This window comes from Nocardia sp. NPDC057272, from assembly GCF_042668615.1.
Lineage (GTDB): Bacteria > Actinomycetota > Actinomycetes > Mycobacteriales > Mycobacteriaceae > Nocardia.
Genome location: NZ_JBHUYK010000040.1, coordinates 1 through 53169, shown reverse-complemented (window position 1 = coordinate 53169; position 53169 = coordinate 1). Strand labels below are relative to the sequence as shown.

The window sequence follows — 53169 nt, the reverse complement described above, 5'->3', positions numbered from 1 at the left end:
TGCGACTTACCCGACTCGGCTGTCCCCAGTGGCACACGGCCATATGTGCTGGTCAGAGGGGTAATGCGATGAAAAAAATTGTGTCCGGAGGGGGATACATTCGCTATCCACAGTGGTCGACCTGCGGAAGTGCTGAGTATCGAGCCCGTTGCGCCAACCGGGCCGACTTCGCCGGGGATGCCGGCTCGGTCGGTCGATCCGAGGTCATTACAGACCTAAGCCGGTGCGTAGGGTCGGCCAGGAACTGTGGAGTGCGTCTTGCCAGTACGGCCATGCGTGGGTGCCGAACAAGGTGTAGCGCACGGTCGGTGTCAGGCCGGCGGTGCGCATGATCTTTTCGACGGTGCGGGTGCAGCTGAGTGCGCCTTCTTCGAGGCTGATCGCGCCGAACAGGTCGATCGGGTAGGAGAAACTCGGGTCGAAGTCGACGTCGGCCGGGCCCGGGGTGCCGCTGCCGACCGACATGTAGACAGCGGTTCCGCGGAGTGCGTCGAGGTGTTTGGTCGGGTCGTGTGCGGCCCATCCTGGGTCCAGCGAACCACCCCACATGTTGTCGGGATTGCCGCCGCGGTTGTGGACGGCGGCGCGCACCATCGGCTGTCCGACATCGGAGGTGAGCAGGCAGCCGCTGTAGACGCCGACAGCTCGATAGAGTCCGGGGTTGCGGAAGGCCAGCGTGGCCGCCGCGTGGCCGCCCATCGACAGTCCCGCGACCGCGTTTCTGCCGTTGCCCATCAGTTCTCGGTTGATCAGCGGCGGTAGTTCACGGGTGAGGAAGTCTTCCCATCGGTTGTGTCCGAGGACGGTGTCGTTGTCGAGCCAATCGGTGTAGAAGGTGCCGCCTCCGCCGATCGGCATGACCACGTTGACATTCTTGTCGGCGAAGAACCGGGTGACGTCGGTGCGCAGGGTCCAGGTGCTCTGGGTTTGGTCGTCGCTGGCGGCGGTGCCGTCGAGGAGGTACAGGGTCGGGTGTGGGGTTGTGCCGGTGGGGTGCAGGATGTCGAGCCCGACTACGCGGCCCATTGCGGGGGAGAAGACGTAGAGCTGTTCCCAGCGGTCGCTGCGGGTGATGCGATGGTCCACCGTGGCAGGGGCGGCGGAGGCGACACCGGGTGCGGTGAGTGCGGCGACGATGCCGAGTGTGGTGGCCAAGCCGAGTAGTCGGCGGCGCAGGGTGCGGAGTCGAGCAGGTGACGCTGTCATCAGGTCCTCCCGGCCACGGTCGGTTGCCGGGCCACAAGGCTTACCGGTGAAATCTCGAATCCTGTTACGCTGGAACATGTTCAGCTGCTTCAGTGTGGTCTCGGCGACGTCGAATGCGCGTGCAACTGTCCATGCCTGATGGTGGCGGCGGGTACTGGTCCGGTGTGGTCTGTGGTCGGGAGTTGTTGGCTCTTCGTGTGGCGCTGGTTCAAGGGCGGATCAGCGGCCATACATTCGAAGCGGCAGAAGTGTACGAGTCGGTGGCGCCGTTGTTCGCCTCCAGCGCCGAGGCGGCTGACCATGGTCAGCGGGAAATCGGCAAGCCGGGTCCGGACGCACAGCACGCGATCCGGAAGGTCGCTCGAACCCGTTCAGATCTGGTCGCCCCTGAACTCCACTCGCGCGACTGAGTCGTCGTCCGGCCTGCTGCACCTGCTGGCGCTCGACGAGCATGACAATCGGCGCTCTTCCGAGGATGCCGCGGTCAACTTCGCGCACACAGTGTGTGGCGACCCGTGACGAGAGGCGAATTCATGATCCAGCGCGACGCGATTTGGGAAGGTCGAGGGCAAAAATATTGCGTTGCAACGGGATTGCTAGTCTGCCTGGCGGCAGGTGGGCGGTTCGGACCGCAGACTCGCGCCGCTCATCCTGACGCCCTGATGCGCCGATTCCGGCGAGTCGAGCGTCTATTCGCTCACACATTAGCGACTTCTCAGCGCTGTGAATCATGCGAGCGTCCTTCCAGATACGAGTCCAGCTCAGTCCGTCTTCAATCGCGAGATGAGTGGAGCGCCCGGCCGATCGCAGTGCTCCCGGCTTGGCCTCGCAGTAGTTAGACCAAGCTGTGGGCGTATCACCTGCCATCTGGATCGGCGGCAGCCAGGTCGGTGATGTGGATGGTCGGCGGGCGGAGCTACAGGCGCCGCTGGACTTTGGTGAGGCCACTCGGTTTCGGGGGCTCAGTAGCCGCGAAGGAAAACTACGAGCTGGCTCCGCCTCCCCGAACGGTTCATGATCCAACGTTCGTTCTGTACCCGTCGGTCACATTCGACCGAGGAGTTCCTGCTTCTTTGTCTCGAATTCGGACTCCGACAGAATCCCGGCGTCGCGAAGCTCCGCCAGTCGCTTGATCTGATCCACGGGATCAACCGGCGGTGGAACAGGAGAAAACGCCGGCGGCGCGGGCGAGGGCTGCCGGAACTCTGCGATCTTGCGGCGGACAGCGTCGGTGATGGCGGCAGCATCGGCCGCGAGCATTTCCCCGATCACCGCGCGGTTTCCTGACGCATGGATCGTCATCTCCGAGAACACGAACCCGCCCTTGCTTTGCACCGAGCTGATCACAGGGATCGGGAAGTCCTCGGTTCGGGATCTGATTACGCCGTGGTAGACGAACAGCAGCCGCTGGTTCGTCAGAGCGACGATGCCCAGTTCGCTTTCATATTTACCTTTGGCGAGGTGCTCGACGGTTTCGCCTGGCAGGAGATGCTCGTGGAGGTGGTTGATCTCGCGCTTGCCTCCGAACGTGGATCCCACACGCGCGGCGGCGGCGGCGATGTCGGGTCGAAGACCGGACTCCTCCAACTTGGCAGCCTTCGACTTCTCTGCCTCGACGCGCGCTTCACCCCGGTCGTCGAGCAGCTGTTGCCGCTCGAGCTCCAGCTCGTCTGCGCGTTGGCGAAGCGCCGCGGTTTTCGCCTCCAACCGCGCCACGGGTCCAGTTGGTGCTTGGGGGAAACCCTGCCCCAAGTTGTGATTGGTGGCCGCGACAGTAAGCAGCCAACGGTGCAGCTCCTCGAACGAGTGCCGCTGCTTATGGGTGAACACCACCACATCCGGGTGGCTGGCCTGCTTGGACGCCCCCGGCATCGGAAGGTCTCTCGCGCCGCCGAGCATCAACAGCACTGCGCCATTGGTCAATCGAGTTGCTGGCGACAACGCAGCACCGGAAACCGCACGCAGAGGTATTCGCCGGGGCTCGAGGTTCTTGCCGAACGTGATCCGACCTATCCGCGTGTCGCGGTCAACGACGAGTGTGTGGCCATCAACGGTGATGTTGCCAGTGAAGCCCTCACATCTCATCCGCCAGCCTCCCACGACCCTAAAGGTGCCAAGCCATCGCTGGTGATGATAGCGGGGTCGTGACTTCCGGCGTTCGCCTAACGGTCGCTATACGCCAACTCGGTCGTAGTGAGCGCAGTGCGGTCTGCATGGCGCGCGTTCCCGGGGGCAGCGAACGTCAATCCGAGCGCGCCCGCCACGAATCGGTGGACCGAGGCAAGACCGCGGCCCGTGCCTCGTCCTTGTCGGAACGTTGAGCACTGCTCGGTCGCGGACATGACGGTGCCCACCGGCACCGTCGAGGACGTGCAGACCGCAGTCGACAAGGCCCGGATCGCCCAGTGGGCGTGGGCCGTCCGTTAGCGTGCGGCGCCATCGAACGATTCCGCACGCTTGACCAGAGGTAGCGCTGGGTGCACTTTCGCGGACGCGAGCAGGCGGAGACCGAGCTTGGCGTCGTCTCGTATCAGGTCGATTCGGCGACGCTTCGAGCACGGATACTTCGCCGGAACGATGAGGTCGGGGCGAATGCCGCATTCGTCTCCGAGGAGCAGTTGCTGCGCTACCAACGTGGCTTTGAAGTGCCGATCGATGAGGGCCAAACCACGATCCGACACTGATCTTGCTGGATGCCTGACCACGGTTGGCCATGTTCTGGGTTGGGGTGCACACACCGGGGCCGGCTTACCTCCTGCCCGATACGGCCTGACGTTGCGGTCATTCTGTTTCCGTTGCTGGCGGAGGTGTCCCGGCCAGGGCCCGTGTCAGGGCGTGACGATCGGGAAGGTGGGGTGGGGGTTTTCGAGGAGCTGCTCGAGCAGCCGTGTGAGCACGCCGGGGTCGCCGGTGTAGTCGAGCCTTTCGACTCCGTCGCCCGCCAGTACGCCGAGCAGTTCGGGCTTGGTGAGGGTGACGGTGAGGTCGACCTTCGCCTCGGTGCGGGGGTGTGGGCTGGTGGGTCCTCGGCCGGGACGGCCCCGAGGTCGTCGGCCCGGCCGTGTCGTCCATCGCCGGGCTGCCGGAGCACGTTGCGTATCGGCGCCTGCTGACCTCTGGGACGATCGTCGGGATCACCGTGCTCTTCTTCGCGACCGCGGCGCGAACGGCAGTTGTGGAATCGGCGCGGTTGAGAAGTCAGCGCTGGGAGGCGCGGTCGGTGATCCGTGCCAGCTGCTCGGTGGTGATGCCCCACTCGGCCAACAGATCTCGGACCTGCTCGGCTGCGGCCATATTCGGTGCGGGATGCGCTGTGGGGGTGCGTCCGAAGCGGGGCGCGGGCGCGGGCTGACGCAGGCCGTCGACGTCGATGAACGCGTCTCGGGCCTGATTGTGGGGGTGGTTGTGTGCCTCCCACGGACTGAGCACCGGGGTGACGCAGGCGTCGGAGTCGGCGAACAGCCGCGCCCATTCGTCGCGGGTTCGCTCCTTGAAGCATCCGGCGATCCGTTGCCTCAGTTCGCTCCACCCGGTGCGGTCCAACTGGAACGGCAGGTCCGGGTCCTCGATCCCGAGCACCGCGAGCAGTTGCAGGAAGAAGGGATATTCCACGCAACCGACCGCGACGTGTTCGCCATCGGCGCATTCGTAGGTGTCGTAGAACGGAGCGGCGCCGTCGAGCACGTTCTCGCCGCGCGGTTCGTTCCACAGACCATGGGCGTGCAAACCGTGCATGAACGCGGTCAGCAGCGCGGAGCCGTCGACCATGGCGGCGTCGACGACCTGGCCGAGGCCGGAGCGCTCCCGCTCGTAGAGGGCGCCGAGCACACCGAGGGCGAGCAGCATGCCGCCGCCGGCGAAGTCGCCGAGGATGTTGGCGGGCGGCACCGGGCGTTCCCCCGGCCGGCCGACCAGCGACAGCGCGCCGGACAGGGCGATGTAGTTGATGTCGTGCCCGGCGCGCGCGGCGAGCGGACCGGATTGGCCCCAGCCGGTCATCCGGCCGTAGATCAGGCGTGGGTTGCGCGCCAGCAGATCGTCCGGGCCGATTCCGAGGCGTTCGGCCACGCCTGGGCGCATCCCTTCGACGAACACATCGGCGGCTTCGACGAGGGCGCAGAGGGCTTCGTGGTCGGCGGGGTCTTTGACGTTGAGCCGGATCGTGTGCTTCCCGCGGTCGAGGGGGCCGTCGGGCGGTGTCAGCCCGTCACCGTTGCCGCCCTCGCGCTCGACCCGCACGACCTCGGCGCCGAGATCGGCCAGCATCATGCAGCCGAACGGTGCCGGCGCGAGCCCGGCCAGTTCGACTACCTTCACACCGTGCAGCGGGCCCATCACAGGCTCCGTCCGATGATCATCTTCATGATCTCGTTGGTGCCGCCGTAGATCTTCTGGATCCGCGAATCGGTCCACAGCCGCGAGATCGGGTATTCGGCCATGTATCCGTAGCCACCGAACAGCTGCAGGCATTCGTCGGTGACTTTGCACTGCTGCTCGGTGAGCCACCACTTGGCCTTCGCGGCGGTGGGGATGTCGAGTTCACCGTTGGTGTGTTTGGTCACGCAGTCGTCGAGGAAGGTCCACGCGACGGACTTGATGGTGTCGGCCTCGGCGAGCGTGAACTGGGTGTTCTGGAACGCGAAGATCGGTTTACCGAAGGCTTCGCGTTCTCTGGCATAGGCCACGGTGAGCTCGACCGACTTCTCGATCGAGGCTGCCGCTGCCACCGCGAGGATCAGTCGTTCCTGGGGAAGCTGGCTCATGAGCTGGATGAAACCCAGCCCCTCGGCGACACCGAGCAGGTTCGACTGCGGTACCCGCACGTCGTCGAAGAACAGCTCGCAGGTGTCTTGACCGTGCTGGCCGACCTTTTCCAGGTTGCGTCCGCGTCGGAAACCCGCACGGTCGGTCTCGACCGCGATGATCGACACGGACTCGGCGCCCTTGCCTTCGGACGTCTTGGCCGCCACCAGGACCAGATCGGCGAGGAAGCCGTTGGAGATGAATGTTTTGGCTCCACTGATGACGTAGTCGTCGCCATCCTTGCTCGCCTTGGTCTTGATGCTCTGCAGATCCGAACCCGTGCCAGGCTCGGTCATCGCGATCGCGGCGACGATGTCGCCGCTACACATCCCAGGCAGCCACCGCTGCTTCTGCTCCTCGGTGCCGTAGGCGTTGATGTAGTGCGAGATGATCCCGCTGTGCAGCGGGATGCCCAGGCTCGGTGACAGTGTGCGAACCTGCTCGATAGCCACTACGGCTTCGTGGCGGAAGTCGCCGCCACCGCCGCCGTATTCCTCCGGCAGGCTCAGGCCGAGCAGGCCGAGCTCGCCCGCGGCCTGCCAGACCTCGCGGTCGACGTGGTGCTGTCTGCTCCAGCGATCTTCGTTGGGTGCGCATTCCTTCTCGAAGAATCGCCGCGCCAGCTCGGCGAGCGCGTCCAGATCCTCATCCATCCACGGTGATCGGTGGGCCACGGGAACTCCTTCGTTCATTTCCTGTCTGAACGAAGCTTGGTCGCGCCGGCCGCCGTGGGCGATGATCGTGGCGCGCGGATGCTTGACCGGAACGCTCGAGACGTACCAGGCGTCGGACTCAGCGTTGGTAGGCGCTGGGCGGGTCGCCGGTCCACCGGCTGAAGGCGCGGGAGAAGGCGCTCGGCTCGGAGAAGCCGAGGCGCCGCGACAGCGCCGCAATGGTCTCCTCGCCGCGGACGAGGCTGGTCACGGCCGCATCGCGCAGGATCCGCTCTTTGATCTCGCGCGAGGATGTGCCCTCCTCGCGGAGTTTTCGACGCAGGGTCTGCGGGCTCATCGCGAGTTCGGCGGCCAGGTCGTCGACGCTGGGCCACGCACCGGTGAGTCCACGTTCCAGCAGTCGACGTACTTGCCCGGTCACCGAGGTAGCCGTCCCGGTGCGGGTGAGCACAGCGGCAGGCATGTCACTGAGAAAGGCGAGCAGTTCCTCCTCGTCGCGGACCATGGGTGCGTCCAGCAGGCCCGCTTCGAAGACCAAGGCGGGCCGCGGAGCCGAGAACCGCACCGGCGCACCGAAAATCAGATCGTAATCGCCGGTATCGGGCACTGCCGGATACGGCACCTCGACGCGGCGCAGGGGCATCCGGTGACCGAGACTCCATGCGATGTAGCGGTGCATCGAGATTAGCAGGACATCGACGAGTACATCGACGGGTACGGCGATGGCACTGATATCGAATTCGAGCCGCGCCTCGTCACCGGTCTCGACGATCTCGATCGGCGGAAAACCGGGCAGGGACCGGTGGAAGGTCTTGGCGCGCTGGGTCGCCGCCCGCAGAGTAGGCGCGCTGATCAGCCCGAAACACAGCAACCTGAAGGTCCCCAGCGGCACCGGTCGCAGGCCGAAACCGAGCAGTTCGTCGTCGGTCGTACGCCACAACCGATGGAAGAGGCTGGTTATCTGCTCGAGGGTGACCCGGGCCCGTCCCTGGGCGAGCAGGTCAAGGGATATCCCGGCCTCGTCCATCATCGATGCCACGTCCCAGCCACGGCGTGCCGCGACCTCCACCAATGCCTGGACGCGGGTGATCGGCAGGGTGTAGCCGGGAGAGTCGGGGTGCACGGACCAGACCGTACACAGTCCGCCGCGCGCCCTCAGCGCGTCGATGAGCGTTTCGGTCAACGAACCGAGAGGAACGATCATCGCCTCGGTCACCTCTGGCTCCTACCGTCGAAACAGGCAATGCCCAACGATGCGCACAGGAGTTTCCACCGTGGCCGAAAACGAGGGTTTCAACCTCGACCGTCTTGATATCTGGGGCGAAGAGCAGAAGTTCCAGGTCGACCGTGACCGCACCATCGCCTACGCCGAGGCCACCAACGACCCGATCGCCCACCACCTCGACGGCACCTACGCGCCCCCTGTCTTCGCGGTCGTTCCCGCCATGGCGACGATGGCCGATGCCACCATGTCGGTGGTGCCCGACGAGCTCATGCTGCGAATCCTGCACGGCGAGCACGACTTCCGGCTGCACCGGCCGATCGTGCCCGGCGAGACGCTGACCGTGCGCGCCAAGCCGGTCGGCATCGAGGGCAAGTCCTCCGGTGTCGTGGTCACCACGCTGCTCGAAACCCGTGACGCGCAGGGAGAACTGGTCAACGAGCAGTACTTCATCGGCTTCTTCCGTGGCGGCCAGTTCGACGGCTCCGTCGGAATCACCAGTCCGGAACACGGCTTCGACGACGCCCTGCGCGACCGTGCCCCGGATCACGTGGTGGCCCAGACCTTCGACGCCGATCAGACCTTCCGCTACGCCGAACCGGCGGGCGATCCGATGCCCATCCACCTCGATGACGAATTCGCCCAGGCAATGGGATTGCCCGGCATCATCATCCACGGGCTGTGCACCATCGCCTTCACCTCGCACGCGCTGATCACCCGGGTCGCCGATGGCGATCCGACCAGGCTGAAGCGCCTGGCGGTGCGGCTGACCAAGCCCGCGCGGCCAGGCGAGACCATCACCACCTCCGTGTGGCGCACCGACGATGTCGATGGCCGCCAGGTGTTCGCCTATGAAACCGCCGGTGACGAGAGCCCCGGCAAGTGCGTGATCACCGACGGCCTGGCCGAGTTCGCCTGATCTCGATTCTCACCGATCCAAGGAGTCTTTGATGTCCAACCGTGTGTTCGTCGTCGGCGTCGGCATGACGAAATTCGAGAAGCCCGGCCGCCGGGAGGGCTGGGACTACCCGGCTATGGCGCTCGAGTCCGGCGCAGCCGCCTTCGCCGATGCCGGCATCGGCTACAGCAAGGTGCAGGAGGCCGCCGTGGGCTTCTGCTACGGCGATTCCACCAGCGGCCAGCGGGCCCTCTACGAACTCGGCATGACCGGTATTCCGGTCGTCAATGTCAACAACAACTGCTCCACCGGCACCACCGCCCTCTACCTGGCGGCGCGCGCCATTCGCGGCGGGATGGCCGACTGCGCGCTGGCGCTGGGCTTCGAGAAGATGCAGTCGGGTTCGCTGGAGGCCGGCTACACCGACCGCGAGCAGCCGCTGCTGCGTCACATCGACGCGCTGGCCGGTCTGCGTGACTTCGCGATGCCGGTGGCGCCGTGGATGTTCGCCACCGCCGGTGTCGAGCACATGGAGCGCTACGGGTCCACCCCCGAGCACCACGCCAAGATCGCCGAGAAGAACCACCGGCATTCGGTGAACAACCCGTACGCGCAGTTCCAAGATGCTTACACCCTCGAGGAGATCCAGAACGCGAAGATGGTGTACGAGCCGCTGGGCCTGACCCGGTTGATGTGTTCGCCCACCTCTGACGGCTCCGGTGCGGCTGTGCTGGCCAGCGAGCGATTCGTCGAGGAGCACGACCTCGGCGATCGGGCGATCGAAATCGTCGGCCAGTCGATGGTCACCGACTTCGAGACCACGTTCACCGCCAAGACCGCGCGGGCCATCGTCGGCTACGACATGAGCAGGGTCGCCGCGCAGAACGTCTACGAGCAGGCCGGAATCGGCCCCGACGACATCGACGTGATCGAACTCCACGACTGCTTCGCCCCCAACGAGCTGCTCACCTACGAGGCGCTGGGCCTGGCGGCCGAGGGGGAGGGCCACAAGCTGATCGACAACGGCGACACCACCTACGGCGGCCGCTGGGTGGTCAACCCCTCCGGCGGCCTCATCTCCAAGGGCCACCCGCTCGGTGCGACGGGTCTGGCGCAGTGCGCCGAGCTGACCTGGCAGCTGCGCGGCGAGGCCGAGGCCCGTCAGGTGCCCGAGGCGAAGGTCGCCCTGGCGCACAACATCGGACTTGGCGGCGCGGCCTTCGTCACCGCCTACCGTCCGGCCGCCCGCTGATCCACAGCATTCCGCAACAACCCTCACAACAGGAGAGATCCATGGCCAAGGTAGCCATCAGCAAGGACATCGCCGCACCGCAGGAGAAGGTGTGGGAGGTGCTCGCCAATCCCGCGCGCTTCGAGGAATGGCTGACCCTGCACACCAAGTGGAAGTCGGAGCCGCCGACCGAGCTCGCCGCCGGCTCGAAGATGTCGGAAGTGCTGACCATCATGGGGATGGCCAACACCATCGACTTCACCGTCGGCACCTACGACGCGCCGAACACCATGAGCATGTCGGGTGTCGGCATGGCGGGCGCCAAGATCACCTTCACCCTGTCGGTCGAGGCTGCGGGGGACGGGTCGACGGTCACCATCGCGTCCGAGTTCATCAGCCAGATGATGGTCGGCGCCGTCGGCGGTGCGATCGAGCGCGCCTCCGCCAAGGAGATCGAAGCGTCGCTCGAGAAGTTCCAGTCGCTCGTCGCCTGAGTCGACGACTTCACCTCGAACTAGGAGATAGCAATGGGTTCAATGGAGAACCGGGTCGCCGTCGTCACCGGGGCCGGTCGCGGCATCGGTCGTGAGCACGCGCTGCTGCTGGCGAAAGAAGGTGTCAAGGTCGTGGTCAACGACCTCGGCGGCGCCAACGACGGCAGCGGCAGCGATGCCGGGCCCGCCCGGCAGGTGGCCGACGAGATCGTCGCCGCCGGCGGGCAGGCAGTGGCCAACACCGACAACATCGCCACCTGGGCGGGCGGCAAAGCGCTTGTCGATCAGGCGATCTCGGAATTCGGTGGCCTCGACATCGTGGTGAACAACGCGGGCATTCTGCGAGACGCGTTCATCGCCGGTATGGACGAATCGCAGTGGGATTCGGTCATCGCGGTGCACCTGAAGGGCCACTTCTCGGTCCTGCACCACGCCGCCGTCTACTGGAAGGACCAGACCAAGGCCGGAAAGACGGTCAAGGCGTCGGTGATCAACACCGCCTCGGCGTCGGGCACCTTCATGCCCAACGCGGGCCAGGCCAACTACGGTGCGGCCAAGGCCGGTATCGCCGCGCTGACCGAGGTCGCGGCGCTGGAGCTGGAGCGTTACGGCGTGCGCGTCAATGCGATCGCGCCGGTGGCGCGGACCCGTCTCACGCTCGCGACGCCGGGGATGAGCGCGATATTCGCAGAAGAGGTCCCCGAGGGCGAGTTCGATGCCTTCAGTCCGGCCAACATCGCTCCGATCATGGCCTATCTGGCCAGTGACGAGTGCACGCTGACCGGCAAGGTGCTCGCGGTGCAGGGCGGCGCGGTGTCGCTGCTACGGGGCTGGTTGGCCGTGGAGACGGTGGAGACCGATGGTCCGTGGTCGCTGGAGAAACTGCCCGGTCAGCTGAACCCGTGGAGTGCCGCGGAATGATCGGCGAGCGTCGCGCCCGGTACGCGGGGTATGGCACGCGTGAGCTGTTCGTCGACGGGAGGGGGCCGAAGCTCGTGCTGGTGCACGGCTTCGGCCACCCGGCCGACTGCTGGCGTCCGGTGCTGCAACGGTGCGAACGCGCCGGTCAGTCCGCGGTCGCGCTGGATCTGCCGGGGTTCGGCGCGGCTGACGCGCTCGCGCCGGGTCTGCTGGTACCGCAGCTGGTCTGCTTTCTCGGTGCGGCAGTGCGCCACCATGCCGGGAGTGGGTCGGTGGTGCTGGCGGGCAATTCGCTCGGCGCCGTCACCGCGGTCCAGCTGCTCGACACGGTGCCGGGGGTGCCCGTCGGGGGGCTGGTCGCGCTGGACATGGCGGGCGCGCATTGGGCGCCGCTGGTCCGCGCCGTCGCGCGCGGAAATTGGCCGCTGCTGCGGATGCTGTCCGCCATTCCCGCGCCGAGTCGATGGCGGGTGCGCGTCGCCGACGTGTTCGCCGGGATGGTGCTGTACGGGGATCGGCGCGCACTGGATCGAGAACTGGTGCGGCACTTGAGTTCTCAGATCGGAAACGTGCGGTCTACGAACAGCCTGATCGAGGTGGGCATCCTGGTCAAGAAAGAGGTTGAATCGCTGCCGCTGCCGACCTGGATCGACTGCCCGACCGTGATCGTTCATGGCGACAAGGATCGGCTCGTAGCACCCGCTACCAGCTGGGAGCTACACGCGGCCATCCCGGACAGTCGGCTCCTGATCCTCGCCGGTGTCGGCCACTGCCCGCATCTGGACACCCCGGACACCGTGACCGCACTGGCACTCGACCTCGTGGCGGCCGCGGGCCGATCCGAAACAGCTTGAAGATCAGAGGAGTAGGGCAATGAAGCAGGACACCTCGTTGCGTGGCAAGGTCATCGCGATCACGGGAGGGGCGCGGGGTATCGGACTGGCCACCGCGACCGCGCTCCATCAGCAGGGGGCGCGGGTCGCCATCGGCGATATCGACGCGCAGGCCGCCGAGTCCTCGGCTGCCGCAGCAGGTTTGGCGATGTCCGCGAAGCTCGATGTCACCGACCCCGTCTCGTTCACCGCGTTTCTGGACGAGGTGGAGCGCACCCTCGGACCGGTCGACGTGCTGATCAACAACGCGGGCATCATGCCGGTGGGACGCCTGGCCGACGAGCCGGACGCCGTGACCCGCCGCATTCTCGACATCAACACCTACGGGGTGATCCTGGGCAGCAAACTCGCTGTGCAGCGGATGATTCCGCGCGGGCGCGGCCACGTCGTCAACGTCGCGTCTCTCGCGGCGGAAACCTACGCACCTGGTTTGGCCACCTACGGCGCGAGCAAGTGGGCCGTACTCGGCTTCACCGAGGCGGCCCGGGTGGAGTACCGCGGTAGCGGTATCGAGTTCTCCGCGGTCCTGCCCTCCTTCGTCAACACCGAATTGACCTCGGGCACCAAGGGCATCAAGGGCATCCGCAACGTCGAACCCGAGGACATCGCCGCGGGCATCGTCTCGGTGATCGAACACCCGCGCCCCATCGTCCGGGTGAGCCGGGTGGTGGGTGCGCTGATCGGCGCGCAGAAGTTTCTGCCGCGGACCGTCGGCGAAACCGTCGGTCGCTGGCTGGGCGGCCACGATGTGTTCACCGACGCTGTCGACACCGCTGCCCGCAAGGCCTACGAAGACCGCGCCCGCGGCCCGCTGAACTGATCGAAAAGAGGATCTCATGATCGAGCCGGCAGTGCTGACGCGCCGACTGATCGACGAAGGCGTCGCACTGCGTGCATGCGTGCGCGCCGGGTTGATAGGGCGAATGCCCCTCACCGCCGCCGCCGCGATGGTGGCGTCCATGGCGAAGTTCGGGACGATCGGCGGCGCGCTGAGCGCGTCGGCGGCGCGTTGTCCCGATCGGGTAGTGGTGATCGACGAGCTCGGCGCCCTCACCTACGCCGAACTCGACGGCGACACCAACGCCATCGCCCACCGCTGGCGTGCCGAAGGACTGCGAGCCGGTGCGTCCGTGGCGATCATGGCGCGCAACCACCGGGGATTCCTGATGGCGCTGTTCGCCGCGGGCAAATGCGGTGCCAGGATCGTGTTTCTGAACCACGACTTCGCGGGACCGCAATTGCGCGAGGTAACCGAGCGCGAAGGCGTTGACCTGCTCGTCTACGACGAGGAGTACGCCGCCGTTGTCACGGAAGTATCCGCGGTGCACGGCAAATGGCGTGCCTGGGCGGATACGCCCGGCGACGACACACTCGCCGCCGCAGCCGAGTACCCCATTCGAGCGACCCTGCCCCGGCCGGCTGCTCAGGCCAAACTGGTGGTGCTGACCAGCGGCACCACCGGCACTCCGAAGGGCGCGCCGCGCCCGGAGCCTCGCTCGTTCACGCCGATGGGCGGACTGTTCGGCAAGGTGCCCTATCGGGCCGGTGAGGTCATCGAGATCTGCCCGCCGTTGTTCCACGCCCTCGGCCTCAATCAGGCGGTGCTCGCCATCGCTATGGGCATGACCGTGGTGATCCGGCGTCGTTTCGACCCACTCGTCACCCTGGCCAGTCTCGCGCGACATCGGGTCACGACGCTGATCCTGGTGCCGGTGATGCTCCAGCGCATGCTCGATGCCGAACCCTATCCGCGTGAACACCAAGATCTTTCGGCGTTGCGGATCATCTTCCTCGCCGGTTCGCAACTGGGCGCACCGCTGTGTGCCCGGGGGCTCGACGCGTTCGGGCCGATCCTCTACAACCTCTACGGCTCCACCGAATGCTTCTACGCCACCCTGGCCACCCCGGACGAGCTGACGGCGGAACCGGGTTGTGTGGGAACCGTTGTGCGGGGTGTGCGACTGGAGATTCTCGGCCCCGACGACGAGCAGGTACCCACCGGCGTGACGGGACGAATCTTCATCGCCAACCAGCTGCAATTCGAGGGCTACACCGGCGGCGCTACCAAGCAGCGCGTCCGTGGGCTGATGTCCAGCGGTGATGTGGGTCATGTGGACGCGGCGGGCCGGCTGTTCATCGACGGCCGCGACGACGACATGATCGTCTCCGGCGGCGAGAACGTCTTTCCCGGCGAAGTCGAGGAGACGTTGGCGGCCCACCCCGGCATCGAAGAGGTCGCGGTTCTCGGTGTGGCCGATCCGAAATTCGGCCACCGGTTGAAGGCGTTCGTAGTCGCGCGGCCGGGGGCCGAACTCACTGAAGACGACGTGAAGTCCTATGTGCGAGCCATGCTCGCACGGTTCAAGGTCCCTCGCGAGGTCGTGTTCCTGGACGAATTGCCGCGCAACCCCACGGGCAAGGTCCTCAAGCGTCAGCTGTCCTGACGGCGCTGTCTCGCAACAGAAAGGTCGACGATGACCTCCACACCACTGGCCGGCGCAACGATCGTTGTCCGCAACCCCGCGAACGATCGAGTGGTGGGATCGGTCGCCGACTCCTCGTCGGAGACCGTAGCCGATGCGATCGTCGCCCTGCGTCAACATCAGCCGCACTGGGAATCGATCGGTCCTGCCGGGCGTTCGAAAGTGCTCCGCGCACTGCAGGATTGGATACTCGATAATGCGGCGCAGCTGGCCGATGTCGTGCAATCGGAGACAGGGAAGGTGCGCGCTGAAGCCGAGCTCGAGGTGACGGCGTGGGTGGATCTGATCAGCTACTGGGGCCGCCAGGCCGGCCGGTTCCTCGCCGACGAGCATCCGGCACCGCACAGCCCGCTCGGCCGGATCAAGAAGTTGACCACGCGGTACCGGCCCTACCAGGTGGTGGGTGTCATCACGCCGTGGAACTACCCGCTGGGCATGGGCGCGATGGACATCATCCCCGCGCTGATGGCCGGTGCGTCGGTGCTGCACAAACCCTCCGAGGTGACACCGCTGTCGGCGGTCGAGATCGCGCGGGGCTGGGCCGAAGTGGGCGGACCTCCGGTGTTCATGGTGATCACCGGAGGTGCGGGGGCGGGTGCGGCCCTGGTCGAGGGCGCCGATTTTCTGCAGTTCACCGGCTCCACCGCCACGGGCAGGATCGTCACCCGGCAACGCTCGGAAAGGTTCAAGCCCTACAGCCTGGAACTGGGTGGCAAGGATCCGGCGATCGTGGTCGCCGACGCCGACCTGGATCGCGCGGCGCACGGCATCGCGTGGGGCGCGCTGCTCAACGCGGGCCAGACCTGCGTGTCGATCGAGCGGGTCTACGTCGAAGCCCCGGTCTACGACGCGTTCGTCGCCAAACTCACCGAGCGGGTCGAGGCGCTGCGGGTGGGGCAAGACGATCGCGAATTCCGTTACGACGTAGGCGCATTGGCCAACCAGCAGCAGCTCGAGATCGTCAGCCGTCACGTCGACGAGGCCGTCGCCGCGGGGGCGCGCGTGCTCACCGGGGGAAAGCCGACCGGTGTGGGCACCTTCTTCGAACCGACCGTGCTGGTCGATGTCGACCACTCCATGTCCTGCATCCGTGAGGAAACCTTCGGTCCCACCATCCCCGTGATCAAGGTCGCCGACGAGGACGAGGCGGTCCGGCTCGCCAATGACTCGGAGTACGGTCTTTCAGCATCGATTTGGACCGGTGACCGGCAGCGCGGCCGCCGACTTGCAGGCCGGCTGGATGCCGGGGCAGTGAACATCAACGACTCCATCGCGAACGTATTCAGCTTCGTGCTCCCGATGGGTGGGTGGAAGCAGTCAGGCGTCGGCTCCCGATGGGGCGGTGCCGCGGGCATTCGAAAGTACTGTCGCCAGCAGGCCATGACAGAACCGGTCGTGATGGCGATTCCCCGCGAGGTCTACTGGTTCCCCTATTCCAAGGCGAAATTCGGGTTCGTGTTCACCCTGGTGCGCGCTCTCAGCGGGCGCGGCCGCCGTCGCCTGCGATGAGTGCTGCGTGGCGATTTCGGGCCGATCGAGTTGATCCCACCGACCAGGTGACTTCGGAGTCGGACGTGCCGGCATTCCGGAGCTCGGTTGGCCTGAGGGCATGAACAGGCGATTGACGGATCGGATCGCATGCCGCCAACAGCAAGCTCGCCCGCGTCGAGCAGATCAAGAAGTACGCGATCCTGCCTGACACGTGGGAGCCCGGCAGCGATGTCGTGACGCCAACCATGAGCTCAAACGGCGCCCGATCGCCAGCAAATACGCGAACGAGATCGAAGAGCTCTACCGCTACCAGCGGGGCGACTCCGTGCGTTGCTACGGAGAAGCTTACGAGATAACCGCAGAAGAAATGAGAGTGCCGGTGAGCGACCACGCAACGCTAGGCCAGGTGGAATACCCGGACAGCCCGGACTGGTTCCATCGGTCTCGTGTCCCCGCCACTCGCCCACATCGGGAGGCGCGTGAGCGGCGGCGGGCGCAGCTACTCGCCGCGGCCGTCGAGATCTTCGTGTCCCGTGGCTACCACGCGGCCGTGATGAACGACATGGCGCAGCGGGCGGGGTGTAGCAAACCTGTCTTCTACCAGCACTTCTCAGGCAAGCTGGATCTATATCTCACAGTGCTGCGTGAGTCGGTCGATATGCTGGTCACGGGGGTCGAGCAGGCACTGTCCTGCGCTGTCGACAACAAGTCGCGTGTCCGCGCCGCCGTGGGCGCGTACTTCGACTACGTCGATCACGAAACACAGAACTTTCGTTTGGTTTTCGAATCCGACGTGATCAGCGAACCGGCAGTGCAACGTTTGGTCGACGGCGCGGTCGACGGCTGCATCGAAGCAGTGTGCGCGGTGATCGCGCGGCACTCGGGTCTCGACCCCTACCGTGCGCACATGCTGGCGACAGGTTTGGTCGGTGCCAGCCAAGTCGCCGCAAGCCACTGGCTGGATTCGAACAGAGCCATTCCCAAGGATGAGGCCGTCGACATCATCGTCGAGCTCTGCTGGGGTGGGCTGTCCACCGTGCCCTCCCAGCCCGGTGGCCCTGCTGCGGCAGCGGATTTCACCGAGACCCCGGCGGCGAATGCCGTCGAACGGCTGTCCGCCTAGCGGCGGCAGCAGCCCGCGCCCTGGTAGGAGGCCGAACACGGTGCCGACACGGCCTGGCATGAGCACGAATGTGCCGGGCTCCTGCCCAGCACTCAGCCAGAGGGTAGGGCAATGACGCCAGACCGTCACAGTGCCGACGAGGTGGTGCTGCCGCGACTGGATGCGCGTGTCGCCGCGCTGGTCCGGGCCATGCGGGTACGGAAGGCGTCGTGCTGAGCGGAAACTCGATGGGTGCCGGCCCTCGCTCTGCGATCGGCGCTGAACCGTCATCAATCCCCGCCCGCGCGTTTCGGTCACCCTCCTGGCCGGCAGGGTGGTCGGTGCACAACGGTTCCTGCCCCGTGCGGTGACCGAATTCCTCACTCGCCGAACGGGTATGTCACATGCCATGCTCGACGGCGTCGACGTCGAAGCCCGCAAGACTTATGAATCACGGGCACGCGGCATGAACGGCTGAACATGATCCGCGGCACCACGAGCAGCGAACGAGGACTGTCGATCGGCCTCGTTCGCTGCCTGCGGTTTACGAGGCGCCGCGGTGCATTGCGCTGATCTCGGCGGCGCCGGCTATTCGCTGGACGGCGGCGTTGACCGCGGGAGCCAGTGATCCCAGCTTGGCGGCGATCCGCACCTCCAGTGGCGCGGCGACGATTTCGCCCTTGTTCCGCAGGATGGCCCTGACGACACTGTTGGCAACCTGTTCGGGGCTGACCGTGCGGACGCCTGGTGGCAGCCGCATGCCGGAGTCGGCGAACATGCCCGCATCGCGGACGAATCCGGGCATCACGGTGGAGACGCCGACGCCGGTGCCGTGCAGCTCCTGACGGAGGCCGTCGGCGAAACCGCGCAGGCCGAACTTCGTGGCGCTGTACATCGAGCCGCCGGGGGAGGCGGTGATGCCCGCGACAGAGCCGACGAAGACCAGGTGACCGCTCCCGCGTTCGAGCATCGCGGGCAGCGCGCCGCGCGCCAGGGCGATCGGCGCCCGCAGGTTCACCGCGAGGTTACGGTCGATCTTGTCGATGCTGAAGTTCGTCAGCTGCCCGACGCCGGGAAGTGCCGCGTTGGCGATGATCACATCCACCGGGCCGGCCTGCTCGAGCAGTTCCTCCGGTGCCTCCGGCCGGGCGAGGTCGGCGGTCAACGCGGTCGCGCCCAGTTCGGTGGACAGTGCGTCGAGGGCTTCGGCGCGTCGCCCGGTGATGGTGAGGACGGCGCCCTCGGCGTGCAGGGCGCGGGCGATGGCATGGCCGAGGCCGCCGGTGGCGCCGGTGAGCAGTACGCGAGCTTCGCGCAGGTCGATGGTCATCGGATCTCCTGGATGGTGGGGAACGGTTGGCAGGCTTCGACGGTGTAGGCGATCTCGAGCAGCGTGCGCTCGTCGCCGTGGGCCGCAGAGAAGTGCACACCGATCGGTGGTCTCCCGGCATCGACTCGGGCCGGGACGGTGACCGCCGGGGCGCCGGCGATGTTGTGCAACGGCGTGTACGCGGCATAGTTCTGGAGCCGGTCGAGCAGTTCGTCGAATTCGGCTGTGGGGCTGAGGTACCCGATGCCCGGGGTGCTGTGCGCCGAGGTCGGTGACAACAGCAGCTCATGGCGGGCGAACATTGTCGCGTACGTAGCCACCACACGGCGTAGCCGCAGTAACGCGCCGGGCGTGCGGTGCAGGCTGCGGCGATGCTGTGCCCGCAGGCCGCCGGTCAGCCCGTCGATCTCGGCGGTATCGAACGATCGGTCCAGCATCACCTTTCCGGTGCTGACCGCGAGGTCGGCCAACAGCCGCCAGTACTGGATGAAGTCGACGGCGAACTGCTCGGTGAAGGGCAGCGTGAACGGCTCGACCACGTGTCCGGCCTGCTCCAGCAGCGCGGCCACTCGCTCGACCGCGTCGCGGGTCGGCTGGTCGACCGGTGCACCGGTGACGGTGTCGAGCACGAGCCCGATCCGCAGGCGACGCCGGGAGGGGCCGTCGACCCGGCCGATCGGAGGTAGCGACGGGTTGCGCCAGTGGTCTTCGGCGGCGGCTACGAACGCCGCGGTGTCGCGCACGCTGCGCGTGAGAACGCCCTCGGAGACGATGTTGATCGGCAGGTGGCTCGCCTGCTCGCCGTCCCGATGCCTGCCGCGGGTGGGCTTGAGCCCGACCAGACCCGCGCACGCCGCCGGGATCCGGATCGATCCACCCCCGTCGTTGGCGTGCGCGATCGGGACCACGCCCGCGGCGACCAACGCCGCGGACCCGCCGGAGGACGCCCCGACCGAGTGCCCGGTATGCCACGGGTTGCGTGTGGGGGGCCCGGTCTGGAACTCGGTGGATGCGTTGAACCCGAACTCCGGCATCCGCGACTTGCCCAGCACTGTCATCCCGGTGCTGAGGAACTGGGTGGCGTAGGCGCCGTCACGTCTGGCCGGCCGAGCGGTGTACGCCTCGCTGCCGTGGTTGGTCGGCAGGCCGCGCAGGTCGGTGTTGTCCTTGACGAATGTCGGCACGCCATACAGCGCGCCGGTGTCCTCGGGGGCGTAACGCGGCTGGTCGTAGAGCGGCACCTGGACCGCGCCGAGCAGCGGATCGACCTTGCGCGCCCGGTCAGCCGCCGCCGATGCCAGTTCGGCCGGACTCACCTGCCCCGAACGGACCTGCTTCGCGAGCGCGACCGCATCGGCGCTTCCGAGCGCGTCGTCGCAAAACGCGTGCACCACATGGCCGTCCATACCGCTCCTTCGCCTGCCGATCGTCTCGAAACGGAACTGTAGATATTCTTCCAGACTTTGTCTAGAAGAATTTACAGACATATATGCTGTCTCGCATGGCTACGACCAGGCGACACGGCCCTAACGCATTGGCGCGCCGCGACGCGCTGCTACGCGCCACCGTGGAGGTGGCCGCTGAGCGCGGGACTGCAGGCGTCACCCACCGCGCCGTCACCGAACGCGCCGGTCTCCCGCTCGCCACCGTCAGCTACTTTTTTCCTTCGATCGAGGAGCTCGCCGAGGAGGCGCTGCGCACCTTTACCGAGGCCGAAGCCGCCGTCCAGATCGGGCTCGCCGAGCAGCTCGCCGACGCGCAGAACACCCCCGACGAGGTCGCCCAGGCCTTCGCCGCCGCTGCTGCGCCCCGGCTGCCGGAAACGATGGCGATGTTCGAGGCCTACTTGCACGCGGCGCGGAAGCCGGAGTTCCGCGAGCCGGTGGCCGCCGCCCTGGATGCGTTGCGCACCATCGCCGCAGCGGCTGTTCGCGCGGCAGGCGCACCGGACCCCGAAGCGGCCGCGCCTGCTTTCACCGCGCTGGCCCACGGTTTCGCACTGCACCAACTAGCCGCACCGGATTCCGTCGAACCCGGCGCCGTGCACGCCGCCAGCCGGGCGTTGTTTCTCGGCTACCTCCTCGACAACGGCTACACCGACCTCGCGCTCGACCTCGCCGACTCGAACGACCGCCGCGGCGAGAAGGCCCGAGATCGGCGGCAGGACACAGCTCCCCGGGTGGGGCGGAACCCTTAGCGGTCACCCGGACGGCGATGTCAGCGGTGCCGTTGCTGGAACAGTCGTTTGGCGCGATCGACTTCGTCGGGAGTGAGGGCGCCCGCGGGCAGCGGCGGGCGCGTCAGCTTCTGGTCACGCAGCCCGTCCAGAACGAGCGCGAGGTAGCGTCGCCACGCGTCGGGATTGACCGATTGGGCGAATTCGGCCATCGCGCCGACCATGTGTACGAGCGCGAAGAAGTCACCAGGCTCGGCGTCGGTGCGCAGCGCACCGGCTTGCTTGGCACGGGCGAACAGTGCGCGGACAGCAGGTTCGACTCGGGCGCGTTCGTGGTTGAGTGATGCGCCTCCGTGATCCGCGCCGCCCATCACTTCGACGAGTCCACGGTTGACGGACATGTGGGTGAAGGCGAACTCGAAGAACTCGGTCAGTCCCTGCCACGGGTCGGCGACGGTGAGCGCGCGGTCGGCCGCATCGGCCAAGTCCTGGAACAGCTTCCCGAATACCGCGTCGACAAGGTCGTCCTTGTCCGGGAACCGCCGATAGATCGTGCCGACGCCGAGGCTCGCGTGTGCGGCGACATCGACAAGGGTGGCTTCCAGGCCGCGTTCGGCGAACACCTCACGGGCGGCATCGAGGATGAGCATCCGGTTGCGTAGCGCATCCGCCCGCAGTGGTCGCCCGGTGGGAGAACTAGTGACCATGCTCATGATCCCATCATACCCGCTAAGCGGAACAACTTTTCCGGATAAGTGTTAGCCTTCGATAAGCGGAATAAAGTTTCCACATAAGTGAGCGAGGGCGGATGAAGACACGAGCAGACGAGATGACAGGGGTATCTGCGGCGGCGACACTCCCTGCCCGAGGTGATCACGCCAAACGTTGGCTGGTGCTGGCGGTGTTGGGCGTGGCGCAACTGATGGTGGTGCTCGACGCCACGATCGTGAACATCGCGCTTCCGGCCGCGCAGCGGTCCCTGGAATTCGGCGATGCGGACCGTCAATGGGTGGTGACCGCCTATGCGCTGGCCTTCGGCAGCCTGTTGCTGTTGGGCGGACGATTGTCGGATCTGTTCGGCCGGCGTCGTACCTTCATCATCGGCCTCGCCGGATTCGCGGTCGCCTCCGCGGTCGGCGGCGCGGCGGTGAACTTCGAGATGCTCGTGGCTGCCCGCGCGGGCCAGGGTGTGTTCGCCGCTCTGCTGGCCCCGGCAGCGCTCTCGCTGTTGTCGGTGACTTTCACCGATCCCGGCGAACGAGCCAAGGCGTTCGGTATCTTCGGTGGCCTCGCCGGTGCCGGTGGTGCGATCGGCTTGCTGCTCGGCGGTGTGCTGACCGAGTGGGTCGATTGGCGATGGACGCTGTTCGTCAACCTCGCCTTCGCCGCGGTGGCTCTGGTCGGTGCGGTGGCCCTGCTGGCACCGCACACCAGTGATCAGCGCCCCAAGCTCGATATTCCCGGCACTGTCACTGTGTCGGCGAGTTTGTTCGCGATCGTGTTCGGCTTCTCCAAGGCCGAATCCAGCGGCTGGGCCTCCGGGACAACCGTGGGCTGGTTGATCGCGGGGGTGGGGTTGTTGGCCGTATTCCTCTACCTGCAAACCGAGGTCGAGCATCCGTTGCTGCCGCTACGAGTGGTACTCGACCGAGTTCGAGCGGGTTCGTACTTGGCGATGGCTGTCTCCGGGGCGGGGATGTTCGCGGTGTTCTTGTTCCTGACCTTCTATATGCAGAACAACCTGGGTTACAGCCCGATCGTCACCGGCTTCGCGTTTCTGCCGATGGTCGCGGGCATCGTGGTCGGCTCCACCGTGGCCAGTGCGGTCTTGCTGCCGCGCATCGGCCCCCGCGTGTTGTTGTTCGCCGGATTGCTGATCGCCTCGGGCGGAATGGCATTGCTGGCACAGCTCGAGATCGACAGCACCTACACGCCACACATCATGCCCGGCCTCGTCGTCATGGGACTCGGCCTCGGCACGCTGTTCGCGCCCGCGATGCAGGGCGCGACCGCGGGAGTGCACCACGACGATGCCGGGGTCGCCTCGGCGATGGTCAATACCGTGCAGCAGGTGGGCGGTTCGATCGGAACCGCACTGCTCAGCACCATCGCGGTCTCGGCCTCCGCCGACTATGTCAACGGAAAGTCCACCGGTCCGAACACTTTTGCCGAAGCCGCGGTGCACAGCTACACCACCACCTTCTGGTGGGCAGCCGCGATTCTCGCGGTCGGCGCGGTAGTGACCGGCGCGATCACGCGCAACGGACTGCTTCCGGAGGCTGAAGGCGAACCGGTACTCGTCCATTGACGCGACCGTGCCAGCACGCCCGACCTCCGGCGACAAACAACCACCTATCGAAATGAGGCTCGACCATGCCCGGACACGCCACCAGGACCAAACCCGACCAACGGCGGATCGTGACGCCGGAAGTCCTTGCGAGTGAGCGGATCAGCCCCAACTTCGTCCGCGTCACCGTGGGCGGGCCGGAGCTCGCGGCGTTCGCTCCGATGGGACACGACCAGTGGTTCCGGCTGTTCCTGCCCGGCCCTGACGGTTTGCGCCTGCCGACCACGACCAACAACGTCGTGGCACTGGCCCAGTTCCTGATGATGAGCAAGCAGACCCGGCCGCTACTACGGAACTACACCGTCCGTGACCACCGCGCGGCCGGCGCCGGGCGGTTCGGCGACACCGACGAAGTCGATATCGACTTCGTCGCACACGGCGACGGCGGCGCGGCATCGGCCTGGGCCGAGGCGGTCGCCCCTGGAACCCGCATCGGACTACTCGACGAGGGCATCACCTACCGGCTTCCTTACGACTACGACTGGACACTGCTCGCCGGCGACGAAAGCGCGCTCCCCGCCATCGCGGGTGTGCTGCGTTCCGCGCCCCGCACGCTACGCGGTGCGGCCTTCCTGGAGATCCCGCACCCAGACGACCGGCAGGAACTCGGCGAACCCGCCGGCGTCGAGGTGACCTGGCTGCCCCGAACCGGCCACAACACACCGATCGGCGCGCTCGCCACCGAGGCGGTTCGGGCCGCACGCCTGCCCGCCGCAGGGGTGTACGCCTTCATCGCCGGAGAACAGAAGCTCGCCACCGGAATTCGCCGGCATTTGGTCAACGATCGCGGAATTCCCAAGGCGGACATCAACTTCGCCGGATATTGGCGCCTGGGGAAAGCGCACCCGTGAGGAATCCCCATGCACCCTCGCGAGAAGCGACACCCGTCCGCCCGAAACTCGGTCCGAACCCACCGACCACAATCGACAGGAGTATGAAATGACCACCTACGCGGTCACTGGAGCCAGTGGTCCACTCGGCCGATCGGCCATCGACCACCTCATCGCGCGGGGTGCCGCACCGCACGACATCGTGGCAGTCCTGCGCAGCCCGGACAAGGGTGCGGATTTGGTGGCCCGCGGCATCGACGTCCGATACGGGGACTACTCCGTGCCACACTCGTTGCCCGCCGCGCTGATGGACGTCGACCGGTTACTGCTGGTCTCCGGCAGTGAGTTCGGCCCCCGTCGCGTTGAGCAGCATGCGAATGTGATCGAGGCCGCCGAGCAGGTGGGTGTGCAGCGTGTGGTCTACACCAGTTTCATGAACGCAGACTTCGCGAACAATCCGCTGGTCCCCGACCATCGTTACACTGAGGCGCTGCTGGCGAAATCCTTTGTCCCGCACACGATCCTGCGCAACGGAACCTACTACGAGATCTATTCCGATCAGCTACCCACCTATCTGGCGGTCGGTGCGGTGATGAGCGCCGCAGGGTCCGGTCGAGTGTCGGGGGCCGCCCGCTCGGATCTCGCCGAGGCCGCCGCGGTGGCACTACTGGACGACAGTGACAGCAATCATCGCTATGACCTGGGCGGGCCCGGGTTCACCCAGCAGGGTCTCGCCGACGTCATCAGCGCGGTTACCGGTACATCCGTCACCTATCGCGACTCGAGTTCCGACGAGTACAGGACCGCGCTGGAGGGCTCCGGCGTGCCGTCACACACCGCCCGATTCCTCACCGCCATCGCCGAATCGATTGCCCGCGGCGAACTCGAATCTCGTGGCGAGAATGATCTGCCTCGCCTGATCGGTCGGTCACCGGTCACCCTCACCGCTGCGATCCAGGCAGCGGTCGACGAAACGAACGCAGCGTCCTCGCGCCTCGCCAGGTGAGGATGGCCGGACTTCCCGCCGCCGGGTTCGCACAGCGCGGGAAAGCTCGGGCATGACACGAGCCTGGCACGCTCGTCGGTCGCCACATCGTGTGCAATCCTGGTCGAGTGCCTTGGATCCCGGAGTTTTTCTCGGCCCCTGCCCTGGAACGCATGCGGGCACAGGTCAGTGACAAGGCGACTGCCGTTCCGTACTTCGCGGGTCTGATGGCCGACGACTCGTCCGCGCTCATCCGGTCGTTCGCCGGAGAACCGGAACTTCATGACCCCATACGCGGCAGGGTCAAGGGTGCATCCGCATTCGAGCGGTTCGCACACGAGACGAAGACGTGGCTGGCCGAACGCAGCGCCACCTTCGAGACCGTCGGCCTCGTACTCACACGGCGTCGGACGGTGGAAGAGACCGTGCTCCAACTGAATACCGACGGGGGACGAGTGGAGCTGCCCGTGGCAGTCGCTGCGGACCGCGACGGCGACGGGCGGCTCGTCGAGTTGCGGGTCTATTTCAGTACCTGGCCTTTGACCGGTGGTCACGCGATTCGACCGCCGGTCCTTCAACTCGACCCGGATGCTCACACCGACGATGTCGTCGGCGACTACCAGCGTGCGCTGGCGCGTGGTGACGCTCGGGCCGCTGCCAATTGTTTCGAGCCTGACGGCTACTTCCGTGAACCAGCGGGCTGCCAGTACATCCACCGAGGCCACGATAGTCTGCGCGCGCACTACGAGACGTTCTTCTCGAATGGTGGAGGCGTGCCCCTCGAGCACTGCGCGGTAGCCGACGACGGGAAAGCTTGCGCCCTGGAGTACAACGTCATCCGCTGGGGGCGAACGAACTTGTCGCCGCAGGCAGGCATCGCGGTCTATGTTCGCGGTTCCGGCGGCCGCCTGGCCGCTGCTCGCGTCTACGACGACTCGGACCCCCCGCTTCCCCATCCCTTATGAAGAGCGGACGCGCCACAGCGAAGTCAGCTACCCGGGCGCGGACAGGCGGACGCCAGCTCCTTCGCTACGTAGCTGACCGGTTCATTCATGGTTAATCCAGCTGGCGCCGCGATGTGGAGCGGGGATTGCAGCTGGTGCGGGCACTCAACGCAGGGACGATCACCCATGCGTGGTCAAGACAAGACGCTAATCGCCAACGGCGCCCGGACAGCGAATCTCGGCCGAGTACTGGAAACTATAGGTAGTACCTCACAGAAACCCCACCGTTTTGACTCGGAATCTATGCGAAACGTTGAGGGCAGTCGCTTCGTGAAAATGCCTAGTGCTGAGCACTATTGGGTCTCGGCGGGTAGGTTTTGGACAACTAGAATCCGCGCCCGGTGGTCACAGGTTCAAATCCTGTCAGCCCGACAGTGAAAACCCTCTCTGACCTCGGCCGGGGGGGTTTCTTGTACCTCATGATTTGACGTTTTTTGTCCGATATACAAACCTATTGCACATTAATGGCTTCAACCGTTCCCCTGTCGGTCCCGTTGGCCCGCGACTTTGCCGACTGGGGCCAGTGCCTGGCCCTGTATGAGGCAGATCATAAGATCGTCCGACGGGCTGGATCGTTCGCTTATCGCTGCCGATGGCTGCAACACGTCGGGGGAGTCCATCGCGGCCGGATTGTCCAGGCTGTACCGCGTTGAATCGAATGTGCTCAGCAGTGGCATGTGTGGATGGTCGTCGTATCGATCATCGCGATGGCTTGCATCGGCTCCGATTTGGATTGCGGAGGGCTGGTGCTGAGTCTTTGAGTGAGTGTGTGGACCCAAATACCTTGCGCTGGGTCTAGTTTCGGCGACGTGCCTGGTGAAATACTCTCGGCCGCTCGATGTCGATGCGGGCACAACTGGGGCGGCTCTGTAGGTCGGCGACCGGTTCGCTGCGTAGCTATCCCTCGCGTCGGTCGGACCGCGGCAGAAGCTATGTGTCGTTGGCTCGCGATTGCCCAGCTCGAGGCGTCGGAAGTCAAGGCGTCGGGGGTACCACTGATACGATCTCAAATCGTGTTCGAAAACAAAGCGGGTTCGCAGCCCTCTGGTCGACCGGCGCCGGTGCAGCGCCGCGGAGTCGAGCGTGTTCGGGCGATCCTCGAAGCAGCCGAAGTGCTGCTCTGTGAGCAGGGCTACGAGGGTTCCACTCTGAAGGCGATCGGTGAGCGGACCGGCATTCCGCAAGCATCCATCTATCACTACTTCGGCGATCGAAACCAGGTTGACGTCGAGTTGGCGCGCCGGCACGTGCACGAACTGGATATCCGGATTATCGCTGCGCTCGAACGGCGGGTCTCGAAGAATCTGAATCAGGCCATCGTGGTGTACGTCGATCTTCTGCTCACGTATTTCAGGGAGTTTCCGGCCTTTGTCGAGCTTTGGTATTTCGGGAGATCCCCAGCGGTCGCAGAGGTGGCCCAAGCCTTCGACGAAGCGCAGGCCGAGCTGTTCTGGCGCTATCTCATCGACCGGAACTTCATCGGTGCGGACACTCCCCGGTTGGTCGTGGAGCTCGCTTTCGAAGCGGGCAACAAGCTGTTCGACGCCGCGTTCCGGCGATCGAGGTCCGGTGACGAGTTGACCATTGCGGAAACAAAACGGCTGATCAACGCCTACCTCTCCACCTACGCACCGTAAGCGCTGAGCCGAGGTCCGCGCTGGGGCGTGCCCGACTGGCCGTCGCCGAACGATTGTTGACAGCCCGCCCCTCAGGGCATAAACTCGAACTAGATTCGACTTCGGATCTTGGTCGTCGTAGGGCGCGCCCCTCGCTCTACGACGACCGCAGGCACGAAGTGAGTCGACGGTGCTGGAGGAATTGCTGCAGCGCTGACAAGCGGCGCAGGCTCCTGCTCGGTTCAACGGTGCACCGAGTGAGGACGACGATGTTCGATGCGAGCCTGCCTGCGGAACCAGCTGCAACGCTTGTACTTCCGAGCCCTACCGCGAGGCGTCTCGTCGGTTCGTTCGGTGCAGTCGCAGCCGGGTGCGGAAGGGGCACATCCGAGTCCGCACAAGACAGATAACTAGGCGGGGGCAAGGAACGGGGCAACCATGCTCGTCTTTTGCTCACCCGCCGCTCGGAGGTCGCCGAATGACAACTGCCGTTATCGAAATCACCCGCGCGCGAAACCCCTTCCCGCAGTCAGGCGTGGCGCGAGACTCTAGGGGAACGCCACGTTATTCGGATGTTCCCGCGACTCTGCTCGACGCATTGCGTGCCTATGCCGAGGGGCGGCCCGATGCTGAGGCGGTTGTCGAAATCGGTCGAAATCGGCTGACCTATTCGCAATTGTGGAAGGCGGCGTGCCGAGTCGCCGGCGGCTTACGGGCCGCCGGGGTCCGCCGTGGTGATCGGGTCGCGCTGCGATACCCGTCCGGAATGAACTGGGTGCTCGGCTACTGGGGCACGCTGCTGGCTGGTGGTGTCGCGGTAGTGGTGAATACTCGGTCTGTGCCCGCGGAGGTTGAGTTCGTCCTCTGCGATGCTGGTGTGAAAGTTGACCTCGCTGCCGATACTCCACTGCCCGACGGTGATTCATATGTGTCCGAAGGAATCGTGGCCACCGACGTGGCAGCGCTTTTCTACACCTCGGAAACCACGGGCGACCTGAAGGGCGTCCCGACCACGCACGAAGCCTTGGTCACCAACGCCGAGAACATGATCCGCGGCTTCGGCCTGCCCCGCGAGGTGAACTCGGACTTACGCATGCTGATCTCGGTACCGCTGTTCGATGTAGCGGCATGTAACTCCCAACTCCTGGTCGCCAGTTATGTCGGGGGCACTGCGGTTATCCTGCCTGTGCTCGACCTCGCCGCACTGGTCAATGCGGTCGTGGCAGAACGTATTTCATTCGTGGTGACGGCGCCAGCGGTGTACTCGCTGCTGCTAAGCCACCCGAGCTTTGCCGATGCCGACATGACCAGTGTGCGAATGGTCGGCTACGGAGGCTCACCGATCGCACCGTCACTGGTGCGCGAGCTCTTGGCGGCATTCCCCCGGGCAACCCTGACCAACGGATACAGCTTGACCGAGGCGGCATCGTTGATCACCGTCTTACCCGACCGGGATGCACTGGCACACGCTGACTCCGTCGGTTACGCGGTGCCGTCGGTCGACATCGGGATCGTCCCGCTCGGGGACATCCCGAACGTCGGCGAGCTGGTGGTCCGTGGTGCCAATGTCACCGAGGGTTACTGGTATCGGCCACGAGCGACAGCGGAGACCATCGTCGGCGGTTGGCTCCGCACCGGAGACATCGCCCGCATCGATGACGCCGGACGCGTCTACCTCGTCGGCCGGAATGACAGCATCATCAACCGTGGCGGCGCCAAAATCTCGAGTGCGGAGCCGCAATACGCCGCGATCTGCACGGAGCCGTTGCCCCATGCGGCGAGTCGAGTAGGAGCGAACTGCGTCGAAATGTGCGGTGGGGTGCACCGCTGCGGTAGCGGCCCACATTTCCGGTCGGGCGAGATCGCTCGCCGACAGACAGAGGGTACGGAAGCTCCGATGCCTGATTACCCGGCAGTTGACCGCATTCGAGTAGACAGTGACAGTGGGTTGAGGTGAACCGAATCGATCTATCCGGCCGGTCTGCCATCGTCACCGGTGGTGCTCAGGGCACCGCTCTGGCTGTGGCACAAGCGATTGCAGCCGCCGGTGGGAACGTGATGCTGGCCATGCGCAGCCAGAAGGCCGCGAACACTGCGGCGGCCGTGGTGGGTGGTAATGCCGTCGGTATCGCGGCCCACGCCGTCGACCAGGCGGCGGTTCAGCGATGTGTGGAGGCGGCGGTCGACCGTTTCGGCAGCGTCGATATCTTGGTCAATGCCTCCGGTACCAACCACACCCACGGCCGGGTCACCGATCAGGATTACATGCGATTCACCAAGACCTTCGGGGTGAACTTGTGGGCGCCGATCCTATGGACGTCGGTCGTGACGCGCACGTGGATGAGCGAGCACGGCGGCGTGGTGATCAACACGATCGACGGCACAGGTTCGGAGGGTGGCCTCGGGCTGTACGGTGCGTCGAATGCCGCACTGATCCATCTCACCGAAGAGTTGGCGGTCGAGCTCTCACCGACAGTGCGGGTCAACGCTGTCGTGGTCGGCGTCGCCGGGTTCGAACACACAGAGTCGGCGACAATTCTCACGCGAACCGGCGAGCTGGACGACATCGGTGACGCTGTGGCGTCTCTGGCCTCGGAGACCGAGAGATGGGTGACAGGCCAGACCATGGTCATCGTGGGAGACGGCGGGCTGCGGTCCGCACCGCGCCCGCAGGAACCAACCGAAGACACACCCGCCCAGCTCGATCGCTGGGCCGCACCTCGGCCGTAGCCTACGGAAACGGCCCTTCGAGTACACGCCGTGGAGGATGATGTTTCTCGCAATCGCGGTGACGATGGCCATCGTGCTGGCGTGGGCGTGCGTATCGGGGGTCCTCACTCGATGGAGCGTGACCGAGCCGGTCGCGATGATCGTCGCGGGCGCCGCCGTCGGGTTGACCGATGACGAGTGGTTGCTGGCGTCGATCGATACCACCACCGCGTTGCGTGTCGTCGAGTTCGGGCTGGCACTGTTCCTGTTCAATGACGCGACCGAGATCCGCGAACGTATTGCCAGAAATACCGGGGTGACGAGGATGCTGGTGGCCTTCGCGGCCGGCATCGTCCTGGCCACGGTCGTGGGGAAGTTCGTGCTGAATCTGGATTCGTGGCCACTGCTGCTGATCCTCGCCTGCATCGTAATGCCGACCGATCTGGTTCCCGCACAATCGATCCTGCGCGATAATCGCATCACCAAACGGGTGCGCGACACGCTCAATGTCGAAAGCGGGCTCAATGACGGACTCGTCGCACCGATCATGCTGTTCGCCTTGGAAGCCTACCGGCGCGCGATCGACTCCGAGGATGCGTGGGGGGCGCTGGGGCACGCACTGGCCGCCGTAGCCAAAGCGGTCCTGGTCGGCGTCCCGATCGGGGTCGCCGCGGGCATTGGGCTCTCGGTGGCCGCGGCGCGTGGCTGGACCGACCCACGCACTGTGCGTTGCGGCATCCTGGCCGTTCCGGTGCTCACCTTCGCGATGAGCGTCTCCATCGACGGCAACGGGTTCGTGGCGGCCTTCCTCGCCGGGATCGCCTACCGGGCCACACATCGTGATATCCCGGGGGAGCCGCTGGAACTCACCGAACGCCTCGGCCAATTCCTGGGTCTCGGCCTGTGGTTCATCGTCGGGGCGATCGCGGTGGCCAGTCCCTGGCTGCATTGGACTGTGGTCGTCTACGGACTGCTCGCGCTCACCGCGTTCCGTATGGCGCCCACCTGGATCGCCCTGGTCGGGTCTCGTTTCACCTGGTCCGAACGAGTCATACTGTGCTCGCTCGGACCGAGGGGCGTCGCATCGATCGTCTTCGGTCTGCTAGCGATGAACACCATGGCCGGCTCGCCGGACACCGAACTAGTGGTGGGTGCGACGCTGGTCGTGGTGTGTGCCAGCATTCTGCTGCACGGAATCGGAGCACCCGTGGTGGCCGCCCGCCTGGGCAGGGCAGGCCGGGCTGAGGCTGAGGGCGAAGTGGTCTGAGGCCTCAGCGTCGGGGGGATTCGTCGGTCACCAGGCGGTAGATGGCGTAGCACGCGAACCAGATGATCGCGATTGTGCAGGAAATGAAGAGAACCTCGACCGCTGTGACCATTTCACCGTTTCCTTCTGGATTTCTCTTGGCAGCCTGGGTGACGGCCTCGCGACACAAAGTCGATATCGAATCGAATTCGAGTATGCATGCACCGTTTCGGCAGTGTCAATCCGTACAGGGACTTGCCGCGCCATTACGTGACGATTGTTACGTGAAGCGCCGGTCGGCGATCCTGTCCAGTCGATGGGTCGGGGCTTCGGCTTCGATCTCGGCGACGGTGCGCGGGCGGCGGGGAGTACGTGCCAGCTTGCTGTCGGGGACCGCGGCCATCTGCGCAGTCGGCGGATCGGTGATGGGTGTCGTCCGAACCAGATCGACCATCGCGTCCTGGTTTGCTCGGTCGTCGGCGAGCAACGGCTCGGACAGGCCGACCTTCTCCTGAATTCTTCTGGCCCACTTGGGGGCCCACCAGCAGTCGTCACCGAGCAGCTTCATGATGGCGGGGACGAGCAGCATGCGCAGGATCGTCGCGTCGATGAACAGCGCCGCGATCATGCCGTAGGCGATGTACTGCATCATCACCAGATCCGAGAACGCGAACGCTCCGGTCACCACCAGCAGGATGAGCGCGGCCGCGGTGATGATGCGGCCCGTCTGTGCAGTGCCCGTGCGGATCGCCTCGGTGGTCGACGCGCCTTGGGCGCGCGCCTCGACCATGCGGGAGATCAGAAAGACCTCGTAATCGGTTGACAGACCGTAGATCACCGCGATGATCAGCATCAACACCGGTGCGCTGATCGGCTGTGGCGTGAAGTTCAGAATCTCGGCACCGTTGCCGTCGATGAAGATCCAGGTCAGGATGCCGAGCGTAGAACCGAGCCCGAGAGCGTTCATCAGCGCCGCCTTGATCGGCAGCACCAGTGAACCGAAGGTGAGGAACATCAGCATGGTGGTGACCAGCAGGACCAGTGCGATCATCAGGGGCATCCGGTCGAGCAGGCTGTCGATGCTGTCGGCCATGATCGCGGGCTGACCGGCGACATACATCTCGACTCCGTCTGGCACGTCGATGGCGCGCAGGTACTCGATCGTCGGCTCTGCGTTGCCGGTCGGATCGACCAGGGTGGCCGAGGTGCGGTACACCGCCGGATCGTTGGAGCCGGTGTTGCTCGGCACGCCGAACTGGCCGACCAGCCCGGGCGCCTGGTTGGCCTGCTTCCATACCGTGCCGATGGCGGTGGTGTCCTGGCCAACGAAGACCAGTTGGATCGGGTCGGTCTTCTTCAGCGGGAACACCTCGTAGAAATGCTCGAGCGCGAGCCGGGTGCTGTTGTCGGGTGGAAGGTATTTCTCGTTGATGCCGCCGAAGGCCAGGTTCTTGATCGGGACGATCAGCAACAGCAGGCCGACGACGACCGCCACGGTGACCTTCACGGGGTGCCGCATCACCCATCGTGGGAGCCTGCCCCAGAAGCCGTTCTCGATCTCCTCGGCGGTCTTGGTCTTGCGAAAGCGTTTGATGCCGAGCATGTCCACCCGCGGCCCGAGCACCGCCAGCATCGCGGGCAGGATCGTCACCGCGGTCAGGGCGGCGAGGGACACGGTCGCGATGGTGCCGTAAGCGACCGAGCGCAGAAAGCCCTGGGGGAACAGCAGGATGCCGCCGAGGCTGGCAACGATCATCGTCGCCGAGGAGACGACGGTGCGTCCGGCCGTCATCACCGTGCGCCGGACTGCCGCGTGCGTGTCGTAGCCGTCAGCCAGTTCTTCCCGGAACCGGCTGACGATGAACAGTGCGAAGTCGATGGCCAGGCCGAGACCGATCATCGAGACCACAGCGGAGACGAACGAGTTGACGTCGGTGAAGTTCGTGATCGCCATGACGATGCCGTTGGCGCCGAAGATGGTGAGCCCACCGATGATCAGCGGCAGCGCGGCGGCCACGACGCCACCGAAGATGAAGAACAGCAGCACCGCCACCGCGGGGATGGCCAGCAGTTCCATCCGATGGACGTCGGCGGCGATGGTGTCGTTGAGAGTGCCGCCGATGGCCTGCAGCCCGGAGACTTCTACGTCGACACCGTTGATGGGGAAGGCGTCGCTCACCGCCCGGTAGCTGCGCAGCAGATCGGTGTCATTGTCACCGACGAGCGCCACCGACGCGAACGCGTGTTTCTTGTCGGCCGATCCGAACACCGACGGCACCGCGGGCGCGTCGCCGACTTGCCAGTAGGCGCCATTGATCTTGTCGATCTCGTTCGGATGTTCGGCCAGCGCCGTGTTCAGGCTGTCGACGATCGTGCCGCTGAACTGCGGATCGTCGATCGTCGTACCGTCGGGAGCGGTGTACAGCACGATGACGTCGGCGGTGTGGTCGCGCCCGAACGCCTGATCCGCGGTCCGCGAGCCCTGCGAGGATTCGGAACCGGGATCGTCCCACCCGCTGGAGGTGAGGTGGTCGGACAATCCGAGCCCGTAACCGCCCAGCCCCAGCAGCGCGGCACCGACAACCGCGATGACGACGAAACGAAACCGATGAACCAGGTCGCCCCAACGGCTGAACACAAACGACTCCTCTGTCTGTTGCGCCACCGACCTTCCCAGGCAAACCTGAGGATGCGCTGACAGGTGCAGGCGCAGCGGCAATCCCGGAGTGTGAGTCCCGGCACGTACGCGCAAGTTGTCTTCGCAGAGGAGGTACTCGTGACCTCCGCCTACGATGTCGCGGTCGCGAGAACAAGTCGCTCGCATCGACCGATCCTGTCGGCCGCGAGTTGACCGAGCTGGGCTTCACCTCTACGGCATGGATAGCGGCAGCGCAGAATGCCACGCCTGAGCCAGGTAAACCTGCAGCTGCCGTTTCAGTCCGCGAACCGTGGCATTGTCGGTCCGTCGCGGGCGCAGCGCGTCCTCCACTTTCTGAAGAAATCGCCTGCGGGTGATGCCGAACGCCACCAGCAATTCGCGTGCACCAGCGCCGCCGAACGGCGCCCATCGAATGGCGAAGGCGATCGCGGATCGCGATGCGGAATCGATGCCGTCAGCGCCTGCGAGGCGGTCACACTGCTGAAGTGCTGCTCGGATCCAGACCGAATCATAGACACGCTCAGCCGATAGCGGCGGCGACAGCTCTGCGGGTGCGTTTGCGCACCGCGCCGTGCGCCGGCCACACTCAGTCGATTCTGTCGATACGTGGCACACCGTGAACACGGGAAATTCGTCCGCTTGGACATGCGGCAGGAATTGGACACGGACCGACCCTTGCGCCGGTGGCGGAACTTCGCCGTCGATCGTCGTGAAGATCCACGGGCCGTCGTCCAACTCCACGACGGCGATCGTCCGCGGCATCACCTCGGCGGGGGCATCGCCGACGCTGCGATGCTCCAACCTCCACGAGACGATCGAACCGAGTCCAGCTGACGGTATCCACGCCAGTTCCGACGTGCACGTCGGACACGCAGAGGTCTGTGGCGCGAACAGTGCATGACACTCTCGGCACCTGCGGATCCGCAGCACAGTGTCGCCGTGATCTCCACGTGCGGGGCCCGTTCGCGGTGTGTGTCCGTACATGTCGGCCTCTCGAGGATGTTCTCTTGCTGGGAGTCCCGCCAACCCGCTGCCTCCGGTCGTGCTGAGACAACGGTCGATCGGCCTATATCCATACCTGGATGCGGGCCGTTCGTTGACAGCGCCACAATCCTATCTTAAACTCGAATCAGATTCGAGATCGAAAAAGTCGGTCCTTAGTGATGGGTGGGAAGGTCGGCGTGCCGGAGACAAGAAGACGACGGTGGGTTGAGGTGAACCGACTCGATTCGACTGGACCCACCGAAGGCCGGCGTCTCGGCGATGCAGGGGAGATTGTCGATGCCGCGGGGAGCTAGAAGACCTCTGCGCGGCTCCTCGAACAGGATGTCACCGCCGACACCTGTATCCGTCGACGGTTGGACGGTGAGTCCTGCCGACATCGATATTTTGGAATTCGCCGCCGTGTGGGCGCCATACGGAGGCAACGATGCCGAGGCTTTCGTGCAGTTCGGCCTCACCTCAGAAGAGTTCCACCGACGCCTGATCCGCTTGCTCGGCTCACCGGCTGCCCGCATGCTCACCAATTCGGCCGTCGTGACGCTGCGCCGGCAGTGCCTCGAGCGGTTGTACCGGCCGACTGCCCGCGGCACGCATTCGGGACCTCGGATTCGCGGATGATTATGGTGTGGAACACCGATCGGGACGATTGATTGTCGTCGCCGATATTGGCCCGCCGCTGTCCGCGCCCGACGATTGTCGGCGTGAGAATCACCAATTTTTCGTCGCCGAGTGCGCGAGCATTCACCTACCGCATGCCGGTCGAAGGGCCCAGTTCATGACCAATCTTGCCTGGAACCTGAAGGATTCGGCCGAACGGTTTCCGGCACGTCCGGCGGTTCGGCTCGACGACCAGGTGCTGACCTACGCCGAGTTCGACGATCTGAGTTCGCGGGTGGCCGGCTGGTTGCGGGAGCGCGGCTACACGCCCGGTGACCGGGTTGCGATCATGCTGCCCAATGTCATCGCCTTCCCCGTGATCTATTACGGAGTGCTGCGGGCAGGTCTGATCGTGGTGCCGATGAACCCGCTGCTGAAGCAACGCGAGGTGCGCCACCATCTGGAAGATGCCGGTGCGAAGCTCCTGTTCGCCTGGCACGCCGCGCTGCCCGAAGTTGCCTCCGCGGTGGTGACGTGTGAGGCGAGCGCGGTCACGGTGACCGAAGGGAAGCTGGCCGAGATCGTCTCGTGGCCCGCGCTGGTCGAGGTGACCGAGCGCGACGACGAGGACACTGCGGTCATCCTGTACACGTCCGGAACGACCGGGGCGCCGAAAGGCGCCGAGCTGACTCACGCCAACCTTCGGGCCAACGCCGCCGTCACCGCCGATACGCTGCTGGAGGCCACGCCCGAGGACGTCATCATGGGCTGCCTGCCCCTGTTCCATTCCTTCGGACAGACCGCAGGCCTGAATGTGGCCGTGCTGTGCGGGGCCGGTATCACGCTGATCCCGAGATTCGATCCGGTCGCGGTGCTGAAGCTGATCGAACGTGACCGGGTGACGATATTCGAGGGAGTCCCGACGATGTACGTAGGCTTGCTCAGCGCGGGGCATGATGTCGCCGATACCTCGACCATGCGCGCATGTCTGTCCGGCGGCGCGGCACTGCCGGTGGAGGTCCTTCGCGGGTTCGCCGACACCTTCGGCGTCCAGATCTTCGAAGGGTACGGTCTGTCGGAGACGTCCCCTGTCGCCTCGTTCAATCGCGTCGCCGAGGCGAAGCCGGGTTCGATCGGCACCCCGATCGAAGGTGTCCAGATGCGTGTCGTCGACAGCGACGGCAACGATGTCGAGCTGGGCGAAGTCGGTGAAATCGTCATTCGCGGGCACAACGTGATGAAGGGATACTGGAACCGCCCCGAGGCGACCGCCGAGGCCATCAGGGACGGCTGGTTCTATACCGGCGACATGGCCAAGCAGGACAGCGACGGCTATTTCGCCGTCGTCGACCGCAAGAAGGACCTGATCATCCGGGGTGGGTTCAATGTGTACCCGCGCGAGATCGAGGAAGTGCTCTACGAGCATCCGGCGGTATTGGAAGCGGCGGTGATCGGCGTGCAGCATCGGACTCACGGCGAGGAGGTCGCTGCTGTCGTCGCGCTGAAGGCAGGGTCTACAACGACTGCGGATCAGCTGCGCGAATACGTGAAAGCACGTGTCGCCGCCTATAAGTATCCACGCCACGTGTGGTTCGTCGAGGCGCTGCCCAAGGGGCCCACGGGAAAGTTGCTCAAGCGTGCCATCGTTGTTCCCGAGGAACTGTCATGACCGAGTCGTATGAGGTGCCGACTACCACCTCCATCGTGGGACTCGAGTCCTTCGTGGGACAACACCTCGGCACCAGCGAGTGGCTCGAAGTCACCCAATCTCGAGTCGACACCTTCGCCGATGCGACCGACGACCACCAATGGATCCATGTCGATCCCGAGCGCGCCGCCCGGGAGAGCCCCTTCGGTGGGCCTGTCGCGCACGGCTATCTCACGTTGTCGTTGCTGCCGTATCTCTTGCCGCAGGTTCTCGCGGTCACCGATGCGGTGGTGGGCGTGAACTACGGCCTCAACAAGGTTCGCTTTCCGGGTCCGGTTCCGATCGGTGCGAAGGTCCGCCTCAGCGCGACCCTGCAGTCGGTCGATCGGGTCCGCGGCGGAGTCCAGGTGACGATCGCCGCTGTCGTCGAGATCAGCGGTGCGGCAAAGCCGGCGTGCATCGCCGAGCCGGTCTATCGGTACTTGCAGCAGATCTGATCTGGCGCCGGTGACGTCACCAGGTATCGTCCACCAGTAGGCACTGGAGCCGAAGCTCCACAGAAACCCCACAGTTTCGACAGGAATCGGTGGGGATCTATGAGAGCTATCGAGCACAGTCGCTCAGCGGAAACCCCTCTGACATGGGTCGGAGGGGTTCACCGATGGCTACGGGCAGCGTGACCGCGAGACCCGCTGCGACGAGTCGGGGGTCGTCGATCTCGATTGCCTTCCAGCATGCGACTTCCGACAATGCGTCGCGGCCACTCTCGACGCTGTGAGACAGGGCGAGCCGCACGGGCGTTGAGGTCCCTGCTCGGCCATCGCGGCTATGACTCCTCGGTCGATATCGAACGGGTGACGTTGGTAGCGCCTGGCGTTCGTCGCTGCCTCCGGCAAACTCGCGCGCAGTCGCAGCGTAGCGGGAGGGCCGCACCGGGTGGCGGAGCTGCAACGGCACCGGGGTGGAACCGGTCCGTGTGATCCGCCAGCCCGAGCGAAACCGGTGACATATTTACACAACGAGTGTTATTTTATTTACCGAGTGGGCGCTCGGAATGTTGGGCACGGGGTTCGAGAATGCCCGCTGCTGTCCTGGCTGGGTGCTCGAATCTGATCGGAGAGGACCAATCGACATGTCGTTCAACCTGGCTACCATCCTGCGGGATTCCACCTCTGAGCGGCCCGACGCGCCATTTCTGCACGTGGAGGATCAGACGCTGACCTACCGTGACGTGGACGAGAGCTCTGGCCGGGTCGCGCGTTCGCTCCGCAACCGGGGCCTCATGCCCGGCGACAAAGTGGCTGTCCAGCTGCCCAACGGTCCCGAGTTCGTCACCACCTATTTCGCTATCCTCAAAGCAGGATTGGTGGTGGTGCCGTTGAATCCGCTGTTCACCTCGTGGGAGATCGAATACCACCTGACCGACAGTGAGTCACGAATGTTGGTCACCTCCACGTTCTCGACCGCCTCGGCGCTGGACGGCGCCGCACGCGCCGACGTCACCGACATCGTGGTCGTCGGAGCGGAACCGCCGGTCGGTACCGAAGCCTACGAGAGTCTGCTCGAAGCGGAGGTCATGGCGGGCATGCATCCGGCGACGGCCGACGACACCGCGGTCCTGCTCTACACCTCGGGAACCACGGGGCGCCCGAAAGGTGCTGAGCTCACGCACTTTTCGCTGTACATGAATTGCACGATGGCGCCTCGCCATTTCGACATGACCTCCGAGGATGTGATACTCGGCGTGCTACCGCTGTTTCACGTGTTCGGCCTGTCGAGCGTGCTGAACACCGCCGCCCGCTTCGGCAGCAGTGTCGCGTTGCTGCCGCGTTTCGAGGTGGAGGCAGCCCTCGACGCGATGCAACAGCACAGTGTCTCTGTGTTGATCGGGGTGCCGACGATGTTCACTGCCTTCCTCGGCGCCGATCTCGCTGCCCGCGCGATCGGTTCGTTGCGCGCGGCGGTGTCCGGCGGTGCGTCGATCCCCGGCGAGGTCATTCGCGGATTCGAGGAGAAATTCCCTGGCGTGGTGGTCCTCGAAGGCTACGGCCTGTCCGAGACGTCGAGCAGCGCGTGCTTCAACATCAGTGCGGCCGAACGCAAGGTGCTCTCGATCGGCAAGCCGATCTGGGGCGTGGAGATGACGATTCTGGGCACGGACGGTGTGCCGCTGCCTGCCGGTGCCGAGCACGTCGGCGAAGTGGCCGTGCGCGGCCATTGCGTGATGAAGGGGTATTACAACCGGCCCGAGGCGACGGCGCAAGCCGTCCGCGACGGGTGGCTGCACACCGGCGATCTCGGGTATCGCGATGCCGACGGATACTTCTTCATCGTCGACCGGCTCAAAGACCTCATCGTCCGCGGCGGCTACAACGTGTATCCGCGCGAGATCGAAGAGGTGCTCTACGACCATCCCGACATCGTGGAAGCCGCGGTGGTCGGTCGGGCCGACTCGCGCCTCGGTGAAGAGGTCGAGGCCTTTGTGGTGCTGCGACCAGGCAGCGCCGTCGACGAGCAGGCGCTGACCGCCTACACCAGACAGTATCTGGCTGCCTACAAATACCCGCGCTCGTTCCACATGGTGCCCGAGCTCCCGAAGGGCGCCACGGGCAAGATTCTCAAGCGCGAGTTGCGCCGGGGCTGAGTGCGGTCCGGCTCATCGGTTCCCGGCGAGGGGAGTGAGGAGCCGGATCACGCCGTCGAGGATTTCTTCGATCTTGTCCGGCCCGAAATCCTGGAGTTCCAGCGGGGTGACGACCGCGAATCCATCGCCCATCGCGCCGATCTGATCGGCGAGGATTGCCGCGGGGATATCGTCGCGGATAGTGCCGCGGCGCTGGCCTTCCCGGACGATTTCAGCGAAGCGCGCTCGGTAGTCGGCATAGCGCCGAGCCATGGTGTCTTTCAACTTCGCGTCGAACTGCAGGTTGGCCAGCAATTGCGACATGACAATGGAGAATTCGGGTTCGCTGACCGACATCTCGAGCCACCGCTGCAGCAGCGTGCGGATATCGGCCTCCGGCGCGACAGTATCGAGCAGCTTGTCATAGCGGTCGAAGCGGCTGTTCGCGAGCGCGAGGACGAGGTCGCTTTTGTTGGCGAAATAGTAGGTCACGGCACCTGTGGTGTATCCCGCGCGTTCGGCGACTTTGCGCAGTGACGTCTTGGCGAACCCGTGCTCGGCGACGACCTTGGTCGCTGCGGCGAGCAGTTCCGCCCGCTTCTCCTCGTGATCGCCGACCGGGCGTCCGGGCCCCCGCGTCGGACGTGCCGATCGCACGGGGTCCTCCGGGCTGTTCGTCTGCGTCAGCATGGTCCCATCATCACACCGCCGCCGCGTCTGTTCGACTCTCGGGCACCTGCCGGTCGGGACATGCGCGACGATGTGACACAGCCGCCATCGACGTCACAGGGCCGCCGGGCCTTTGACGGACCCGGCGGCCGACCTGCGTCGGGGACGTGGTCAGTCGGTCGGTCGGAGCTCGTTCTCCGACACCTCTTCCAGCGACTTGTTGGCCGTCTTCGGTCCGAACCCGAACACCACGATCGCGGATACGACATACACCGCGGCGGCGGCGATCATCAGGCCGGAACGGTCGAGCCCCCATTCGTCGGCGCTGTAGATGGCGGCCCCCAGAACGCCGGATACCACGCCACCGAACCGGCCGATACTGAAGATGACGCCTGTACCGAGACCACGTGCCTCGGTCGGCATGGTCTCGGGAATGTAGGCGTAGTACACGGAGAACACGACGCCGGTGAGAACTCCCGCCGCGCCGCCCGCGACGGCAACGAGGGGGTTGCCGGTGGCCAGGCCGAGCGCCAGGATCGGCAATGCCGAGGCCAGCGACGACCACAGAATGAGCGTTTTGCGTTCCACCCGGTCGATCAGGAGTGCGGTGGCCAGCGGAGTGATCGCATAGACGAGGGACCAGACGAATTGCAGTCTGTATGCCTCGGTTTCGGAGTAGTGCAGCGAATCGATCAGCACATAGACCGACCAGTTCTGATACATGTAGAGCCCGAGCGTGGCGCCGAACCAGCCGAAGCCGACGACGGCGACCAGGCGGAGGATGTTCCGACTCCGCACCAGCTCACGCAGGGTGAAGTTGGCGCCGGCTTCGGCGCGGATGATCGGTTCCGGCAGCGGCTTCCCCGCGCGGATGGCGTGGGCCTCGAGGTCGGCGACCTGCTTGTCGGCCGCGTCCAGGTCACCCTGGGCGACTTGCCAGCGCACCGATTCGGGGAGCAGGAAGCGGATGGCGGGAGCGATGATCAGGCCGATGGCGCCGAACAGGAACAGATAGCGCCACGTGCCGGGAGCGCTGTTGGGCAGCAGGAACAGCGCCAGTGCGCCGAGGGCCGGCGCGGTGACAGTGAAGGCGATCGTGGCGACGGCGACGAATCGTCCCCGGGATTTCGAGGGGAACATCTCGGCGATGTACACCAGCAGAATCGAGGTCGCCGCCTGCACGCCGATGCCGGTGATGATGCGGGACAACAGCATCCAGGAATACTCGGGCAGGACCGCTGACATCAGGGAGGCCAGCGAATAGACCACTGTCGCCCACACCAGCACTGTGCGGCGGCCGAATCGGTCGGCCAGCCGTCCGCCGATGAGCGCGCCGATCAGCATGCCGACGAAGAATGCGCTGCCGATCGTGCCGATCTGGCCTGTGGTGAGGTTCGCGTCGGACTGGAGTGCGGGCGCGATGTAGATGAACAGGCCGTTGTCGTAGTACTCGATCATCAGGTTGATGGCGATCAGCGCGATCCACAAGATGTGTGGCTTCAACACGGGAAGCCGATCGAGCCGGGCGACGATATCGGGTCCGTACGGGCGCGGGCTGACACGGTCGGTGATGGTGGGCTGTTGCGTCACGGTGTGCTCACTGGAGTCGATCACGTCTTCGCGGCGTGATGGGAATGGAGGCGTCGGCACGAATGGGGACGCCTGCGAGCGGAATGGTCTCCCGTTCCGGGGCGATACCCTCGGCTCAACGGGTGACCCACACCACATTAACCGGCCGTCATGATTTACACAACAGTAGTTGTGTAAACTCTGATCACCGGCCGCGTAGGCGACCCGGCGCACGTCGTTCGCCTCGCGGTCTCGAGAAGTGGGAGGTGGGAGAAATGGGATCAACGCAGCTCATCGAGATTCCCGTGCGCTGGACAGACGTGGATGCCTATCGGCATGTCTCGCACATGGCCTTGGTGGCGCTCCTCGACGACGGGCGCGGCCGCTGGTTCGAGTGTGTCGTCGGGTCGGAGGTGATGGGCTGGGAGTATGTCGTCGCCCGGCTGGAAGTGGACTTCCGCGCCCCTGCGGTTCTCGGTGAGCGGGCGCTGTTCGGTTCGTTCGCGGTGGAGCGTGTCGGTTCGTCCAGTGTCAGGTTGCGCGAACGGCTGATGACCGCGTCTGAGGTCGTCGTGGTCGACGCTGTCTGCGTGGTTGTCGCCTGGGATCGCGAACGATCGGTCGGCCGCGCGCTGACCGGAGTGGAGAAGTCGCTTCTCGTTGGTCGATAGCTGCCGGCTCGACCACTGGGGGCGATGTGAGCAATTTACAAAACAGTTGTTGTGCAAATCGTGGGTGGTGGCTAACGTGGTGGACGTCACCCCAAAAGCGGTTAGGAGACACCATGATCGACGAATCGGTGAAGAAGGCGTTCTGGGAAGATGGCGCGACTGTCGTCCGCAACTTCCTCGACCCCGAGCAGCTCGCTGAGCTGTATGAGGTCTTCCAGTGGAACGTCGCCAACCCGGGCCCGTTCGTATTCCGGAAGCTCGAAGGTACGAGTCTTCAGACCCACATCGACAATGCCAATCCGGCTGCCAAGCAACGGCTCGACAATCTGATGACCCGGCTGCCGTTCGGCGAGTTCTTCGCCGAACTGTGGGATTCCCAGCATGTCTGGTATTTCGCCGAAGAAGTATTCGCGAAGGAGAACGGCGCGAGCGGACGTGGCCCCTTCCATCAGGACACCTCGAATCTGCCGTGGGCGGGCCCGCACTGGGGCAATGCCTGGGTCTCGTTCCAGCACATCCCCAAGAAGAACTCGCTCGAGGTCGTGCGTGGCAGCTGGAAGGGGATCGAGTACGACGGTGCCAGCTTCGCCAACGCCGACGATCCGACCGAGCCGCTCTACGGCGACGGATCGCTGCCACGACTGCCGTGGATCGACAAGGATCTGGAAAAGGACCCCGACTCATGGGATCTCGTCTCGTTCGAGGTGAACCCCGGCGACGTGGTGTTCCTGCATCCACGGTCGCTGCACGGTGGTGCGGCAGTCGATGCCGACTGTCCGGACCGACACACCCTCGTTCTTCGGTTCTTCGGTGACGACGCGCAATTCCGGGAACTGCCCAAGACCAACCCCCGCTATGTCCGCAACGGTGTGCTGTTCACCGAGGAGATGGCGAAGCTGAACGAGGGTGATCCGTTCCGGTCGCCGGTCTTTCAGCGGCTCGTCTGACCCCTCACCCATCAGGAGTTTTCGATGTCCAAGCGTCAGTATTTCAACCCCGGGGCTCGTGCCGAGCGCTACCACGCCGAGCTGCATTTCGCGACGGCCACCCGCGTCGGCGACCTGATCTGGGTCTCCGGTCAGGTCGGTATCGACCCGGCTACCTCCGCGCCCGCCGAGGGTATCGAGGCGCAGGCCCGGTTCGCGTTCGAGGGCGTCAAGCAGGCGCTCGAAGCGGCCGGTTCGTCGATGGACAACATCATCGAACTGCTCACCTACCACATTGATATGGCCCGCGACGGTGAGATTTTCGGCAAGGTCAAGGATGAATACATCAAGGCGCCCTACCCGTGCTGGACCGGAATCGGCGTCACGCACCTCGCCCGCCCGGAGTTCCTGTGCGAAGTCCGCGTCGTCGCCTACGCCAACGACTGAGGAGCGGGTCCGTGGATCCAACGCAGTCACGACGGATCGGTCTCTATGGGACCGGCCGCGCCGCCACAAAACTCGTCAGCGCGATCGCGGCCAGTCCACACACACTGACCACCGCGATCGTCTTCTTCGACGAGCAGGCAGGGCGCGACATCGGTTCACTGACCGGAGGCCCGGCCGTCGGCGTCACCGCGACCACCGATCTCGAGGGTGCGATCCGTTCGGGGGAGTTCGAGGTCATGGCCTACGCGGGCCTGAAAGGTGAAGTGCTGTACCAAGCGATCGACCTGTGCGTCGATGCAGGCGTGGACCTTGTTCACGCCTGCTTCGTCCATCCCCGGGTGACTTTTGATCTCGAGCTGTACACGCGGTGGCACACACGCGCCGAGGAAACCGGGGCCCGTGTCGTCGGCACCGGTATGCTGCCCGGCTTCTGGCTCGATGTCCTGCCGGCGCTGCTGAGCAGCGCGTTGCCCTCGCCCGTCTCGATCATCGGCGAATCCCGGTCCGACATCACCCTGTGGGGCCGGGGCGTACTGGTCGACGAAATGGGCCTTGGTACCCCGGCTACCCCGGATCAGCCCGGCCCGATGAGCGGTGTGCTGCACGAGTCCGCGGCGATGATCGCCGACGTTCTCGGCCTCACCGGGTATGAGACGCACGTGGAGGGCGGCTTCGTGATCGCCGAGGCCGCTACCGAGGTGATCGGGATCGAGGTAAGCCCCGGTGACCGGGTGGGATTCGATCAGGCAGCCGTGATGGTCCACGACGGTCGCGAGCGGGTCCGCATCGCTTGGAAGGGCCTGCCCCAAGGATCGTTCGAGGGCTACGAGCGGTCGATGTCAGTCACCGCGATCGGTGGGGACGGCTCCGCATGCACCCTGAAGATCACCCCTGCACCCGATCCGTATCCAGGTACCGCCGCACGCATCGTGCACGCCGTCGGCGCGTTCGGCTCGTTGCCAGGCGGCCTGCACACCCCCGTACAACTCGGTATCTGAACCTCGGAAGTTGGCGTCCGACGGCGGATCGGACGTTGTACGGAGTCATCGAAGCTCATGACACACAACGACTCTCGGCTACAGATACGCCGATAGAACCTCGCGCCACGGACATAGGCCTCTTGGGCAGCGCCGTCATCCGACAAGACAGGAACACAACATGAATGGAAGTCCACTGCCGGACTGTGGCCCCAGGTACACCACCTTTACCGGTTGGGTCGACCGGCCGGCCGACCTGGCAGCGTCGTTGGGAGCCTCGATGAGCTGTGACGTCGTGGTGGTCGGTGGCGGTCTCGGCGGCATGGCGGCCGCGTTGCGGCTGGCCGAGCGCGGGGCCGACGTCGTCCTGCTCGAATCGGATTTCTGTGGCTACGGTGCGAGTTCGCGCAATGCCGGGCAGCTCTCGGCCAAGCCGACCGGCGAACCGCAGATCCTGGCCAAGGTGAATCCGCAGCTGCTACGCGACCTGGTCAGGTTCGCCGCGTCCTCGGTGCGATTCGCCGAAGATCTGCTCGAGCGGCTCGGCATCGACTGCGAATACGAAGCGGTCGGCAACGTGGGCGCCGCGGTCACCAAGGGGCAGATGCGCAAGGTCCAGCGCGACGCGCAGGCCCTGCTCGCCGCCGGCGCGCACCTGGAGGTCGGTGACCAGAAGGAACTCGGTCTGCCCGATACCTTCCTCGGCGGCATGCTGACCCCGGCGGGAGGCACCATGAACCCCGGCCTGTTCACGCTGGGTCTACGTGGGGCGCTTTGTGATTCGGGGGTGCGGGTGTTCGAGCAGTCACCCGTGCAGTCGGTGGAGGACATCGGTTCGGGCGCGATGGTGACTACGCCGCTGGGCCGGGTACGCGCCAAACGGGTGGTACTGGCCAATAACGCGTGGGCTCCCGAGTTGGCGATCGCGCCGCGACGGCTCTCTCGGCCGGTGTGGGTCAACATGATCGAGACCGCACCGGTCGAGCGCGAGCGCATCGTCGCCACCGGATGGACCAGCCGCGCGGGCCTGGCGACCAAACACAATGTGATGGAGAGCTACCATCTGACCCCGGCCGACACGATCGCTGTGGGTGTTCGCCAGCTGAAGCTCGGGAAGAACCCTGTCGTGGAACGTATTTCGGATCCCGGCGTGGTGGCCGACCTCACCGATGCCTTCCGCGCTCGGTTCCCGTCGTTGCGCGATGTCGCCGTGACCAAGACATGGGGCGGCTGGATCGCGATGACGTCCTCGCGGGCACCCGTGGTCGGCAAGGCATCGAAGAATGTGTACTACGCCATCGGCTGCAATGGTCACGGTCTCGGCCAGGCTCCCTACCTCGGAAGCTTGCTGGCCGATCACCTGACCAGCGACGAGATCCACGAGGACATGATGCCGTGGTGGCAGTCGGAGAACCGTTTCTCTCGTTCGCTCTACCTGCACAATCCGGTGTTGCGGGCGGCCTGGCTGGCCGACCGGATCGGTGACCGCCGCGTCGGCCGCTGAGTCTGCGTTCGCCGAAGTGCGCTGTGCCCCTGTCGAATCGGAACTGACAGGGGTACTCGGCGTATTCGTCGTCAGCGGTGCTGCCGACTTGACTCAATCGGCACTCTTCCCGCCGCCGGGGTAGCCGGTGGGTTCGAGAGTCGCCTGGTGGTCCCGCCACCGGTCCTCGTCGCTGCGGCGCGCATCGTTGTGATGCTCGATTTCCTTGGCGCTTCCGTCTCGGTTCACTGATCGGCCGAAAGCATTGCGCAGGGTGGCCCCGATCTCTACTCTTGAAACAAGATGCAGATCGTGTGTCAGTGCCTCAGGACCGCTTACTGGTTAGCGCCTCGGGGCGTCATGGCTCAACCAGGGCGCACCGAGGGGTGCGGGAAGGAGTGTCGCTCATGACCGAGTTGCAGGAGAGTTCGACGGCTGCGCAGATTGGTGAGCAAGCCGGGCCGCTCGCGCTCGACCAGGACTCTGTCGTGGGCCGCAATGTCTACCAGGCGGGTGAGCGCCTGCATTCCCGTCCCGGCGACGGCAGCCTGAGCCGGTCGGAGCGGGTGCAGCGACCCATCCCGCCGAACTCCCTGACCTGGAAGTACTTCGGCGACCGGCGGACCTTCCTCACCATCCTGCGCACCGCGGGCCTCGAGAACATGTGGCCGCAGCTGGGCCAAGCGGTCTCGGACCATTCCCAGGTCTTCGGCGACAAGGCGAACTTCGCCGAACGCGGAGCGCGCTCGCGCCGGATCATCGGCACACTCGTCTACGCCACGCCCGAGGACGCCAAGAAGATCGCGGTGAAGATCCGCAACTATCACAAGACCCTGAAGGGCGATATGCCCCAGGGCCACACCTACCACGCGATCAACCCCGAGACCTACTACTGGGCGCATGTCACCTTCTTCGAGGCGATCTACAACTGGGTCGACCATTTCGGGCGGCGCCCACTCACCCGCGCCGAGAAGGAGCAGATCTTCGAGGAATCGAAGGAGTGGTTCTCGCTCTACGGTGTCGACGACAGCGCGCAGCCGCAGACCTACGACGAGTTCGTCGAGTACCTGGCCGATGTGTTCGAGAACGAACTGATCTCGACGACCGTGAGCCGCTACACCTTCGGCTTCGCCGTGAAGCCGCTGCCCGCGCCGCCCGGCATGCATCCGGTCGCCAAGAAGCACGTCTGGCCGCGAGTCGCGGCGTTGGTGCGCCTGCTCAACGTCGGTGCGCTCGAACCGATCCTGCGCGATCGGCTGGAGCTGGTCTGGACCGAGGACGACCAGCGCAATTTCACCCGCGTCAGCCAGTTCATGCGTGCCTTCTCGGTCGTGTACGACCGGCTTCCGCTGCGCTACCGGTTCCACCCGGACACGGTCGCCGCCTTCGAGCGTGAGGGCATCGACCCCAAGGACATCACGCTGGAGTCGGCGAAAGCCGCGCTCGCCGCATCGCGTGCGACCTTCGCGGCCCGCAGTGCCGAGGTCGTGCCGTGACTCTCGAGCCGCGCACCCGTGGACCGGCACCACACATCGAGATCGTGACGCCGGAGCAGCTCACCCTCGACGAGATTCTCGAGGCGCAGAAACGCGCGTTTGTAGCCGAAGGCATTCCGACGCTGGAAGTGCGCCGCGACCGGCTGGCCCGCCTGGGCGCCCTTCTCGGTGACAACGCCAGCGCGATCGCTGACGCCTTGGCCGAGGACTTCGGTTCCCGGCCGCGCGCGCTGTCGCTGGTCGGCGACGTGCAGGCGTGTCTGATCGACATCGCCGAGCAGCGCCGCCACATCGGCAAGTGGATGGCGGAGTCGCGGCCGTCCCGGCTGCTCGACATGGCGGGCATCCGGGCGCGGGTGCGCCACGATCCGCTCGGCGTGGTCGGCGTGATCGGCCCGTGGAACTTCCCGCTGCAGCTGGCCTTCACGCCGGCCGCGGCGGCGCTGGCGGCAGGCAACCGGGTGATGGTTCGCCCGTCCTCGGTCACCGAGCACACCACCGGGCTGCTCGCGGCCGCCGCGCCGGACTACTTCGACGTCAGCGAGTTCGCGCTGATCACCTCGACCCACGGCGGCGGCTCGGACTTCTCCAAGCTGAAGTTCGACGCGATGTTCTTCACCGGATCCCCGGAAGTCGGCGCCTCGGTGGCCACCGACGCCGCGAAGAACCTGGTGCCGGTGACCCTCGAACTGGGCGGCAAGAACCCCGTGGTCGTCGATGCCGACGCCGATATCGATCGGGCCGCCAAGCTCATCGGTGCCGCGCGGGTGACCAACTCCGGCCAGGTGTGCCTGTGTCCCGATTACGTCTTCGTGCCCGAACAGCACGTCGAACGGTTCGTCGCGCAGCTGCTCGAGACCTGGAAGTCGGCCTTCCCGTCGATCCTGAAGAACCCCGACTACACCTCGATCATCAACGACTCGAACTACAACCGCATCAACGGGCTTGTCGCCGAGGCTGTTTCGCTGGGCGCGACCGCCTACAGCGCGACACCGCTGGGTGAGACGCTGCCGGACGCGGGCACCCGCAAGATCGCGCCGACGGTGCTCACCGGAGTTCGCCCCGGGTCCAAGATCGAGGAGACCGAGGTATTCGGTCCTGTGCTGACGGTGTACCCCTACGCCGACATCCAACAGCCGATCGACTTCATCTCCGCCCACGACCACCCGCTCACGCTCTACTGGCACGGGCCGCGCAACAAGCGGTTCGACGCGGTGGTCGAGGGCACCAGGTCCGGCTCGGTGCAGGCCAACGACTTCCTGATCAACATGCTCCCGGCCATGCCCTTCGGTGGCGTCGGCAAGAGCGGCATGGGCAACTACCACGGCAAGTACGGCTTCGAGACCTTCACCCATTCCAGGGCGGTGGCCTTCTCGTGGAGCCCGGTGAAGTTCACCTCCACCATCGCGCCGCCCTACGGCCCGCTCGGGAACCGCATGCAGGAAATGGCCACCTCGGGCCTGGCCCGCGCGTACCGCGGTGTTCGGGACGCCAAGAAACAAGGCGGTCATTCGCGCAAGATCCTCGCTACGCCACCGGCGGGGTCGGGGCTGCGTGCCGTCGAGGGAAGTGGCAATCCGCAGCTCGTCGCCGTCATAGAGATGTTGCTGCGCAGGCAGGAGCGGCAGCTCGATGCGCTCGAACGCTACGGCGACCTGACCTTCTACAACGACTTCGGCCGGCCCATGGTCAGCGTGATGACGCCTGAAGGCGCCGAGCTCGTCGGCATGAACAAGTTCCGCAACTACGCCGCGGGCCCCGGTTGGGACCCACTGATCGGCGTCTCGTTCAAGCGCGGCCTGCTGCTGATGGATTTCGAAGAGCACCGCATGCACCGGCTGATCTTCCAGCAGGCGTTCACCTCTCAGCAGCTCAAGGGATACCTCGACGGCATCAACGACGTGATCATCGATCACGTGGCGAAGTTCCCCATCGGCGAGGTCGAGCTGGTGGAGATGGTCCGCGCGATCGCTTTCGACATCGCCGCGAAGGTGTTCCTCGGCCTCGAACTGCCGGAGCCGGAGAAGCACGAGCTGCACCGCGCCTTCGAAGACGCGTTGACCGGCCTGTCGGCCATCGTGCGCAAGCCGATCCCGGGCGGTGCCTGGATGAAGGCGATCAACGGCCGCGCCAAGCTGGAGGAGTTCTTCAACAAGTACCTCCCGCTCAAGCGCGCCGAGCCGGGCGCCGACCTGTTCTCCAGCCTCTGCACGGCCAGCGACGAGGACGGGCACAGCTTCAGTGACGAGGAGATCGTGGATCACATGATCTTCCTGCTGTTCGCCGCGCACGACACCACCACCGCCGCGATGACCACGGTCGGCTTCTACCTCGCCAAGTACCCCGAATGGCAGGAGCGGGTGCGCAAGCAGAGCCTGCGCCTTGGCCTGGCGGTGCAGTACAACGAGCTCGGCGAGATGAGCGATTTCGAGCTGGTCTTCAAGGAGTGCCTGCGGCTGAACCCGCCGGTGCCCGCGATGGTGCGCGAAGCCGTCGAGGACACCGAGCTACTCGGTTACTACATTCCCAAAGGCACGCTGGTGTCGGTGCAGCCGTTCGCGGTCCACCACAACCCGCGGGTCTGGCGTGATCCACAAACGTTCGATCCCGAGCGCTTCGCTGCCGATCGGCAAGAGGAGCGCGTGCACAAGATGGCGTGGATGCCCTTCGGTGTCGGGGTGCACAAGTGCATCGGACTGCATTTCGCCCAGCTCGAAGCCAAGGCATTCTTCCACGCCCTGCTCCGGCAGTACGACTTGTCGGTTCCGGCCGACACGCCGTGGGTGCCGGACTACAAGACCCTCGGCCTTCCGCGCGGCGGTGGCCGCGTTCAGGTCCGTGCCCGCTGACCAGCCAACTATGTGAAAGCGAAGAATACGATGAGTGACTCCCCGGTGCTGGAGGCGTGCGTCATGTGCAAACGCCCGATCGTGCCCTGCGAGGAATGTGACGGCACCGGTGCCGTCGCCGGCGAAGAGTGCGAAGTGTGCAACGGCGCCAAGATCGGGTGCCCGGTGCACCACGACGACTACATGAAGAAGCTGTGAAAAGGGACGTGCCATGACCTACGTTATTGCCGCGCCGTGCATCGCCGACTACTCCTGCATCGAGGTCTGCCCTGCCGACTGCATCTCGCCGCGCCCGGACGACCCGGACTTCGACAAGGCCGAGCAGCTCTACATCGATCCGCGTCAGTGCATCGACTGCAACGCCTGCATGGAAGCCTGTCCGGTCAGTGCCGCCTTCCATGAGTGGGACCTCCCGGAGAAGTGGAACAACTACCTCACGGTCAACGCGGATTACTACGAACGTTCCCTGCGGTGAGCCCGTTGCGGGTCGCCGTCGTCGGTGCGGGTCCGGCCGGGCTCTACGCGGCCGGACACCTGCTCGCACCGAAGGAGGGCACGTACCTGCGGGGGCGGCTGCGCCAGATCGTCACCCGGGAGATCGAGGTCGATCTCTACGACCGGCTGCCGGTGCTCGGCGGACTGGTGCGTTATGGCGTCGCCCCTGATCATGGCGAGAAGAAGCTCGTGCTGGACTCGCTCGGGCGGATCCTCGACAACCCGCGTTTCCGGTTCTTCGGTGGCGTCCGGGTCGGTACCGACGTGAGCACCGAGGAACTGCTCGACTGGTACGACGCGGTCATCATCGCCGTCGGTGCCTCGGGCGACTCGGTGCCCGGGATTCCCGGTGCCACGCTGCCGGGCGCCTTCGCCGCGCGCGAGTTCATCGCCTGGTACAACGCCCACCCGGACAGCGCCGAGCTGCCAGTGCGATTCGACTCCGAACGCGTGGTGATCGTCGGCAACGGCAACGTGGCGATGGACGTGGCGCGGGTGCTGAGCCTGCCCACTGACGTCCTGCGCGCCACCGACATCGCCGGCCACGCGCTCGACGCACTGGCCGGGAGCAAGCTGCGCGAAGTCCGGGTACTCGGACGGCGTGGTGCGGCCGACGGCGCGTTCAACAACCCCGAGCTCGAGGAGCTGGGCGAGCTGCCCGGCGTCGACGTCAGCTGCACGGGCTTCGAGAACACCGGAGACGACGGGCAGTTCGGCACCGATCGGAAACTGGCCACGCTGGCCGACTACGCCGGCCGCCCCTCGACCGACGCCGAGCGCAAGATCGTGCTGTCCTTCTGTGCCTCACCGGTGGAGATCCTCGGTTCGGACCGGGTGGAGGGCGTGCGGATCGAGCGCAACGACCTGGTCAAGGACCCGTCCACCGGCCGGGTCGAGGCGGTCGGGTCCGGCGAGTTCGAAGAGGTGCCCGCAGGCATGGTCATCTTCGCGACGGGCTACTTCGGGACGCCCGTCGAGGGGCTGCCCTTCGACGAAAGTCGCGGTGTCATCCCCAACGATGAGGGGTCGGTCGTGGGTGTACCGGGCGGATATGTCACCGGGTGGATCAAGCGCGGGCCGCGCGGCATCATCGGCACCAACAAGAAGTGCTCGCGCGACACGGTGATCCGCCTGCTGGCGGACGCGGACGCGGGCCTGCTGCCGACCGGCGGGACGCTCGGTGCGGACGAGGTGCGTGCGCGCGTTCGCGACCGGGTGCCGGGAGTCGTGGAACTCGACGCCTGGCGCCGGATCGAGGCTTCCGAACTCGAGCGGGGCAAGGTGGCCGGGCGCTCGCGGGACAAGTTCGCCCGCGTCGACGACATGCTGGCAGCCGCCGGAGTCCGATAGCGGATTCCTGCAACTGAATACAGGAGAGGCGCCCGACCGGTTGGTCG

The 53169-nt window shown here is 65.6% G+C and carries 46 protein-coding genes and 1 pseudogene; 34 read left to right on the top strand and 13 right to left on the bottom strand.

What is annotated here, in order from left to right; all coding sequences use genetic code 11:
- Positions 1-207: 207 nt before the first annotated feature.
- Positions 208-1206, bottom strand: a complete 999-nt coding sequence (locus ACFULV_RS32690) for an alpha/beta hydrolase (protein ID WP_378663531.1) — start codon at positions 1204-1206, stop codon at positions 208-210.
- A 113-nt stretch (positions 1207-1319) separates the two neighbouring features.
- On the opposite strand from ACFULV_RS32690, the gene ACFULV_RS32685 reads away from it, so the two are divergent.
- Positions 1320-1616 carry a DUF6283 family protein gene (locus tag ACFULV_RS32685; RefSeq protein WP_378663528.1) on the top strand — a complete coding sequence of 99 codons (297 nt, stop codon included), beginning with the start codon at positions 1320-1322 and terminating at the stop codon, positions 1614-1616.
- Positions 1617-2250: 634 nt separating this feature from the next.
- On the opposite strand, the gene ACFULV_RS32680 is transcribed toward ACFULV_RS32685, so the two are convergent.
- On the bottom strand, positions 2251-3291 hold the full coding sequence (locus ACFULV_RS32680; RefSeq protein ID WP_378663525.1) for an SHOCT domain-containing protein: 1041 nt from the start codon (positions 3289-3291) through the stop codon (positions 2251-2253).
- 392 nt (positions 3292-3683) lie between these two features.
- Here ACFULV_RS32680 and ACFULV_RS32675 point away from each other — a divergent pair, with 392 nt between their 5' ends.
- Positions 3684-3890, top strand: a complete 207-nt coding sequence (locus ACFULV_RS32675; RefSeq protein ID WP_378663522.1) for a hypothetical protein — start codon at positions 3684-3686, stop codon at positions 3888-3890.
- Positions 3891-4034: 144 nt separating this feature from the next.
- Here the strand turns inward: ACFULV_RS32675 and ACFULV_RS32670 are convergent.
- From ACFULV_RS32670 to ACFULV_RS32655, 4 genes and pseudogenes are all read right to left on the bottom strand, one after another.
- A pseudogene (locus ACFULV_RS32670) lies at positions 4035-4199 on the bottom strand (alkyl sulfatase C-terminal domain-containing protein); the annotation flags it as partial.
- 205 nt (positions 4200-4404) lie between these two features.
- On the bottom strand, positions 4405-5541 hold the full coding sequence (locus tag ACFULV_RS32665; protein WP_378663520.1) for a CaiB/BaiF CoA transferase family protein: 1137 nt from the start codon (positions 5539-5541) through the stop codon (positions 4405-4407).
- A complete protein-coding gene (locus ACFULV_RS32660; protein WP_378663517.1) occupies positions 5541-6683 on the bottom strand; it encodes an acyl-CoA dehydrogenase family protein in 1143 nt (380 codons plus the stop codon). Before ACFULV_RS32660 ends, ACFULV_RS32665 begins: the two co-directional genes overlap by 1 nt.
- A gap of 118 nt (positions 6684-6801) precedes the next feature.
- The gene (locus tag ACFULV_RS32655) at positions 6802-7887 is read right to left on the bottom strand and encodes an AraC family transcriptional regulator (protein WP_378663514.1); all 1086 of its coding nucleotides are present in this window, start codon (positions 7885-7887) and stop codon (positions 6802-6804) included.
- Positions 7888-7936: 49 nt separating this feature from the next.
- Between ACFULV_RS32655 and ACFULV_RS32650 the strand changes: the two genes are divergently transcribed.
- The 9 genes from ACFULV_RS32650 (at position 7937) to ACFULV_RS32610 (ending at position 17439) form a co-directional block, all read left to right on the top strand.
- Positions 7937-8824 carry a MaoC/PaaZ C-terminal domain-containing protein gene (locus ACFULV_RS32650; RefSeq protein ID WP_378663511.1) on the top strand — a complete coding sequence of 296 codons (888 nt, stop codon included), beginning with the start codon at positions 7937-7939 and terminating at the stop codon, positions 8822-8824.
- A gap of 31 nt (positions 8825-8855) precedes the next feature.
- A complete protein-coding gene (locus ACFULV_RS32645; RefSeq protein WP_378663509.1) occupies positions 8856-10055 on the top strand; it encodes a lipid-transfer protein in 1200 nt (399 codons plus the stop codon).
- A gap of 41 nt (positions 10056-10096) precedes the next feature.
- Positions 10097-10528 (top strand): SRPBCC family protein, encoded by a 432-nt coding sequence (locus ACFULV_RS32640; protein WP_378663506.1) that lies wholly within the window; start codon positions 10097-10099, stop codon positions 10526-10528.
- Positions 10529-10561: 33 nt separating this feature from the next.
- A complete protein-coding gene (locus ACFULV_RS32635) occupies positions 10562-11449 on the top strand; it encodes an SDR family oxidoreductase (protein ID WP_378663503.1) in 888 nt (295 codons plus the stop codon).
- Positions 11446-12303 (top strand): alpha/beta fold hydrolase, encoded by an 858-nt coding sequence (locus ACFULV_RS32630; protein WP_378663500.1) that lies wholly within the window; start codon positions 11446-11448, stop codon positions 12301-12303. The genes ACFULV_RS32635 and ACFULV_RS32630 overlap by 4 nt, the downstream gene beginning before the upstream one ends.
- A 19-nt stretch (positions 12304-12322) precedes the next feature.
- Positions 12323-13162: an SDR family oxidoreductase gene (locus ACFULV_RS32625; RefSeq protein WP_378663497.1), complete on the top strand. Its 840-nt coding sequence runs from the start codon at positions 12323-12325 to the stop codon at positions 13160-13162.
- Positions 13163-13178: 16 nt separating this feature from the next.
- The gene (locus ACFULV_RS32620; protein ID WP_378663495.1) at positions 13179-14786 is read left to right on the top strand and encodes an AMP-binding protein; all 1608 of its coding nucleotides are present in this window, start codon (positions 13179-13181) and stop codon (positions 14784-14786) included.
- Between the two features lie 30 nt (positions 14787-14816).
- Positions 14817-16334, top strand: a complete 1518-nt coding sequence (locus ACFULV_RS32615) for an aldehyde dehydrogenase family protein (RefSeq protein ID WP_378663492.1) — start codon at positions 14817-14819, stop codon at positions 16332-16334.
- 388 nt (positions 16335-16722) lie between these two features.
- The gene (locus ACFULV_RS32610) at positions 16723-17439 is read left to right on the top strand and encodes a TetR/AcrR family transcriptional regulator (RefSeq protein ID WP_378663534.1); all 717 of its coding nucleotides are present in this window, start codon (positions 16723-16725) and stop codon (positions 17437-17439) included.
- A 523-nt stretch (positions 17440-17962) separates the two neighbouring features.
- Here ACFULV_RS32610 and ACFULV_RS32605 read toward each other — a convergent pair.
- On the bottom strand, positions 17963-18748 hold the full coding sequence (locus ACFULV_RS32605) for an SDR family NAD(P)-dependent oxidoreductase (RefSeq protein WP_378663490.1): 786 nt from the start codon (positions 18746-18748) through the stop codon (positions 17963-17965).
- Positions 18745-20154, bottom strand: a complete 1410-nt coding sequence (locus ACFULV_RS32600) for an amidase (protein WP_378663487.1) — start codon at positions 20152-20154, stop codon at positions 18745-18747. Before ACFULV_RS32600 ends, ACFULV_RS32605 begins: the two co-directional genes overlap by 4 nt.
- 95 nt (positions 20155-20249) lie before the next feature.
- On the opposite strand from ACFULV_RS32600, the gene ACFULV_RS32595 reads away from it, so the two are divergent.
- On the top strand, positions 20250-20945 hold the full coding sequence (locus tag ACFULV_RS32595) for a TetR/AcrR family transcriptional regulator (protein ID WP_378663484.1): 696 nt from the start codon (positions 20250-20252) through the stop codon (positions 20943-20945).
- A 20-nt stretch (positions 20946-20965) separates the two neighbouring features.
- Here ACFULV_RS32595 and ACFULV_RS32590 read toward each other — a convergent pair whose 3' ends face one another.
- On the bottom strand, positions 20966-21637 hold the full coding sequence (locus tag ACFULV_RS32590; protein WP_378663481.1) for a TetR/AcrR family transcriptional regulator: 672 nt from the start codon (positions 21635-21637) through the stop codon (positions 20966-20968).
- Positions 21638-21732: 95 nt separating this feature from the next.
- Here ACFULV_RS32590 and ACFULV_RS32585 point away from each other — a divergent pair, with 95 nt between their 5' ends.
- The 8 genes from ACFULV_RS32585 to ACFULV_RS32550 all read left to right on the top strand — a co-directional run bounded on the left by ACFULV_RS32585 (position 21733) and on the right by ACFULV_RS32550 (position 31682).
- The gene (locus tag ACFULV_RS32585; protein WP_378663478.1) at positions 21733-23232 is read left to right on the top strand and encodes an MFS transporter; all 1500 of its coding nucleotides are present in this window, start codon (positions 21733-21735) and stop codon (positions 23230-23232) included.
- A gap of 65 nt (positions 23233-23297) precedes the next feature.
- Entirely contained in the window at positions 23298-24122 is an 825-nt protein-coding gene (locus ACFULV_RS32580) for a siderophore-interacting protein (RefSeq protein WP_378663475.1), read from the top strand.
- A gap of 88 nt (positions 24123-24210) precedes the next feature.
- On the top strand, positions 24211-25107 hold the full coding sequence (locus tag ACFULV_RS32575; RefSeq protein WP_378663473.1) for an NAD(P)H-binding protein: 897 nt from the start codon (positions 24211-24213) through the stop codon (positions 25105-25107).
- A 152-nt stretch (positions 25108-25259) separates the two neighbouring features.
- Positions 25260-26051 carry a nuclear transport factor 2 family protein gene (locus tag ACFULV_RS32570; protein WP_378663470.1) on the top strand — a complete coding sequence of 264 codons (792 nt, stop codon included), beginning with the start codon at positions 25260-25262 and terminating at the stop codon, positions 26049-26051.
- A gap of 1052 nt (positions 26052-27103) precedes the next feature.
- Positions 27104-27727 (top strand): TetR/AcrR family transcriptional regulator, encoded by a 624-nt coding sequence (locus tag ACFULV_RS32565; RefSeq protein ID WP_378663467.1) that lies wholly within the window; start codon positions 27104-27106, stop codon positions 27725-27727.
- 457 nt (positions 27728-28184) lie between these two features.
- Positions 28185-29663, top strand: coding sequence for a class I adenylate-forming enzyme family protein (locus ACFULV_RS32560; protein WP_378663464.1), 1479 nt, complete (start codon positions 28185-28187; stop codon positions 29661-29663).
- Entirely contained in the window at positions 29660-30436 is a 777-nt protein-coding gene (locus ACFULV_RS32555; RefSeq protein WP_378663461.1) for an SDR family oxidoreductase, read from the top strand. Before ACFULV_RS32560 ends, ACFULV_RS32555 begins: the two co-directional genes overlap by 4 nt.
- Before the next feature lie 40 nt (positions 30437-30476).
- Positions 30477-31682 carry a cation:proton antiporter gene (locus tag ACFULV_RS32550; RefSeq protein ID WP_378663459.1) on the top strand — a complete coding sequence of 402 codons (1206 nt, stop codon included), beginning with the start codon at positions 30477-30479 and terminating at the stop codon, positions 31680-31682.
- Between the two features lie 259 nt (positions 31683-31941).
- Here ACFULV_RS32550 and ACFULV_RS32545 read toward each other — a convergent pair whose 3' ends face one another.
- Together ACFULV_RS32545 and ACFULV_RS32540 are read right to left on the bottom strand one after the other, a co-directional pair.
- A complete protein-coding gene (locus ACFULV_RS32545; RefSeq protein ID WP_378663456.1) occupies positions 31942-34299 on the bottom strand; it encodes an MMPL family transporter in 2358 nt (785 codons plus the stop codon).
- A 231-nt stretch (positions 34300-34530) separates the two neighbouring features.
- Entirely contained in the window at positions 34531-35304 is a 774-nt protein-coding gene (locus tag ACFULV_RS32540) for a Zn-ribbon domain-containing OB-fold protein (protein ID WP_378663454.1), read from the bottom strand.
- 381 nt (positions 35305-35685) lie between these two features.
- Between ACFULV_RS32540 and ACFULV_RS32535 the strand changes: the two genes are divergently transcribed.
- The 4 genes from ACFULV_RS32535 (at position 35686) to ACFULV_RS32520 (ending at position 40211) form a co-directional block, all read left to right on the top strand.
- Complete coding sequence (locus ACFULV_RS32535) at positions 35686-35940, top strand: hypothetical protein (protein ID WP_378663451.1); 255 nt, start codon at positions 35686-35688, stop codon at positions 35938-35940.
- A gap of 157 nt (positions 35941-36097) precedes the next feature.
- Positions 36098-37588: a long-chain fatty acid--CoA ligase gene (locus tag ACFULV_RS32530; RefSeq protein ID WP_378663449.1), complete on the top strand. Its 1491-nt coding sequence runs from the start codon at positions 36098-36100 to the stop codon at positions 37586-37588.
- The gene (locus tag ACFULV_RS32525; RefSeq protein WP_378663446.1) at positions 37585-38064 is read left to right on the top strand and encodes a MaoC family dehydratase; all 480 of its coding nucleotides are present in this window, start codon (positions 37585-37587) and stop codon (positions 38062-38064) included. Before ACFULV_RS32530 ends, ACFULV_RS32525 begins: the two co-directional genes overlap by 4 nt.
- Before the next feature lie 635 nt (positions 38065-38699).
- Entirely contained in the window at positions 38700-40211 is a 1512-nt protein-coding gene (locus ACFULV_RS32520) for a long-chain fatty acid--CoA ligase (protein ID WP_378663444.1), read from the top strand.
- A gap of 12 nt (positions 40212-40223) precedes the next feature.
- Here the strand turns inward: ACFULV_RS32520 and ACFULV_RS32515 are convergent, their stop codons facing one another.
- Together ACFULV_RS32515 and ACFULV_RS32510 are read right to left on the bottom strand one after the other, a co-directional pair.
- Positions 40224-40880 carry a TetR/AcrR family transcriptional regulator gene (locus ACFULV_RS32515; protein WP_378663441.1) on the bottom strand — a complete coding sequence of 219 codons (657 nt, stop codon included), beginning with the start codon at positions 40878-40880 and terminating at the stop codon, positions 40224-40226.
- A gap of 150 nt (positions 40881-41030) precedes the next feature.
- A complete protein-coding gene (locus ACFULV_RS32510) occupies positions 41031-42449 on the bottom strand; it encodes an MFS transporter (protein WP_378663439.1) in 1419 nt (472 codons plus the stop codon).
- A gap of 254 nt (positions 42450-42703) precedes the next feature.
- Here ACFULV_RS32510 and ACFULV_RS32505 point away from each other — a divergent pair, with 254 nt between their 5' ends.
- From ACFULV_RS32505 to ACFULV_RS32460, 10 genes are all read left to right on the top strand, one after another.
- Complete coding sequence (locus tag ACFULV_RS32505) at positions 42704-43099, top strand: acyl-CoA thioesterase (protein WP_378663436.1); 396 nt, start codon at positions 42704-42706, stop codon at positions 43097-43099.
- A gap of 113 nt (positions 43100-43212) precedes the next feature.
- Positions 43213-44046, top strand: a complete 834-nt coding sequence (locus ACFULV_RS32500) for a phytanoyl-CoA dioxygenase family protein (protein ID WP_378663433.1) — start codon at positions 43213-43215, stop codon at positions 44044-44046.
- A 24-nt stretch (positions 44047-44070) separates the two neighbouring features.
- Positions 44071-44472: a RidA family protein gene (locus tag ACFULV_RS32495; protein ID WP_378663430.1), complete on the top strand. Its 402-nt coding sequence runs from the start codon at positions 44071-44073 to the stop codon at positions 44470-44472.
- An 11-nt stretch (positions 44473-44483) separates the two neighbouring features.
- Positions 44484-45470 (top strand): hypothetical protein, encoded by a 987-nt coding sequence (locus ACFULV_RS32490; protein WP_378663428.1) that lies wholly within the window; start codon positions 44484-44486, stop codon positions 45468-45470.
- Between the two features lie 259 nt (positions 45471-45729).
- Positions 45730-46953: an NAD(P)/FAD-dependent oxidoreductase gene (locus tag ACFULV_RS32485; protein WP_378663425.1), complete on the top strand. Its 1224-nt coding sequence runs from the start codon at positions 45730-45732 to the stop codon at positions 46951-46953.
- 386 nt (positions 46954-47339) lie between these two features.
- The gene (locus ACFULV_RS32480) at positions 47340-48428 is read left to right on the top strand and encodes an oxygenase MpaB family protein (protein ID WP_378663421.1); all 1089 of its coding nucleotides are present in this window, start codon (positions 47340-47342) and stop codon (positions 48426-48428) included.
- Entirely contained in the window at positions 48425-51277 is a 2853-nt protein-coding gene (locus ACFULV_RS32475; protein ID WP_378663418.1) for an aldehyde dehydrogenase family protein, read from the top strand. The genes ACFULV_RS32480 and ACFULV_RS32475 overlap by 4 nt, the downstream gene beginning before the upstream one ends.
- Before the next feature lie 30 nt (positions 51278-51307).
- On the top strand, positions 51308-51475 hold the full coding sequence (locus tag ACFULV_RS32470) for a hypothetical protein (protein WP_189028376.1): 168 nt from the start codon (positions 51308-51310) through the stop codon (positions 51473-51475).
- Between the two features lie 13 nt (positions 51476-51488).
- Positions 51489-51752 carry a ferredoxin family protein gene (locus tag ACFULV_RS32465; RefSeq protein WP_378663414.1) on the top strand — a complete coding sequence of 88 codons (264 nt, stop codon included), beginning with the start codon at positions 51489-51491 and terminating at the stop codon, positions 51750-51752.
- A complete protein-coding gene (locus ACFULV_RS32460) occupies positions 51749-53122 on the top strand; it encodes an FAD-dependent oxidoreductase (RefSeq protein WP_378663412.1) in 1374 nt (457 codons plus the stop codon). Before ACFULV_RS32465 ends, ACFULV_RS32460 begins: the two co-directional genes overlap by 4 nt.
- Positions 53123-53169 lie beyond the last annotated feature (47 nt).

Coding starts and splice junctions, on each gene's coding strand:
- ACFULV_RS32690 (WP_378663531.1), bottom strand. CDS start 1,206: ATGACAGCGTCACCTGCTCGACTCCGCACCCTGCGCCGCCGACTACTC.
- ACFULV_RS32685 (WP_378663528.1), top strand. CDS start 1,320: ATGCGCGTGCAACTGTCCATGCCTGATGGTGGCGGCGGGTACTGGTCC.
- ACFULV_RS32680 (WP_378663525.1), bottom strand. CDS start 3,291: ATGAGATGTGAGGGCTTCACTGGCAACATCACCGTTGATGGCCACACA.
- ACFULV_RS32665 (WP_378663520.1), bottom strand. CDS start 5,541: ATGGGCCCGCTGCACGGTGTGAAGGTAGTCGAACTGGCCGGGCTCGCG.
- ACFULV_RS32655 (WP_378663514.1), bottom strand. CDS start 7,887: ATGATCGTTCCTCTCGGTTCGTTGACCGAAACGCTCATCGACGCGCTG.
- ACFULV_RS32650 (WP_378663511.1), top strand. CDS start 7,937: ATGCGCACAGGAGTTTCCACCGTGGCCGAAAACGAGGGTTTCAACCTC.
- ACFULV_RS32645 (WP_378663509.1), top strand. CDS start 8,856: ATGTCCAACCGTGTGTTCGTCGTCGGCGTCGGCATGACGAAATTCGAG.
- ACFULV_RS32640 (WP_378663506.1), top strand. CDS start 10,097: ATGGCCAAGGTAGCCATCAGCAAGGACATCGCCGCACCGCAGGAGAAG.
- ACFULV_RS32635 (WP_378663503.1), top strand. CDS start 10,562: ATGGGTTCAATGGAGAACCGGGTCGCCGTCGTCACCGGGGCCGGTCGC.
- ACFULV_RS32630 (WP_378663500.1), top strand. CDS start 11,446: ATGATCGGCGAGCGTCGCGCCCGGTACGCGGGGTATGGCACGCGTGAG.
- ACFULV_RS32625 (WP_378663497.1), top strand. CDS start 12,323: ATGAAGCAGGACACCTCGTTGCGTGGCAAGGTCATCGCGATCACGGGA.
- ACFULV_RS32620 (WP_378663495.1), top strand. CDS start 13,179: ATGATCGAGCCGGCAGTGCTGACGCGCCGACTGATCGACGAAGGCGTC.
- ACFULV_RS32615 (WP_378663492.1), top strand. CDS start 14,817: ATGACCTCCACACCACTGGCCGGCGCAACGATCGTTGTCCGCAACCCC.
- ACFULV_RS32605 (WP_378663490.1), bottom strand. CDS start 18,748: ATGACCATCGACCTGCGCGAAGCTCGCGTACTGCTCACCGGCGCCACC.
- ACFULV_RS32600 (WP_378663487.1), bottom strand. CDS start 20,154: ATGGACGGCCATGTGGTGCACGCGTTTTGCGACGACGCGCTCGGAAGC.
- ACFULV_RS32595 (WP_378663484.1), top strand. CDS start 20,250: ATGGCTACGACCAGGCGACACGGCCCTAACGCATTGGCGCGCCGCGAC.
- ACFULV_RS32590 (WP_378663481.1), bottom strand. CDS start 21,637: ATGAGCATGGTCACTAGTTCTCCCACCGGGCGACCACTGCGGGCGGAT.
- ACFULV_RS32585 (WP_378663478.1), top strand. CDS start 21,733: ATGAAGACACGAGCAGACGAGATGACAGGGGTATCTGCGGCGGCGACA.
- ACFULV_RS32580 (WP_378663475.1), top strand. CDS start 23,298: ATGCCCGGACACGCCACCAGGACCAAACCCGACCAACGGCGGATCGTG.
- ACFULV_RS32575 (WP_378663473.1), top strand. CDS start 24,211: ATGACCACCTACGCGGTCACTGGAGCCAGTGGTCCACTCGGCCGATCG.
- ACFULV_RS32570 (WP_378663470.1), top strand. CDS start 25,260: ATGCGGGCACAGGTCAGTGACAAGGCGACTGCCGTTCCGTACTTCGCG.
- ACFULV_RS32560 (WP_378663464.1), top strand. CDS start 28,185: ATGACAACTGCCGTTATCGAAATCACCCGCGCGCGAAACCCCTTCCCG.
- ACFULV_RS32550 (WP_378663459.1), top strand. CDS start 30,477: ATGTTTCTCGCAATCGCGGTGACGATGGCCATCGTGCTGGCGTGGGCG.
- ACFULV_RS32540 (WP_378663454.1), bottom strand. CDS start 35,304: ATGTACGGACACACACCGCGAACGGGCCCCGCACGTGGAGATCACGGC.
- ACFULV_RS32530 (WP_378663449.1), top strand. CDS start 36,098: ATGACCAATCTTGCCTGGAACCTGAAGGATTCGGCCGAACGGTTTCCG.
- ACFULV_RS32525 (WP_378663446.1), top strand. CDS start 37,585: ATGACCGAGTCGTATGAGGTGCCGACTACCACCTCCATCGTGGGACTC.
- ACFULV_RS32520 (WP_378663444.1), top strand. CDS start 38,700: ATGTCGTTCAACCTGGCTACCATCCTGCGGGATTCCACCTCTGAGCGG.
- ACFULV_RS32515 (WP_378663441.1), bottom strand. CDS start 40,880: ATGCTGACGCAGACGAACAGCCCGGAGGACCCCGTGCGATCGGCACGT.
- ACFULV_RS32505 (WP_378663436.1), top strand. CDS start 42,704: ATGGGATCAACGCAGCTCATCGAGATTCCCGTGCGCTGGACAGACGTG.
- ACFULV_RS32500 (WP_378663433.1), top strand. CDS start 43,213: ATGATCGACGAATCGGTGAAGAAGGCGTTCTGGGAAGATGGCGCGACT.
- ACFULV_RS32495 (WP_378663430.1), top strand. CDS start 44,071: ATGTCCAAGCGTCAGTATTTCAACCCCGGGGCTCGTGCCGAGCGCTAC.
- ACFULV_RS32485 (WP_378663425.1), top strand. CDS start 45,730: ATGAGCTGTGACGTCGTGGTGGTCGGTGGCGGTCTCGGCGGCATGGCG.
- ACFULV_RS32480 (WP_378663421.1), top strand. CDS start 47,340: ATGACCGAGTTGCAGGAGAGTTCGACGGCTGCGCAGATTGGTGAGCAA.
- ACFULV_RS32470 (WP_189028376.1), top strand. CDS start 51,308: ATGAGTGACTCCCCGGTGCTGGAGGCGTGCGTCATGTGCAAACGCCCG.
- ACFULV_RS32465 (WP_378663414.1), top strand. CDS start 51,489: ATGACCTACGTTATTGCCGCGCCGTGCATCGCCGACTACTCCTGCATC.